The sequence below is a fragment of the Bacillus sp. FJAT-27986 genome, from assembly GCF_001685035.1.
Classification (GTDB): Bacteria; Bacillota; Bacilli; order Bacillales; family Pradoshiaceae; genus Pradoshia.
In genome coordinates this window covers 1-57,671 of the sequence record NZ_MAYV01000003.1, presented here as the reverse complement: position 1 = coordinate 57,671, position 57,671 = coordinate 1, and the positions used below count along the sequence as shown (strand labels likewise).

48 protein-coding genes, 1 tRNA gene, 1 pseudogene and 1 riboswitch (1 of these 51 running past the window's edge) are annotated in these 57,671 nt (G+C 36.9%); of the genes and pseudogenes, 30 read left to right on the top strand and 20 right to left on the bottom strand.

Annotated elements, in window-relative coordinates; genetic code table 11:
- From A8L44_RS05390 to A8L44_RS18865, 4 genes are all read right to left on the bottom strand, one after another.
- Positions 1-426, bottom strand: partial view of an ABC transporter ATP-binding protein gene (locus A8L44_RS05390; protein ID WP_066102807.1) — the 5' portion only. It extends 252 nt beyond the left edge of the window; 426 of the gene's 678 nt are visible here — the first part of the coding sequence; it begins with the start codon at positions 424-426; its stop codon lies off the left edge, out of view.
- Positions 427-430: 4 nt separating this feature from the next.
- Positions 431-1,498, bottom strand: a complete 1,068-nt coding sequence (locus tag A8L44_RS05385) for an ABC transporter permease (protein WP_066102803.1) — start codon at positions 1,496-1,498, stop codon at positions 431-433.
- A gap of 153 nt (positions 1,499-1,651) precedes the next feature.
- Complete coding sequence (locus A8L44_RS05380; protein WP_066102800.1) at positions 1,652-2,545, bottom strand: MerR family transcriptional regulator; 894 nt, start codon at positions 2,543-2,545, stop codon at positions 1,652-1,654.
- Positions 2,546-2,962: 417 nt separating this feature from the next.
- Positions 2,963-3,109 carry a hypothetical protein gene (locus A8L44_RS18865; RefSeq protein ID WP_175354247.1) on the bottom strand — a complete coding sequence of 49 codons (147 nt, stop codon included), beginning with the start codon at positions 3,107-3,109 and terminating at the stop codon, positions 2,963-2,965.
- A 268-nt stretch (positions 3,110-3,377) separates the two neighbouring features.
- On the opposite strand from A8L44_RS18865, the gene A8L44_RS05375 reads away from it, so the two are divergent.
- The 6 genes from A8L44_RS05375 to A8L44_RS05350 all read left to right on the top strand — a co-directional run bounded on the left by A8L44_RS05375 (position 3,378) and on the right by A8L44_RS05350 (position 10,097).
- Positions 3,378-4,553: an ABC transporter substrate-binding protein gene (locus A8L44_RS05375; RefSeq protein WP_066102797.1), complete on the top strand. Its 1,176-nt coding sequence runs from the start codon at positions 3,378-3,380 to the stop codon at positions 4,551-4,553.
- 71 nt (positions 4,554-4,624) lie between these two features.
- A complete protein-coding gene (locus tag A8L44_RS05370; protein WP_066102795.1) occupies positions 4,625-5,503 on the top strand; it encodes a branched-chain amino acid ABC transporter permease in 879 nt (292 codons plus the stop codon).
- Between the two features lie 13 nt (positions 5,504-5,516).
- Complete coding sequence (locus A8L44_RS05365; protein ID WP_066102793.1) at positions 5,517-6,485, top strand: branched-chain amino acid ABC transporter permease; 969 nt, start codon at positions 5,517-5,519, stop codon at positions 6,483-6,485.
- A complete protein-coding gene (locus A8L44_RS05360; RefSeq protein ID WP_066102791.1) occupies positions 6,460-7,239 on the top strand; it encodes an ABC transporter ATP-binding protein in 780 nt (259 codons plus the stop codon). The genes A8L44_RS05365 and A8L44_RS05360 overlap by 26 nt, the downstream gene beginning before the upstream one ends.
- A complete protein-coding gene (locus tag A8L44_RS05355) occupies positions 7,239-7,946 on the top strand; it encodes an ABC transporter ATP-binding protein (protein WP_066102789.1) in 708 nt (235 codons plus the stop codon). Before A8L44_RS05360 ends, A8L44_RS05355 begins: the two co-directional genes overlap by 1 nt.
- A gap of 243 nt (positions 7,947-8,189) precedes the next feature.
- Positions 8,190-8,370, top strand: a riboswitch (Lysine riboswitch).
- 146 nt (positions 8,371-8,516) lie between these two features.
- Entirely contained in the window at positions 8,517-10,097 is a 1,581-nt protein-coding gene (locus tag A8L44_RS05350; protein WP_066102787.1) for a Na+/H+ antiporter NhaC family protein, read from the top strand.
- Between the two features lie 492 nt (positions 10,098-10,589).
- Here the strand turns inward: A8L44_RS05350 and A8L44_RS05340 are convergent, their stop codons facing one another.
- Complete coding sequence (locus A8L44_RS05340) at positions 10,590-10,853, bottom strand: hypothetical protein (RefSeq protein WP_066102780.1); 264 nt, start codon at positions 10,851-10,853, stop codon at positions 10,590-10,592.
- A 218-nt stretch (positions 10,854-11,071) separates the two neighbouring features.
- On the opposite strand from A8L44_RS05340, the gene A8L44_RS05335 reads away from it, so the two are divergent.
- Both A8L44_RS05335 and A8L44_RS05330 read left to right on the top strand, forming a co-directional pair.
- Entirely contained in the window at positions 11,072-11,857 is a 786-nt protein-coding gene (locus A8L44_RS05335; RefSeq protein ID WP_077247997.1) for a glycosyltransferase family 2 protein, read from the top strand.
- A gap of 121 nt (positions 11,858-11,978) precedes the next feature.
- Positions 11,979-12,049, top strand: a tRNA-Gly gene (locus A8L44_RS05330).
- 57 nt (positions 12,050-12,106) lie between these two features.
- Here A8L44_RS05330 and A8L44_RS05325 read toward each other — a convergent pair.
- Entirely contained in the window at positions 12,107-12,796 is a 690-nt protein-coding gene (locus A8L44_RS05325) for a B3/B4 domain-containing protein (protein ID WP_066102777.1), read from the bottom strand.
- Positions 12,797-12,878: 82 nt separating this feature from the next.
- Between A8L44_RS05325 and queG the strand changes: the two genes are divergently transcribed.
- The 7 genes from queG (at position 12,879) to yhbH (ending at position 21,266) form a co-directional block, all read left to right on the top strand.
- Positions 12,879-14,018 (top strand): tRNA epoxyqueuosine(34) reductase QueG, encoded by a 1,140-nt coding sequence (gene queG / locus A8L44_RS05320; protein ID WP_066102774.1) that lies wholly within the window; start codon positions 12,879-12,881, stop codon positions 14,016-14,018.
- Positions 14,019-14,089: 71 nt separating this feature from the next.
- A complete protein-coding gene (locus tag A8L44_RS05315) occupies positions 14,090-14,956 on the top strand; it encodes an amidase domain-containing protein (RefSeq protein ID WP_066102773.1) in 867 nt (288 codons plus the stop codon).
- A 72-nt stretch (positions 14,957-15,028) separates the two neighbouring features.
- On the top strand, positions 15,029-15,505 hold the full coding sequence (gene trmL, locus A8L44_RS05310; RefSeq protein WP_066102772.1) for a tRNA (uridine(34)/cytosine(34)/5-carboxymethylaminomethyluridine(34)-2'-O)-methyltransferase TrmL: 477 nt from the start codon (positions 15,029-15,031) through the stop codon (positions 15,503-15,505).
- 107 nt (positions 15,506-15,612) lie between these two features.
- Complete coding sequence (gene nfsA, locus A8L44_RS05305) at positions 15,613-16,350, top strand: oxygen-insensitive NADPH nitroreductase (RefSeq protein WP_066102767.1); 738 nt, start codon at positions 15,613-15,615, stop codon at positions 16,348-16,350.
- A gap of 829 nt (positions 16,351-17,179) precedes the next feature.
- Positions 17,180-19,075 carry a PrkA family serine protein kinase gene (locus A8L44_RS05300; protein WP_066102762.1) on the top strand — a complete coding sequence of 632 codons (1,896 nt, stop codon included), beginning with the start codon at positions 17,180-17,182 and terminating at the stop codon, positions 19,073-19,075.
- Positions 19,076-19,385: 310 nt separating this feature from the next.
- Positions 19,386-19,580: a hypothetical protein gene (locus A8L44_RS05295; protein ID WP_066102759.1), complete on the top strand. Its 195-nt coding sequence runs from the start codon at positions 19,386-19,388 to the stop codon at positions 19,578-19,580.
- A 522-nt stretch (positions 19,581-20,102) separates the two neighbouring features.
- Positions 20,103-21,266, top strand: coding sequence for a sporulation protein YhbH (gene yhbH, locus A8L44_RS05290; protein ID WP_066102758.1), 1,164 nt, complete (start codon positions 20,103-20,105; stop codon positions 21,264-21,266).
- A gap of 82 nt (positions 21,267-21,348) precedes the next feature.
- Here yhbH and A8L44_RS05285 read toward each other — a convergent pair whose 3' ends face one another.
- The 3 genes from A8L44_RS05285 to efeO are packed head-to-tail and all read right to left on the bottom strand — an operon-like array spanning position 21,349 to position 25,195.
- Positions 21,349-23,076, bottom strand: a complete 1,728-nt coding sequence (locus A8L44_RS05285; RefSeq protein ID WP_066102757.1) for an FTR1 family iron permease — start codon at positions 23,074-23,076, stop codon at positions 21,349-21,351.
- A complete protein-coding gene (gene efeB / locus A8L44_RS05280) occupies positions 23,051-24,283 on the bottom strand; it encodes an iron uptake transporter deferrochelatase/peroxidase subunit (RefSeq protein ID WP_066102869.1) in 1,233 nt (410 codons plus the stop codon). Before efeB ends, A8L44_RS05285 begins: the two co-directional genes overlap by 26 nt.
- A gap of 27 nt (positions 24,284-24,310) precedes the next feature.
- A complete protein-coding gene (efeO, locus tag A8L44_RS05275) occupies positions 24,311-25,195 on the bottom strand; it encodes an iron uptake system protein EfeO (protein ID WP_175354246.1) in 885 nt (294 codons plus the stop codon).
- A gap of 573 nt (positions 25,196-25,768) precedes the next feature.
- On the opposite strand from efeO, the gene A8L44_RS05270 reads away from it, so the two are divergent.
- Positions 25,769-30,547 carry a S8 family peptidase gene (locus A8L44_RS05270; protein ID WP_066102755.1) on the top strand — a complete coding sequence of 1,593 codons (4,779 nt, stop codon included), beginning with the start codon at positions 25,769-25,771 and terminating at the stop codon, positions 30,545-30,547.
- 190 nt (positions 30,548-30,737) lie between these two features.
- Here A8L44_RS05270 and A8L44_RS05265 read toward each other — a convergent pair whose 3' ends face one another.
- Positions 30,738-32,117 (bottom strand): peptide MFS transporter, encoded by a 1,380-nt coding sequence (locus tag A8L44_RS05265; RefSeq protein WP_077247996.1) that lies wholly within the window; start codon positions 32,115-32,117, stop codon positions 30,738-30,740.
- 417 nt (positions 32,118-32,534) lie between these two features.
- On the opposite strand from A8L44_RS05265, the gene arcA reads away from it, so the two are divergent.
- On the top strand, positions 32,535-33,767 hold the full coding sequence (gene arcA, locus A8L44_RS05260; RefSeq protein WP_066102748.1) for an arginine deiminase: 1,233 nt from the start codon (positions 32,535-32,537) through the stop codon (positions 33,765-33,767).
- A 57-nt stretch (positions 33,768-33,824) separates the two neighbouring features.
- On the opposite strand, the gene ald is transcribed toward arcA, so the two are convergent.
- The 5 genes from ald to A8L44_RS05235 form a co-directional block, all read right to left on the bottom strand.
- Positions 33,825-34,964 (bottom strand): alanine dehydrogenase, encoded by a 1,140-nt coding sequence (ald, locus tag A8L44_RS05255; RefSeq protein WP_066102745.1) that lies wholly within the window; start codon positions 34,962-34,964, stop codon positions 33,825-33,827.
- 149 nt (positions 34,965-35,113) lie between these two features.
- Complete coding sequence (locus A8L44_RS05250; protein ID WP_066102742.1) at positions 35,114-36,349, bottom strand: PucR family transcriptional regulator; 1,236 nt, start codon at positions 36,347-36,349, stop codon at positions 35,114-35,116.
- A gap of 149 nt (positions 36,350-36,498) precedes the next feature.
- The gene (locus tag A8L44_RS05245) at positions 36,499-37,497 is read right to left on the bottom strand and encodes an inorganic phosphate transporter (RefSeq protein WP_066102739.1); all 999 of its coding nucleotides are present in this window, start codon (positions 37,495-37,497) and stop codon (positions 36,499-36,501) included.
- A 20-nt stretch (positions 37,498-37,517) separates the two neighbouring features.
- A complete protein-coding gene (locus A8L44_RS05240) occupies positions 37,518-38,138 on the bottom strand; it encodes a DUF47 domain-containing protein (RefSeq protein ID WP_066102736.1) in 621 nt (206 codons plus the stop codon).
- A gap of 473 nt (positions 38,139-38,611) precedes the next feature.
- Positions 38,612-40,594 (bottom strand): LTA synthase family protein, encoded by a 1,983-nt coding sequence (locus tag A8L44_RS05235; protein WP_066102731.1) that lies wholly within the window; start codon positions 40,592-40,594, stop codon positions 38,612-38,614.
- A gap of 1,157 nt (positions 40,595-41,751) precedes the next feature.
- Between A8L44_RS05235 and A8L44_RS05230 the strand changes: the two genes are divergently transcribed.
- Positions 41,752-42,006 (top strand): GlsB/YeaQ/YmgE family stress response membrane protein, encoded by a 255-nt coding sequence (locus tag A8L44_RS05230; protein ID WP_066102728.1) that lies wholly within the window; start codon positions 41,752-41,754, stop codon positions 42,004-42,006.
- Positions 42,007-42,115: 109 nt separating this feature from the next.
- Here the strand turns inward: A8L44_RS05230 and A8L44_RS05225 are convergent, their stop codons facing one another.
- The gene (locus tag A8L44_RS05225; RefSeq protein WP_066102726.1) at positions 42,116-43,000 is read right to left on the bottom strand and encodes an RluA family pseudouridine synthase; all 885 of its coding nucleotides are present in this window, start codon (positions 42,998-43,000) and stop codon (positions 42,116-42,118) included.
- Positions 43,001-43,107: 107 nt separating this feature from the next.
- On the opposite strand from A8L44_RS05225, the gene A8L44_RS05220 reads away from it, so the two are divergent.
- Positions 43,108-43,500, top strand: coding sequence for a DUF5365 family protein (locus A8L44_RS05220; RefSeq protein ID WP_066102723.1), 393 nt, complete (start codon positions 43,108-43,110; stop codon positions 43,498-43,500).
- 32 nt (positions 43,501-43,532) lie between these two features.
- Here the strand turns inward: A8L44_RS05220 and A8L44_RS05215 are convergent, their stop codons facing one another.
- Complete coding sequence (locus tag A8L44_RS05215) at positions 43,533-43,997, bottom strand: thioredoxin family protein (RefSeq protein WP_066102720.1); 465 nt, start codon at positions 43,995-43,997, stop codon at positions 43,533-43,535.
- Positions 43,994-44,431, bottom strand: a complete 438-nt coding sequence (locus tag A8L44_RS05210) for a disulfide oxidoreductase (protein WP_066102716.1) — start codon at positions 44,429-44,431, stop codon at positions 43,994-43,996. Before A8L44_RS05210 ends, A8L44_RS05215 begins: the two co-directional genes overlap by 4 nt.
- A gap of 186 nt (positions 44,432-44,617) precedes the next feature.
- Here A8L44_RS05210 and A8L44_RS05205 point away from each other — a divergent pair, with 186 nt between their 5' ends.
- The 3 genes from A8L44_RS05205 (at position 44,618) to A8L44_RS05195 (ending at position 49,854) form a co-directional block, all read left to right on the top strand.
- Positions 44,618-46,303 (top strand): glycoside hydrolase family 13 protein, encoded by a 1,686-nt coding sequence (locus A8L44_RS05205; RefSeq protein WP_066102713.1) that lies wholly within the window; start codon positions 44,618-44,620, stop codon positions 46,301-46,303.
- A gap of 164 nt (positions 46,304-46,467) precedes the next feature.
- Complete coding sequence (locus tag A8L44_RS05200; protein ID WP_066102710.1) at positions 46,468-48,012, top strand: bifunctional GNAT family N-acetyltransferase/carbon-nitrogen hydrolase family protein; 1,545 nt, start codon at positions 46,468-46,470, stop codon at positions 48,010-48,012.
- A 114-nt stretch (positions 48,013-48,126) separates the two neighbouring features.
- A complete protein-coding gene (locus A8L44_RS05195) occupies positions 48,127-49,854 on the top strand; it encodes a phospho-sugar mutase (RefSeq protein WP_066102708.1) in 1,728 nt (575 codons plus the stop codon).
- A gap of 111 nt (positions 49,855-49,965) precedes the next feature.
- Here A8L44_RS05195 and A8L44_RS05190 read toward each other — a convergent pair whose 3' ends face one another.
- Entirely contained in the window at positions 49,966-50,217 is a 252-nt protein-coding gene (locus A8L44_RS05190) for a YhdB family protein (protein WP_066102706.1), read from the bottom strand.
- Positions 50,218-50,615: 398 nt separating this feature from the next.
- Here A8L44_RS05190 and A8L44_RS05185 point away from each other — a divergent pair, with 398 nt between their 5' ends.
- Positions 50,616-52,028, top strand: coding sequence for a SpoVR family protein (locus A8L44_RS05185; RefSeq protein WP_066102703.1), 1,413 nt, complete (start codon positions 50,616-50,618; stop codon positions 52,026-52,028).
- A gap of 790 nt (positions 52,029-52,818) precedes the next feature.
- Here A8L44_RS05185 and A8L44_RS05180 read toward each other — a convergent pair.
- Positions 52,819-53,049 carry a hypothetical protein gene (locus tag A8L44_RS05180; RefSeq protein ID WP_066102700.1) on the bottom strand — a complete coding sequence of 77 codons (231 nt, stop codon included), beginning with the start codon at positions 53,047-53,049 and terminating at the stop codon, positions 52,819-52,821.
- Positions 53,050-53,422: 373 nt separating this feature from the next.
- Between A8L44_RS05180 and corA the strand changes: the two genes are divergently transcribed.
- From corA to A8L44_RS05150, 7 genes and pseudogenes are all read left to right on the top strand, one after another.
- The gene (gene corA / locus A8L44_RS05175; protein WP_066102697.1) at positions 53,423-54,364 is read left to right on the top strand and encodes a magnesium/cobalt transporter CorA; all 942 of its coding nucleotides are present in this window, start codon (positions 53,423-53,425) and stop codon (positions 54,362-54,364) included.
- A 227-nt stretch (positions 54,365-54,591) separates the two neighbouring features.
- Positions 54,592-54,987 carry a DUF3021 family protein gene (locus A8L44_RS19445; protein ID WP_066102694.1) on the top strand — a complete coding sequence of 132 codons (396 nt, stop codon included), beginning with the start codon at positions 54,592-54,594 and terminating at the stop codon, positions 54,985-54,987.
- Between the two features lie 338 nt (positions 54,988-55,325).
- Positions 55,326-55,691 carry a DUF2750 domain-containing protein gene (locus tag A8L44_RS05165; RefSeq protein WP_066102691.1) on the top strand — a complete coding sequence of 122 codons (366 nt, stop codon included), beginning with the start codon at positions 55,326-55,328 and terminating at the stop codon, positions 55,689-55,691.
- A 148-nt stretch (positions 55,692-55,839) separates the two neighbouring features.
- Positions 55,840-56,239: pseudogene (locus A8L44_RS05160) on the top strand (DUF5412 domain-containing protein).
- 154 nt (positions 56,240-56,393) lie between these two features.
- On the top strand, positions 56,394-56,543 hold the full coding sequence (locus A8L44_RS18860) for a hypothetical protein (RefSeq protein ID WP_175354244.1): 150 nt from the start codon (positions 56,394-56,396) through the stop codon (positions 56,541-56,543).
- Positions 56,544-56,604: 61 nt separating this feature from the next.
- Positions 56,605-56,805 carry a hypothetical protein gene (locus A8L44_RS05155; RefSeq protein ID WP_066102689.1) on the top strand — a complete coding sequence of 67 codons (201 nt, stop codon included), beginning with the start codon at positions 56,605-56,607 and terminating at the stop codon, positions 56,803-56,805.
- A gap of 117 nt (positions 56,806-56,922) precedes the next feature.
- A complete protein-coding gene (locus A8L44_RS05150; protein WP_066102683.1) occupies positions 56,923-57,411 on the top strand; it encodes a tetratricopeptide repeat protein in 489 nt (162 codons plus the stop codon).
- The last annotated feature ends 260 nt before the right edge of the window (positions 57,412-57,671 follow it).

Genomic DNA, 57,671 nt, shown 5'->3' with positions numbered 1-57,671 from the left:
TAAATCTGATGGGAAACTGGTAAGCAAATCCTCAATTCCAAGTGCCCTGTAAAGGCTTTGAATTTGAGTATTATCCATATTATCCTTCTTTACTTTATCCAGTAAATGCATTTGCTGATTTACTGTAAGAAAGGGTACAAGGTTAGAGGCTTGCAAAACAAAGCCTATTTCTTTTAAACGAATGGATGCTCGTTCTTTTTCCTTTAGGTTAGTCAGGTTTTGATCATTTACAATCACTTCACCGTTGCTTGGTGCTTGAAGACCGCCCGCAATGGTTAGAAAAGTACTTTTTCCAGAACCGGAAGGACCGATAACGGCAATTAATTCTCCTGAATCTGCCGAAAAGTTAGTAGTTTTTAATGCTTCGATTTCTGTACGGCCGGACATGAAAACTTTGTTGACCTCTTTTAATTCAAGTAATGCCATTATGTTAACCTCCTATCGCGTCTAAAGGATCGATTTTGACAATAGTCTGTACAGAGAATAGCGCTCCAAGTATAGATACAATAACCAGGACAGCAGCGTATATCAGCATATCCATATAGTTAAAGGCAACAGGAACAGCTGCTGGTAAGAAATATCCGGTTATAAGAGTTAGGGTGAAACCAACAATAACTCCTGCTAAGGATAGGATAAATGTTTGGGCAATCACTGATTTGGACAAATAGCTGTTGGAAATTCCCTGTGCTTTCATAACTCCGAAAATACTGATTTTTTGAATGGTTAATACATAAAGGAATATCGCCAGGATGACGGCAGATATGATAAATAGAAAATAGATCATAAAGGTTAATGTCAAGTTTTGTTCGGAATATCCGGGCATGTTTTCAATAAATGTTTGTGTTGAAACCACACTAAGTGAATCGTCGACAGTGACGCTTTCTAAGTTATCTGTACGAATGACATAACCATTAATTTGATCATCTTTTTGCTCTGCTGCATCACCAAAACGAACTTCCTGTATCGTTTCCAGTGATCCATACAATACTGGTGCAGCATTAAATTTTGCATCCTCAGTGAATCCGGTAATCGTAAGAGTGATGTCCGTAGAAGAAAGGCTCAATTCATCGCCAATTTTAAACCCTTCATCTTTGAGAGAATCATCGGCTATTACTTCACCCATTTTACTAAAAGCCTTCCCTTCACTTACATCAGGCATAATAAATTCATCTTCATTGATACCGAAAAGTGAGACATTTGTTTTTATATCATCTGTTTTTGCGATGGAGTTTACTTGAGACAAAATGGCGTATTCATCTGTACCGTCCCCCTCAAAATCGCCGATTGCCAAAGTTGATTGCGGGAGATTTATATCTGATTCATCCGTCAGTATGACTCCATCTGCCTCCCATTTATCAACGGCTTCTTTATTTAGGTTTTCAAGCCCATTAGCTAATCCGGATAAAAAGAATACTAGGTAGGAAACGAGTGTTAAAACACCGACAATTAATAAAAAGCGAAGTTTATTATTCTTTATTTCATTCCAGGCTAAAAACATGTATCCCATCCTCACATTATTTGTATTTAAAATATAATTAATATATAGATAATGTATAAGAAAAATATAATAATAGCAAATAATTGAATTTGAGGTAACTTTAATTATGAAAAGAAAAATGCCCCAACAGGAATTGGGGCATGAAGTAAGTATTTAATTTTTATAATCATTAATCTGACTCATGATGTTCAGCCAGTCTTTGTCAAACGGAGATACATCCCAGCGAGGCTCTTGTTTTTTGCTTTCTTTAATTCCTAAACCGCCGATGATGAATTTTAACTTTGGATTTTGCTTATAAAGAATATCTATATATTTTTGGGCCTTCAGTTCGTGTTCATCACTGGAGATAGAAATGGCCACTATCTCAATATCTTTTTCCTTAATCAACTCATCCAACCCATCAAGTGGTGTATCGGCGCCTATATAATAGACTGGATAATGCTGCTCTTTTAAAAAGAGAGTAAAGAGGATTAATCCAAGCTGATGATGCTCCCCTTCCGGACAAATGGCAATCACTTTGGGTAGAACCGGGGATGAATGAAAAATCGTAAAAAAATTAATGGCGCGCTGAAGCACAATATTACTGATCATATGCTCTTTAATAACAGACAACTCTCCCTTTTCCCAAGCATCTCCAACCTTATACATAAGTGGGACGACAATTGAATAAAAGACCGTTTTATAATGAAATTGAGAAAAATATAAATCAAAGAGCTGATTACATCTCTCAGAATCAAAATGTAGCGTAGCATCAAATAATTCATTAATTTGCGCCTCAAATGAATGATTGATCGTGTTGTCGATTAATTGCTCCTTTTCAATTTCACCTTTGTGGATTTTTAGAAGCTGAACTGCCTGGCTGACGCTCATCTTATGATCCTGAACCTGTTTTTTGAGCCATTTTAAATCATTTACATTTTCTTCTGTATATACTCTATGACCTGATTCAGTACGTTTCGGAGTAATAGCGTGATAACGGGTTTCCCATGATCGAATGGTAACAGTTGGCATATCTAACAATTTAGAAACAGCATTAATCTTATACATAAAATAACCTTTCTTTTACAAGTACTATAAATTCTCTATATTTTAACTGTATATTAAGTTCATAAAAGAATGCAATTCCTGGGTTGCTATTTAGTTTTGGATTTTGTTAGGTCTAGTAAAAAAGTGTTACTTTAGCAGGGTAGTTTTTTTAAATGGAAGAGTTATGGATTGAGGTAATTCAATATTATAATAGAGGTAGTGTTGAAATTAATAGAAAACATACAAAGATAGTTCAGCCATTCCTTTATAACATAATCCCTGAACATTTTTTTAAGAGATGAACTACCAATAATATATGCACTCTAAAAAGAAAATTATGATTTGTGGATGATTTTAAGGAATATTAAAAAAAGTAGGCATTTCATACATAAAAGAGAACCCAGTCAAGAGACTGGGTTTCTTCAGTTTTAATATAATTTAAGGCAGTCTAGTTTCTTGGTTCTTTAGGCGATTTTGTTGATCCGGTTTACGGCCTTTATCAATTGCGTTTTCTGGCTTCTTCTGACTGTTTTGAACTTTTCTTTCGAGTTCTCGTAATCCTTCTGTGTTATTTTTGTCTGTCATATTGTCGCCTCCTAACGTGTTGGTTATATTTTTCATTCCTGTATTCTTGAGCTGAAAACATCTTTATCCAGCTAGCGTATTTAATATTTTACTGATTATCCCTATAGATTTAAGTGAATTTATAGGATAACAGTTAGCAGATTTTAAAATAAAAAAATATATGTACATATTTTCCAGTAGGGGTTAAACTATATTCAGAATATTTTAATCTTTCAATCAAATCACCGTTTCATATCTTTATCTATAAGAAAAATAGGGGGCATGTGTAATGAAAAAGAAGAAACTAGCTGGTATTATTCTTTCATTATCATTAGGTATGGGTGTTTTGGCCGGCTGCGGTGGAGAGAAATCAGGCGGCGGAGAAAAAGGAGATACGATTAAAATTGGAGCCAACCTTGAGTTAACTGGCGGTGGGGCATCCTATGGTCAATCCATTGTGGAAGGGATGGATCTGGCACTTGAAGAAATAAACAAAGAAGGTGTCGGTGGCAAAAAACTGAAAATAGTAAAATATGATAACAAGTCAGATGCAGCAGAAGCAACGACCGGAGCAATCAAGCTTGCCAGCCAGGATAAGGTGGATGTCATGATTGGTGCGGCGACAAGTACAAATACATTGGCGCAGGTCCAGGTTGCCAATGATAACAAAGTTCCATTAATTACACCTACAGGGACGAACGAAACGATTACTTCGAAGGATGGCAAGGTTAATGAATATGTTTTTAGAACGTGTTTCATTGATCCGTTCCAGGGAACAGTTGCAGCGAATTTTGCTCAGCAGGAATTAGATGCAAAAACAGCTGCTATCTATATTGATAGCTCCAGTGACTATTCCAAGGGGCTAGCTGCAGCATTTAAAGATGCATTTACAAAAGCAGGCGGTCAAATTGTAGCAGAAGAAGCATTCCTGCAAAAAGATACCGATTTCCAATCAACATTGACAAGAATCAAAAAAGCAAATCCGGACTTTGTTTTTGTTCCAGCATTCTATGAAGAAGTTGGATTAATTTTAAAACAAGCACGTGAGTCAGGAATTGAAGTTCCAGTTATGGGAGGAGACGGTTGGGATTCTCCTAAGTTACTAGAAATTGCCGGTAAGGAAGCGCTGAATAATACCTTTATCACGAACCATTATTCTGCTGGAGATCCGGACAAAAAAATCCAGGATTTTGTATCGGCATTTAAAAAGAAATATAAAGATAAATCACCGGACGCCTTTGCAGCACTTGGTTATGACACAGCCTACTTCATTGCAGATTCGATAAAACGCGCAGGAGATGACGCAACACCGGAAAAAATTAAAGATGCACTTGCTGAAACAAAAGATTTACAGCTTGTATCGGGGAATTTAACGATGGATAAAAATCATAATCCGGTTAAATCTGCGGCCATTTTAAAATATGAAAATGGTGAGCAAGTTTTTGAAACAAAGGTAAATCCATAAGAATGAGGAATAGGAAGCTTTGTTAAAAAGCTTCCTATTTTTGAAATAATGACCGAGGGGAGTCTTAGGTTATGGAATTTATTCAGCAACTTGTAAATGGGATATCACTTGGCAGTATTTATGCGTTAATAGCGCTCGGTTATACGATGGTGTATGGAATTGTAAAATTGATTAATTTTGCACATGGCGATGTATTTATGGTTGGAGCCTTCATCGGCTTTTATGCGATTACGTTTATGGAATTATCTTTTTTTCCCGCACTGCTTCTTGCCATGGTTGCCTGTGCTATCTTTGGAGTTTTGATTGAACGGATTGCGTACAAGCCTCTGCGTAATGCGACTCGTATTGCGGCACTCATTACGGCCATTGGGGTTTCCTTATTAATCGAAAACGGGATGATCCAAATCAGGGGAGCGCAGCCTGAAGCATATCCAAATAATGTTCTGCCAGCAGATTCAATAGATATCTTTGGTGTTACGATAAAAAGTCAATCGCTGATGATTTTGGGTGTTTCACTCTTCTTGATGATCGTTCTGCAATTTGTTGTTCATAAAACTAAAATTGGCCGGGCGATGCGTGCAGTTTCATTTGATGCAGATGCTGCTAAATTAATGGGAATCAGCGTAAACAATACAATTTCTGCTACGTTCGCAATCGGATCAGCACTTGCGGGAGCAGCGGGTGTTATATTTGGGACCTACTATACAAAAATAGAGCCATTAATGGGAGTAATGCCGGGACTTAAGGCTTTCGTCGCCGCGGTCCTTGGAGGGATTGGCATTATTCCAGGTGCCATGGTAGGCGGTCTGTTGCTTGGTGTAGTAGAGGGGTTGGTAAGTGCCTCCGGTTTATCCTTATGGAGGGATGCAGCTGCATTTGTTGTCCTCATCTTGATATTAATTTTTATGCCGCAGGGCTTGTTCGGAAAAAACAGAAGAGAAAAAGTGTAAGGGAGACATGGCGATGGCAATTCTTAAGAAGGTTAAAGGTTTTTGGCTCTCTATTTTACTCTCATTCGTCTTGTTTATCGTGGTACAGGTTCTTATTTCAGGCGGATATTTAAATGCTTTTAATACTAATCTTATTGTGACAATTGGAATTAATATTATTCTGGCAGTTAGTTTGCATCTAATTATTGGAATTACGGGCCAGTTCTCGATTGGACATGCTGGCTTTCTGGCAATTGGGGCATATGCTTCTGCTGTCATGTCTATGATGCTAGAGGTCTCATTCTTATCTGCCTTATTAATGGGAGGGATTGCAGCGGCCTTGGTAGGCATGCTTATCGGGATCCCGAGCTTGCGTTTAAAGGGAGATTATTTGGCGATTGCCACTCTTGGGTTTGGAGAAATAGTTCGTATTGTTTTTCTTAATATGGACTCCGTTGGTGGGGCAAGAGGGATGATGGTCACGCAAATGACAACCTGGCCTTGGGTTTTTGCCTGCTTACTAGTGACCATTATCGTCATTCGGAATTTCACTAATTCTACTCACGGTCGTGCTTGTATATCTGTGAGGGAAGATGAAACAGCAGCTGATTCCATGGGTATTAACACAACCTATTATAAGGTGGCTGCCTTTGTCATTGGTGCCTTTTTTGCTGGGATTGCCGGTGGGTTATATGCTCATAACTTTTATATTATTAATCCGTCAACCTTTGGTTTCCTTCGGTCGTTTGATATTTTAATATTCGTCGTGCTTGGGGGATTGGGCAGTATGTCAGGTTCTGTGATTGCAGCAATTCTCCTTACATTAATTTCTTCCTTCCTATCAGATTATTCTGATACGCGGATGATTCTTTACAGTATTATCCTAATTGTGACAATGCTGTACAGACCGCAGGGATTGATGGGTACAAAGGAAATTACCTCATTTTTCAAAAGGAAGACAAAAGGAGGCATGAAGGATGCAAACCACCAAACCACTGCTTAAGGTTGACCAAATTGGAATTCATTTCGGAGGGTTAAAGGCTGTAGCAGATGTATCTATGGAGCTGTATCCCGGTGAACTGTGCGGCTTAATAGGACCGAATGGAGCAGGGAAAACCACCTTTTTCAACCTTTTAACTGGTGTGTACGTACCATCAGAAGGAACCATTCATTTAAACGACGATAAGCTTAACAAATTACCGCCTTATAAAATTACAAGAAAGGGAATTAGCAGGACATTCCAAAATATTCGCTTGTTTGGAGATTTATCTGTCATAGATAATGTCAAAGTTGCTTATCATTCACAGGCTAAACATTCTATGCTCAGTTCAATTATACGAATGCCTAATCATTTTTCGGGAGAATTGGAAATGGACCAAAAGGCTGTAGATTTCCTGAAAATATTTAATCTGGATTCTTATCGTGATGAAAAGGCCAAGAATCTTCCATATGGAATGCAACGCAGACTTGAAATAGCCAGAGCCCTAGCAACGGGTCCGCGGTTACTGCTGCTGGATGAACCGGCAGCGGGTATGAATCCGAAGGAAACAAGTCAGCTGATGGAGTTAATCAGCTTAATACGTGAAAAATTTGATTTAACTGTACTTTTGATTGAGCATGATATGCAGCTTGTGATGGGGGTATGTGAACGTATTTATGTACTTGATCATGGACAATTAATCGCACACGGTACACCGGATGAAGTCCGCAATAATCCTAAGGTTATAGAGGCTTATCTTGGCGAGGAGGTTTCCTGATGCTGAAGGTTGAAGATATTAACGTTTACTATGGAAATATTCAGGCATTAAAAGGTGTCTCTTTTCATATTGACGAAGGGGAAATTGTTACCTTAATCGGTGCAAATGGGGCTGGAAAAAGTACACTACTTAAAACTGTTTCAGGTTTACTTAAACCGAAGCAGGGTCAAATCATGTATCAGGGTAAATCCATAGGTGGAAAAGCAGCTCAAGTGATTGTAAAGCAGGGAATCTCACATGTACCAGAAGGACGGCGGGTTTTTGCCAATATGACAGTGGAAGAAAATTTACAGCTTGGTGCTTATTTACGTAGGGATCGAGCTGGGATTAAAGAGGATATGGAGAAGGTATTTGATCTTTTTCCAAGGATGAACGAACGTCTTAAACAGCCGGCAGGAACATTGTCAGGTGGAGAACAACAAATGCTCGCAATGGGAAGGGCATTAATGGCTAAGCCCAAATTGCTTTTACTCGATGAACCTTCCATGGGATTGGCTCCACTACTGGTTAAAACAATTTTCCGCATAATTGAAGAAATAAATAATGCGGGAACAACTATTCTTTTAGTTGAACAAAATGCTAATTTGGCACTATCGATTGCCAACCGTGCCTATGTAGTGGAGACCGGCAAAATCGTCCTCTCGGGTTCGGCAGATGAGTTAACCTCAAGTGAAAAAGTAAAGATGGCCTATCTTGGCGGACATTAAAGGTGAATCACTCCTCTGTAAACTTTTACAGGGGAGTTTTAGTTTTGTGTGGGTTACAGGAACGAGAGGATTGGATTAATTAGCCTAACATGTTGTCGATCGGGTTACTCGTTAAGCAATTGAGTCAGGCTTCATCCTAATAATTAATCAGATAATTGTAAAAAAATACACATCTATTCCACATTGTGAACAGGAACGTAATCTATTATATTAGAATAACAATTAGATAGTACCTTATCATTCCGATGGGGTAGAGGCGCAGGATTCAAGAGTAAGCTATGTGAGGATGACAACAGAGAGCATGGCCGAAAGGGGAAACTGCCGAAGCAAGTTGATTAGTCAAAAATGAATTTGCTGGGGTTGTTTTAAATAAAAGCAACACTGTCATTATAAGAGGTTCTTATAATGAGGAGCTACAGGTCGTGATGGAGAAAGAAAAGCTGATAATGGGCTGCAGTAGATATTTCTCTATTGCAGCCCTTCTTTATTCTCTTTTTCATAAAAGGATAGAGCGCAATGGTCAGCATACACGGCGAGTTCCCCTTATTTATTTGAAGGAGGAAAAAAGGAATGGAGTCGACAGTTTATACGCTTATTCCCCCACTATTGGCAATTCTAATGGTGGCTGTAACAAGGAAGGTTTTGCTTTCACTTGGTGCGGGGATTGTAGCATCAGCTTTAATGCTTACTGATTTTAATATTAGTAATACGTGTATCCTTATATGGGATGCGGTAAAAGGAATCTTTATATCAGATGGATCACTGAATGTATCCAATATATATATTATTTTATTCTTGCTCATCCTTGGCATCATTACGGCTTTCATTTCCATTTCCGGTGGGAGCCGTGCTTTTGGTGAATGGGCGATGAAGCATGTTAAAACAAGAGTTGGGGCTCAGCTGGTAGCTGCCTTGCTTGGAATACTCATCTTTATTGATGATTATTTTAATGCTCTGGCGGTTGGTCAAGTATCACGTCCGATTACAGATAGACATCAAATACCGAGAGCGAAGCTTGCCTATTTGATTGATTCTACCTCAGCTCCCATCTGTGTAATCATGCCAGTATCCAGTTGGGGGGCTTATATTATTGCACTGATTGGAGGAATTTTCATCACTCATGGGGTGACAGAATACAGTTCCTTATCAGCGTTCATTCAAATGATTCCAATGAATTTTTATGCGATTGCGGCGTTGGCAATGGTGTTCATTGTGATCTATCGAAATTGGAATATTGGTTCGATGAAAGTACATGAGGATAGAGCGGTAAAAGAAGGTATTCTTTATAATCCATCCAAGACAGTTCCAGGTGAATTAAAAGAAGATTTACCGAGAAGTACAACTGGAAGGGTTGGAGATTTGGTAATCCCCATTGTAACTCTTATTGTAGGTACAGCGGCTGCGATGCTTTGGACAGGTTATCAGGCAGTTTCTGGACATGCAACACTTCTCACCATTTTTGAAAATACTAATGTCACTAAATCATTGGTTCTGGGTGGTACAATCGGAATTATTGTAACGTTTATTATGTTTTTACGACAAGTTTTTATTTTGCATGGAATTTCTTTAAAGGTTTTCACAGTAGGAGTAAAACACGGAATCGGCTCCATGCTGCCAGCGGTTTATATTTTATTATTTGCCTGGACAATCGTTGATTTAATCGGCAGGCTTGGAACGGGCCAGTATTTGGCTGGACTTGTACAGGATTTAAACTTAAATGTATCCTTTCTGCCATTACTTTTATTTTTAATAGCCGGATTGATGACATTTGCTACGGGTACCTCATGGGGATCATTTGGTATACTGCTCCCGATTGCAGGAGAAATCACGGCAGCAACAGATATTTCGATGATATTGCCGGCAATGGCGGCTGTATTGGCTGGTGCGGTATTTGGTGACCATTGCTCACCGATTTCTGATACAACCATTCTTTCTTCTACTGGTGCCTGTGCGAATCATATTGATCACGTGATGACGCAAATCCCATATGCTTTAATCAGTGCGGGTATAGCTATGGTAGGGTATATTGTCCTTGGATTTACAGGAAGTACGCCGATGGGATTGATCACGGTCGTTATCTTGCTGGCATCTTTTGTATGGGTATCTAAGCCCAAAAAGCAGGAGCAATTAGAAAACAGTATTATTCATTAATAGATAGGATGGCTGGATACCGGCCATCCTTTTCTTTTTGTCTCTTTAACTAATAATGTGATGTTTGAACCATAAAATGCTCTACTTAAATTTTTGTTGAAAAGGGTTAAAATTGTATTTCTCCTGTTATAAGACCTATATAAATAATTGCAATAAAAATGGCTAATATGGAAAGGGATATTTTATAAAATAAAGAAATAGATTTCAGACGTTTTTTTAACTTATCAGAAAGATGTAAAGTAAGGATTAGTATAGAAATTCCAATTATTATTGCTAGTAAATCCGTGTAAGTAAATGGCTTACTAATATAACTGTCTAAATAAAAATTAGTCAGGATAATCATGCCAATTAGTAGACATTGTATACCTAAATATTTAATAAGGTTCATTTTTATACTCTCTTCTTTGTAAAAAATTAGCTAAGATAAAAAATTGAAAAAGCTCCCATGATAATTGTGGGTTTCCCCCTTTCACTATCATGTAAAGAATTGATTTATTTTATCCGCACAAATTTCCTAATAGTAGTAATGATTATTCCGCATATCAAGGCAACGGCGATGAAGGTAATTAGAAAAAACAAAGGAGAACCAACTGTTCCAAAAGCCACTTCACTTTGTAGCATTTTTACATTTTCCCATTCATCTTTAATATCGGGTTTATAAGTCTTTATAGTTATATAGCCTACGATTAGGGATCCACCAATATAGATTATATGAATCACAAATGAAACAACCAATGATTGAATAATAGTTTTCATTTAAACACACCCTTAAGCACCTTGTATTTCCATTATAATCCATGTTGGTTATTTCAGTAAATAGGACATGTATAAAGTCTGGATAGAGTCTGAAAAACCCATCTGAAGTGTTTAATACATGAATAAAACGGATAAATATTATTATATTTATATAATAATTTACTATTCGGAGAGTTTTATAACTTTTAGGATAAATTTTATCAGGAGGGTGAGGAATCGTGAGAAGCAGTATTCCATTTAGGTCATTGGTATCTATTATCATGCCAAGCTATAATTCAAAGGTTTTTATTCGTCAAACCATAGAATCAGTTAAAAAACAAACCTATGAAAACTGGGAATTAATTATTGTTGATGATGCTTCGACTGACAATAGCAAGGATATGATAAAAGAGTATCTAATGGATGATTCCAGAATTAAATTAATTACCCTGCAGGAAAATGTCGGTCCGGGCAAAGCCAGAAACATGGCTATTCAGGCAGCCAAAGGACATTATATTGCCTTTCTAAACAGCAAAGATTTATGGGCACCGAATAAATTGGAAAAGCAGCTTGAATTCATGGAAGCGCATAACTTGGCATTTAGTTACACTGATTATCAGTTTATTGATGAGGAGAACCAAGCATATGAACCTGTTATTGAGATGCCGGTTCATCTTACATATCAAGATTTGTTAAGAGATACAACAGCTATTGGCTGCTCGACTGTCATGATTGATAAATATAAGGTTGGGAAAATTCAATTAGTACATAACCGAGATATTCCTGAAGACTTCGCCCTTTGGCTTTCTATATTGAAAAGAGGATTTAAAGCGAAGAGACTAAAAAATGTCTATGTTTATCTTAGAAAAAGCAATGATGTTTTGGAAAAAAACAATTACCAAACGGCATCAAGAATCTGGTCGTTATATCGCCAAGTAGAGAAATTAGGTGTTTTTGAATCTGCTTTCTGTTTTGTAAATTATGCAAAACACGAGGCGAAAAGAAATCGAAGCTTAAAAGAATAAGGGAAAAGTGACGCCTACTAAATAAGGGCGTCACTTTTTAAGTAAATAAAAAAATGCGATTTTTGTCGAAAAAAGGTTGAAATCAGGTGAACTTTCTGCTAGTATAATATTTATCTTCTTTGCGGGTGTAGTTTAGTGGTAAAACCTCAGCCTTCCAAGCTGATGATGAGGGTTCGATTCCCTTCACCCGCTCTTGAATTGTTAACAACGCAGTGTTTCGTAACTTAGGAGTACGAAGCATTGCGTTTTTTATATTTTGATAGTATTGCATTCTTGGCTCAGTAGATGGATGGCAGATTCCCCTCCATGGACTTGAATGAACATCTTGGATATCGTGCGCATCATTTGCTGTGCTTGTTCAATGGTGATTTCGGGATAAAAATAAATGATATGCAGTGCATCTGAAGTATGGTCATCCACACTTGTGCGTACAGAATCAACATACGGGCTACCAAAAGGGCCTATTTGATCAAAAGAACCTATAATACCCTCCGATTTATTTACACGGCCATTTAATCCCTCATAGGTATCCTCAGCAACACCAATTCGAAATTCTACATCACCTTTCACGGCTGATAAATCATATATTCCTAATGGACAAGTATATTGCAGGGAGAAAAAATTATTGAGAGCAATCGCTGAGTTGCCTGACGGCGTGTATGCTTCTTTTTTGACGCGTCTAAGTAAGGATTCTACTGAGGGACGGTAACGAGATGGATCACTTCCAGTTTGTTTAAATACTTTCCTCCATGATACAATCCCTTCGTATGCATTCAAGGATTTACTCTCTAGTTCAGTATGTAAATGTTCAATATAGAGCTGAAGGCGTCCTACTAGCATCGGGGGAATGGCATCAGCAACAATTCCTTGATAGCGGATAATACCGATTTTTACATCGCCGGCCTTTGTGAATAGCTGGCAATCTACATGAATTTGCATAAATTTACACCTCCAAAATGATTGGATATAGTTTACCATACATATAAAAGTTATTCATTTTCCAGAGAAAGGAGAGGCTAAGATGGATTTTCAAATACTCAAAGATGAGCTTATCGAATATAGCAAGACAATAGGGATTGATCAAATTGGATTTACATCAGCTGATCCTTTCCAGGTTTTAAAGAAACGACTGATTGATCAACAGAACCTCAATTTTGCATCGGGTTTTGAAGAGCCAGATTTAGATAAGAGGACTAATCCAAGAAGGCTAATGCCAGAAGCACAATCTATTATAGCTATTGCTGTAGCTTATCCATCTAAACTCAAAGATGCACCTAAAAGTAAAGTGGGGGATAGACGTGGCATTTTTAGCCGCTCTTCTTGGGGGCAAGATTATCACTATGTGGTGAAAGATCGCCTGAAGAAGCTTGAAGCTTTTATTTTAGAGCGCATGCCGAATTCTTATTTATCCTCTATGGTAGATACAGGTGAGCTGGTTGATCGGGCCGTAGCAGAGCGGGCTGGTATAGGCTGGAGCGGCAAAAATTGTTCGATTTTAAACGAAGAATTTGGTTCATATATGTACCTTGGCGAAATGATTACAAGCATTCCATTTCCTCCGGATACTCCAATGGAGGATTTGTGCGGAACATGTACAAAATGTTTGGATGCCTGTCCTACCGGTGCGTTGGTTCAAGGAGGACAGATTAATGCAAAGAGATGTATATCCTTTCTGACTCAAACGAAGGATATGATTCCTTATGAATTCAGAGATAAAATGGGTAACAGAGTATATGGATGTGATTCCTGTCAGACATCATGTCCTTATAATCGCCGTATAGATTTTCATAATCACCCTGAATGTGAGTCTGATCCTGAGTTGGCAAAACCTCAGCTGGTCTCCCTTTTAAGCTTGAGCAACCGCCAGTTTAAAGAGAAGTTTGGCAGTGTTTCAGGTTCTTGGCGTGGGAAGATGCCCATTCAAAGAAATGCGATTATCGCATTGGCACATTTTAAGGATTCAGAAAGTGTTGCTTCAATTAAAGAATTGCTGCAAAAGGATCCTAGGCCTGTTATCAGAGGTACAGCAGCATGGGCGCTTGGAAAAATAGGTACCGAGGAAGCAATGGCTGTATTAAAGGATTGTTTAAAAGAAGAGACCGATCAGATGGTAGTGGCTGAAATAAATAATGCCTTAGAACGTCTTATGTTACCGGAGTAGCTTTTTACTCCGGTTTTTTGTATGTATTTTAGTCATTCATCATACTTTTTAGAGAAGGAGTGGATGAATGGATGAAAGAGAAACTGCAAAAACTGGTCGAGGAGAGGATACAAAAACTCAAAGAGAATACATCCTCAAATAAGACAGATAATATGGAAACCTTATTGAAGAAGCAGGAAGGCATGCGTAAACGCAATGGAGAAATAGTGAAGGTCATGGCAAAAGGGCATGTGAAAAAAATCAAGGAGCGGGAAGATGTCGTCGATGCTATATATGAGACTCATTGGAAGCTTGTAATGAAGCAAGGGACACAATTTTACATGGAAGAACATGTGGAGCTTCGTAAAGCTTCCTTTAAAGAAACTAAACTCTTGATAGATCAGAAATTAAATGTTAAGCCTCAAATAATGGAACAAGACCTCCTGAGGAGTTTAGATCTTACTTCCTCGCGTGCCAAGATTGCCTATAATCGGTTAAAGGCGGTTCAATACGCCGAGAGATGGTGGAATTCCTTTAATCCCACCTATCCACAATTCACCGATGATTGTACGAATTTTATATCTCAATGTTTATATGCCGGTGGTATACCGATGTGGGGTAAACCTAATCGTTCAAAGGGGTGGTGGATAGAAGGAAAAAGCAATTGGAGCTTTAGTTGGACAGTGGCACATGCTTTTATGCTCATGTTAAAGGCAGCTTCTTGGACGAAGGAAGTAAAGAATCCTTCCCAATTAATGATTGGAGATATTATTTGTTATGATTTTGAAGGGGATGGCAGGTTTAATCATAATACGATTGTGACCGGAAAGGATGAATATGGCTACCCTTTGGTGAATGCTCATACAACGAACAGCCGTATGAGATACTGGAATTATGAAGATTCTACTGCCTATACGCCTAATATCCAATATAAATATTTTCATATAATAACGAATTAGGTCTTCCATTTTTGGAAAAAGAGAAATAGTGTTATAATGAAGGCTGCTTATACTAACCAGAGGTGAGGAAAAGTGTCTTTACATATTGTTTTATACCAACCATTAATCCCGGCAAATACGGGGAATATTGCCCGTACATGTGCAGCTACAGATACAACCCTGCATTTAATCCGTCCTTTGGGCTTTTCCACTGACGATAAAGCTTTAAAGCGTGCCGGCCTTGATTATTGGGAGCATGTAACTATTATTTATTATGATTCAATTGAAGATTTTTTTGAAAAGAACAGTGGTGGGGAGTTCTTTTATATCACAAAATTTGCGAAGAATTATCATAGTGATATCTCATATGAAGATACCAATAAAGATTACTACTTTATCTTCGGCCGAGAAACGACAGGTCTGCCAAAGCATTTATTAGAGGAACATCCTGAAAGAGGATTGCGTTTACCTATGAATGATACTCATGTTCGTTCGCTTAATTTATCGAATACAGCAGCAATTGTTATCTATGAAGCTTTACGCCAACAAAATTATATTCATTTGACATAACTTCTCTTTCTAGAGAAGTTTTTGTTTTATAAAGAGTTAAACAAAATTTTAGATAACACTTCTATAATTTGTTATATTTGTACTACGTTATAAAGGAGCTGAGTCCAGTGAATGAAACGATTAACCTATTAAATAATCACCGATCGATTCGTAAATTTAAAGAAAAATCTCTCTCAAGGGAGCAGGTTGAAACAATTATAAGTGCAGCCCAGTCTGCATCCACATCGAGTTTTGTTCAAGCTTATTCAATCATTGGGGTCAGTGATCAAAGTAAGAAGACACAATTAGCGGAGCTGGCAGGTGGACAATCGTATGTTGAACACAATGGATATTTTCTAATGTTTTGCGCCGATTATCATCGCCATAAGTTGGCTGCTGATATGGAAGGTATGAATATGGATCACAATCTGGAAAGCATGGAAACATTCATGATTGCGTTAATTGATACAGCCTTGGCTGCACAAAATGCTGCTATTGCAGCTGAGTCTATGGATCTTGGTATTTGTTACATCGGTGGTATACGGAACAATATCGAAAAGGTATCTGAGCTTTTAAAATTGCCTGATCGTGTTATTCCACTCTTTGGAATGGCTATTGGCTATCCAGATCATGAATCTGATCTTAAACCGCGCTTACCGCTGAAAGCAGTCTTTCATGAGAATGAATACGAGGACAAGCAAGCAGAACTCGAAGAATACAACGAAATTATCTCTGCTTACTATAATGAGCGTACAAACGGATTGAGAAAAGATAGATGGACAGAGCAAGTCGTTGGTATGTTAACTAGTAAACAACGTGAATTTATGATGGATTTTGTTAAATCTAAACACTTTGCGCTCAAATAAATAAAAACACAAAATACCCCTCACTTTTATCTCAAAGTGAAGGGTATTTTGTGTTTTGTTGCTATGGGACATGATTATTTTAGTCTTTGTTCCTTAATGCAGTCGTTTCAGCTTTTTAGTTAATCCAGCTTCGACGGCTAGAAGCTCAGGACATAAGCATGGTCTCTGCAGGAGGAAGAACACCTCCTTCCGAGCCCCTGTCTTATGCTCCTCGCGGGCCTACACGATGTAGGTCATGAAGACGTTGCCACAGGACGAGGCGTATTTAGTCTTCGTTCCTTAATATAGCCGTCTTAGCTTTTTAGTTAATCTAGCTTCAACTCCTAGTCCCTCGAGTCATAAGGATAGCCACTGCGGGAGGGAAAACCGCCTCCCTACGTGCCTATCCTTATGCTTGTCAGGCCTGACCAGTCGTCTCAGCTTTTTAGTTAATCTAGCTTCAGGGCCTAGCCGCTCGAGACATAAGTGTGGCTGCTACGGGAGATAAAAGCGCTCTCCCTACGCACCTCATCTTATGCTTGTCGCGGCTGATCAAGGCCCTTCAGCTTTTTAGTTAGTTTTATCATTGTAGCCGCCGGTGAAGATGGCTGCGAGGAATGCTAGGGATACGGCAATAATAATGGCAAGTTTCATTGGATGATCCTCCTTGTATGAATGCTTTGGAAAAAGTATACCATATAAGTTAATTTTTTCTCCACTAAGAATATTTTAGAAAATTATAAAATGGTAATTCATTATGGATTCTTAAGGGGCTTACACATGTTTGCCTATATACGTGCATACAGTATTAGTAGCAGCTGAATCACAGCTAGGGGAGGATTAATACTGAATGGATATCATTAAAAAAATAGAACAATTTAGAGAAGAAGAGGAAAAGCTGAAGTGGGAAGGGACATTCGGTGATTATTTGCAATTATTAAAGAAAACACCCTTAGTAGCTCAATCAGCTCATTCCAGGGTTTACAACATGATTAAGGATGCAGGTGTAGAAATTGTTGATGGGAAGAAAAAATACAGCTTTTTTAAAGATGAATTATTTGGCCTCGAGGAGTCACTTGAGCGCCTTGTAGAGGAATATTTTCATCCAGCTGCTAAACGATTAGATGTGCGAAAACGTATTTTGCTACTAATGGGGCCTGTGAGTGGTGGTAAATCGACCTTAGTAACGCTTTTGAAACGCGGATTAGAACGATATTCACGGACGGATCGGGGAGCGATTTATGCGATAAAGGGTTGCCCGATGCATGAAGATCCATTGCATTTAATACCGGCACATTTACGTAATGATTTCTTTGAGGAGTATGGAATCAGGATTGAAGGTAATCTTTCACCTCTAAATTTGATGAGGTTGGAACAGGAATATGGTGGCCGTATTGAAGATATGCTGGTAGAAAGGATATTCCTCTCAGAAGATAAGCGGATTGGAGTAGGGACATTTAGTCCATCTGATCCGAAATCACAGGACATTGCAGATTTAACTGGAAGCATCGACTTTTCTACGATTGCTACGTATGGGTCTGAGTCCGATCCGCGCGCCTATCGATTTGATGGTGAATTAAACAAAGCGAACCGCGGGATGATGGAATTCCAGGAGATGCTGAAGTGTGATGAAAAATTCCTGTGGCACCTGCTTTCTTTGACTCAGGAGGGTAATTTTAAAGCTGGCCGATTTGCGTTGATTAGTGCCGATGAATTAATTATAGCGCACACGAATGAAACGGAATATCGCTCCTTTATTTCCAATAAAAAGAATGAAGCCCTGCATTCTAGGATTATCGTAATGCCAGTCCCTTATAACCTGAAAGTATCCGAGGAAGAAAAAATCTATGAAAAAATGATTCATGACAGTGATGTATCGAATGTTCATATTGCTCCGCATACTTTAAGGGTTGCAGCCATGTTTACTACTCTTAGCAGATTAAAAGATCCAAAAAAAGGCGATATTGATCTTGTTAAGAAAATGAGGCTATATGATGGAGAAAACGTGGAAGGCTTTAATTCTGCAGATGTAGAAGAATTGAAGAAGGAACATTCGGATGAAGGGATGGGCGGCATCGATCCGCGTTATGTCATTAACCGAATATCTTCAACTATTATTAGAAAAGAAACACCTTCCATTAATGCACTGGATGTATTGCGTTCCCTAAAAGAAGGATTGGATCAGCATGCTTCAATTACAGCCGAGTTGAAAGAACGGTATATGAATTATATCTCACTTGCACGAAAAGAATATGATGATATCGCGAAGAAGGAAGTACAGAAGGCATTCGTTTATTCCTATGAGGAATCAGCCAAAACCTTGATGAATAATTATTTGGATAATGTGGAGGCATTCTGCAATAAGTCAAAACTTCGTGATGTCCTAACAGGTGAGGAAATCAATCCTGATGAAAAATTAATGCGATCTATTGAAGAGCAAATTGGAATTTCTGAGAATGCTAAGAAAGCGTTTAGGGAAGAAATTTTAATTCGAATTTCTGCATATGCCCGTAAAGGAAAGCGGTTCGATTATAATTCTCATGACCGTTTACGGGAAGCAATACAGAAGAAACTGTTCGCTGACTTGAAGGATGTCGTTAAAATTACAACCTCCTCTAAAACTCCAGATGAAAGTCAATTGAAGAAAGTAAACGAGGTAGTTGCCAGATTAATAGATGAACATGGATATAATTCTACCTCGGCAAATGAGCTTCTGCGTTATGTAGGCAGCTTGTTGAACAGATAAGTATTGACGAAGGAGAGCTATCTTACATGTCGAGGTATTCGACTTGTGGATAGTTCTTTTTAGGTTGCTTTCTGAAGATTAATGAGGGCACCTATCTTAGGTTAGCTGAAATATCGAGGGTATCGGCTGGATAAAAGACTAGTTTGGCTGGATTATGACGTGAATCGGCTGCATAAAGGCTAGGATTGGCCGGATACAAAGTTAAAACGGCTGAACGAAGGCTCAGTCTAAGTATTCTCTATGGCTTTAAAATGGGAAAAAATGTTTATTAGGTTGATAGGATGGGAATAGGTCTTATGAGGTGATAGTGATGAAAAAAGACGAAAAGGCAGATACAATCGCTGAAAGTCTTGCTGAAAATGGCTCGATGGCACCGGATCTTGAAGAAATGAAAAACCTTGGAAAACAGATGGAGCACCTAAGGACAAATAAAGAATTATCCAAAGAATATAATAAGCAGCCTGATCCTGTTCAACATGAGGAAGAAGAGGCAGAAAATAAATAAATAGTAGTAGTTTTACAAAACGCTTGGTAAATGGCATCTCCCATTGTATATTCTGTTTGACAGTAGGGGAGATTACTAAGCGTTTTTTTCTTTTGATTAGATATATAGCCTAACACCAAATCGTTGGTTCGGTACATAGAGGTGAAGGGAATCTGGATACTTGGTCAATTTTTAAGATAAATTACTCTTTGCGTTCAGCTTCCATATTTAGCACTTCTCCATAATATTCAGGATAGTAATTTCCCTTTTAATAACTCTCAATGGCTTTATCTGAACCTTAATCTCATAATCTATATTACATTTGTTAATACTTACTAAACTATTCTCAGTAATAAGGATGGTTATAGATTCTATAATTCCAAATGACAAGGGGATAAGCAAAACTTTGTCTTATTTTAAGAATATTTTGGCAATAAATTGTAGTTTACGCATAGGATAGAGTAATCAAACATTAAATTCTAAAAAAGACTATTTAACATCTAGAGTATTATGATAAATGTGTTATAGGAGGGGGGAAAAACGATGTCGGATAAGAACAATAGCCATCAGTTCGCCATTTCAAAGGAAGATTGGGCCCTCCATCGAAAAGGTTTTGATGATCAGCAAAGACATCAGGAGAAAGTACAGGAAGCGATACGTAATAATCTACCTGATCTAATAACAGAGGAAAGCATTATTATGTCCAATGGAAAGAATGTTGTAAAAATCCCGATACGCTCTCTTGATGAATATAAGATTCGTTATAATTATGATAAAAACAAGCATGTTGGTCAGGGAGATGGAGATTCCCAGGTTGGAGATGTAGTAGCAAGAGATGGAAGTGGACAAAAGGCGCCAGGAAAAGGAGGAGAAGCTGGAGATCAGGCAGGAGAGGATTATGTTGAGTCTGAAGTTTCTTTATTGGAAATAGAGGAAGCCTTATTTGCAAAATTGGAATTACCGAACTTAAAAGAAAAGGAACAGGGAGATCATACCATTGAGCATTACGAATTCAATGATATTCGTAAAACAGGTTTAATGGGAAATGTGGATAAGAAGCGAACGATGATTAGTGCATTTAAAAGAAATGCACTGGGTGGCAATCCTGGATTTACACCTATTTATCAAGATGATCTTAAGTTTAAAACATGGAATTCAGTTGTGAAGCCAGAATCTAAAGCAGTCGTTTTGGCTATGATGGATACTTCTGGAAGTATGGGGCTTTGGGAAAAATATATGGCACGTAGCTTTTTCTTTTGGATGACACGTTTCTTGAGAACGAAATATGAAACAGTTGACATCGAATTTATTGCTCATCATACAGAAGCAAAGGTGGTAGACGAAGAGGATTTCTTTTCTAAAGGTGAAAGCGGTGGGACGATTTGTTCATCAGCCTATCGGAAAGCATTAGAAATAATTGAACAAAAGTATCCGATGGAACGCTATAATATTTATCCTTTTCATTTTTCGGATGGTGATAACTTAACTTCAGATAATCCTCGTTGCATAAAACTTGTGGAAGAATTGATGGAAGTATCTAATATGTTTGGGTATGGTGAAGTTAATCAATACAATCGTAATTCCACATTAATGTCCGCATATAAAAATATTAAAGATGAAAAGTTTCAACACTATATATTGAAGCAAAAGGCAGATGTCTTTCATGCTTTGCAGTCATTCTTTAAACCAGAAAGTATGATTCATTAAAGTATGTTTCTCTTTAAGGAGTAAATAATTAAATTGCTTAGTATAAAGACGCTAGGGTATTTATCCTCTAGCGTCTTCTGATTTAACTGGACTTCTTGGTATTACTATTTTTTGTTTTATTATAAATTGCTATTGTCACATAAATAAGGATCAAAATGAGTTGACCGGCCATGGTTTCAACTGTTGGATAAAAACCAATTTGATTGAACACGGGTAATTGGTGAATGACGGTCGTCGGCAATATATTGGTGAGCTGTAATGTATGAATGCTTGAACCGATGATTTTAAATGCCAATACATAGATGAAAATGGTGGCTACAAAGAAAAATTTATGCACTTGGATTCGTACACTCATTTTGAAAAATATAAAGGCAACAAGAGCCAGAATGGCTAATGCAATGATAATACCGAGGGTAAAATCAAACATCGGCATGTTGGGGGCAATACCCACGTAAAAAATAATAGTTTCCGCTCCTTCACGGAAAACAGATAAAAACGATACAGTAGCCATGGCAAACACAGATTGTTTTGAGATGGCCTGTCCCATTTGCTTCGATAAATAAGAGTTCCAGGATGCAACATTAGATTTGTTATGAAGCCATCCCCCGACCCCAATCATCATGGCAGCAGCAATTAGTCCGACATAGCCCTCCAAGATTTCGCGGCTTGTATTAACGGTCAATGAATTAAAGATGAACGATAATGCCACAGCGGCTACTGCAGATACAAGGACCCCTAAAAGAGCACCCATATAAATCCATCGAGCCATGTGCTCCTGATTCGATTTCTTCAGGAATGATACGAGTACCATAATAATAAGGAGTGCTTCCAAACCTTCACGTAATAAGATCAATGCAGAATCCAAAAAAGTATAATCGCTATCTTCCTGCAATAATTGGATTTCTGTTTTGAAATTAGATAATTGGTTAGTGATCGAATCTGTATCTATAGTATCCTTCGTTAATTCACTGACCAGAATTGGTAAATCACTTTCCAAGTTTGTATATAAGGAACTGTTGCGGGTAGAAACCTCCATTTCAATGTTCGGCCAAACAATAATGAATTCTGTCAAAGCATCACTGGCCTCGTCAAACTTTTCCATATCAATTGCCTGCAAGGCATCATCAATATGATTAATTAACGTTTGGAGTGAGTAACTTCCTTCTTCAACAGCAATATCTTCACCTGCCAAAAATTGTTCAATGGACGCTTTAAACGCTGCATATTGACTTGCTACAAGGGGTAAGTCTGGGTCTTCGCTTGCCAATGTGATGCGAATAAAAGCTAACTGTGTTTCAATTTGTCCATACATACCTACACTTTGAGCACGTACAGGCTGTTCATATTGATTCCATTTGCCATTAAGAACATTGTATGCTGGTAGAATCTTTTCATAGTCGTCCGTGGCTAATGCTTCTTCAAATTGCCTCATAAAAGGTGTATACTTCGTTTCAAACTCTTTCCGTTCTGCTTCCTCATCAACTGGATTTTCAAGTTTTTCTAATTGAGAAAGAGTTGTTGATAGCTGCATGATTGTCTTAACCCGTTCTTCTTGTGTTGAAGATTTAAGTACCGCGTTTAGTGCATCATCAACAGCTCTTTTTGCTTCCTTCTGTTCGGAAGTCACCGATGCCCAATTTTCTGCAAACTTATCTATAGCTTTTTGGGTTTGTTCGTCATTTCCTTGCTTTGCATTAATTAATGCATCACTAATTGATATGTAAAAAGAGCTGTAGGATGTTGCAGCTAAAGCTGGCAAAGCTACAAGCATACAAACTAGAAAACTACAAATTTGTAAAAAGCGCTTCACCTAAATAACTCCCTTTTTCAACACCAGGGAAGCAGGCAAAAATGGCGCTGCCTCGATGTGTAATATATTCATTTAATTTATCGTTACGGCCTAAACTATTTTGAATGTCGATAAATTGTTGCGGATGTTTTTGGAACGAGATAAACAGTAAGCCAGCATCATAAGCCCCGGTGTTTGACATAATGCCTGAAGAATAAGAAAAAGAACGGCGGAGAATCTTTTGCTTTGCTAATCGTGCAAGATGGACATGGGATGTTTCCGGAACAATGTAGTTGCCATTTGCATCTTTCTCTAATTCATTAAAATCGTCAAATTCATCTTTCTTACCGAATGCCGCTCCGCTTTCACGATAGCGGCCAAATGTTGCCTCCTGCTGATGTAAGCTGGTCCGATCCCATGTTTCCAAATGCATTTGAATGCGACGATAAACCAAATATGTTCCATTTACCAGCCAACTTTTCGATTCACCGGATTGAATCCATACAGAATCATTATATTCACTGTTTTTGGCAGGATTAACCGTACCATCTTTAAATGCAAATAAGTTGCGCGGTGTACTTCCATCGCGTGGAATGGCATTAAAACCAGATTGAGACCATTTGCTTCTGACCTTCCCGTTTGCCGCACGAACCAAATTCCGTACGGCGTGAAATGCTATTTGAGGATCATTGGCACATGCTTGTATGCAAATATCTCCGCCATTGTATGCTTCATCTAATTGATCTTTTGGGAAATGCGGCAAATCCATCAATTCTTTCGGCCTTAAATGCTGAATGTTAAGATTTTTATTATCGAATAGAGAAGGACCAACCCCAAACGTTATAGTTAAGTTAGAAGCATCGATTCCCATGGCTTCACCAGTATCAGTGGGAGGGATGTGACCGTTAGTGGAAGGTTCGACGATTTGTTCACCATTCATTAACCGAACAGTAAGAGATGTCCACAATTTAAATAATTGGCGCAATTCCTCTTTTGATTCTACTAAAACGTCCAATGCGGCAAAGTATATATGGCCTTGTAAAGGGCTTGTGATACCGGATTGATGGCGTCCATAAAATGCAATTTTGTTTTTTACAGACTGGTTATCATCCAAGGAAGGTTGCAACTCATAGCCTAAAGCATTCATCGTGGAACCCAATCCGCTTGCACCGATAACCATTCCTGTTGCTCCGATGCTAGTTAATTTCAACATCTCGCGTCTTGTCATTTTGTTAGTAGACAACGATACTCACCCTTATTCTAAAATGATCCCCATTTGGCTCAATGGTTCACCTAGTTGATTGACGGCTGTGGCTAATGCATTTGTATCTTTTTTCGTCAATTCATTGTATGATACATAGCCGCCATCAGCTGTTTCATATTTTGATAATAATTCATCGAGCTTAGCGAATTTCTCTTCTAGTGTAGTGACCAAGGCTTCATCTTTTGCTTCGATTTTATCATGTAAAATCTCGAAGATTTTTTCTGCCCCTTCAATATTTGCTTTAAAGTCATAAAGGTCTGTATGTGAGTAAATTTCTTCTTCACCTGTAATTTTTGAAGTGGATACTTCGTTCAATAAATCAACAGCACCAGTAATCATTAAATCCGGTTCTACTTCGACTGTTTGTACTAATGCATGCAATTCCTTTGTATCAGCTAATAATTGATTCGCGACTTCTTCATAACCCTTAGTTGTGTTTTCAATCCATAATGCATACTCAAGTTTATGGTAGCCAGTCCATTCTTCTTCGCCTTTGCCTTCTTCCTGGATATCAGCCAGACGGCCATCAATGCGTGGATCTAAGTCACCGAAGCTTTCCGCGATTGGCTCAGAGCGTTCAAAAAACATGCGCGCTTCAGGATATAATGCTTTCGCGGTTTCGATATCTCCATCCAGGAACGTAGTAACAAATTTTTCAGTTTCGACTAGAAAAGAATCCATTTGTTCCAAAGCGAATGTTTTATAAGTATCCGTTTCGGTTTTCAAGTCGGCAACAGTTGTTTTAGTCGATGTTGTTTGGTCTGCCGGTGTTGCAGTGGAAGCTGTTTCTTCTTCTGTACCGCATCCAGCTAATAGTAGGGAGGCTGATAAAACAGCTGCTGACATCATATTGAATTTTATAGACTTAAATTTCATAATTTGTAACCTTCTCTCTAGAAATTGTTATTGTAGAGATAATAAAATCCTTCTTAGTGTCCTACCCAGCCAATTTTTGAAGTAATGAATAATTGATATACATATTAGATTGATTAGACCGAGTTATTAATAATACTTTTTTATCTATTCAAAAATTAAATGTGATAGATAAGTAGGAGAATAAGGATGATTGTCATTATCTGCTAGTATACAAACTATATGATATTGATAATCATTATCAATTGTCAATTCAAAGTTTAAAAATAGGACTTTATACATGTCATAAAAATATTTTCGACAAACGTCATTAAAAAATATATTAGAAAATTATCGAACTGAGAATCATTATCATTGACAATGATTCTCAGTATTGCTAATATTTAAACCGCAAATGACTGATATATGGTTATTTATGTATTGAGTGATGTACATGTCATCAGGTTGATTAGGAATTTTAGGGAGTAAGATCGAAGAAGTAAAAGGAGGAAGATATCTAGTTTCAAGAAAAATTTTCTGAAAATACTTAAAATTTTGTGACTTAAGATCTATTTACACGAAAAGAGGAGTTTAAAGATGGGGAAAAAGTTATTCAAAGGATTAACAGCAGCTACAGTGGCGTTCACATTTGCTATGCCGCTTGGGACAGTTTCAGCTAAAACAGTGCAAAAGACCCAAGTTGAGGTGCCTGCTATCGGCACTGCCAACAATGGCCAATTGATAGAATCAGAGGGGAATACAGCAACGAATGTATCTTATGGTGGGAAAGCTAGTGAAGAACAAATAATCGTGAAATATAAAGATGAAAAAAGTTCTGCCAAATCCGTGGAGAAAGTTGAACAATTGGGTGGAGAAGTGGTAGAGACTACGGATGAAATGGCTCTTTATAAAGTGTCGGAAGAAAATGTTGAAACTTCGATCGAAAAGCTAGAAGAAATGGATAATGTGGAATTTGTTGAAAAAAACACAATTTATTCAATTGAGGGTACAGTTAATGATACATACTTTGGCAGTCAGTGGAACTTAGAAGCAATCAATGCTCCAAAAGCTTGGGAAGCAGTAGAGAACACAGATAGAGATGACGTAGTAGTGGCTGTCTTGGATACAGGTGTCCAAAGCTCTCATGAAGACTTGGAAGGCCGTGTGTCGGAAGAAGCTGCCACTTTCGTTGATGGATATGAAGAAACATTCGCAGGGGACGATAATGGCCATGGAACCTTTGTTTCCGGCATTTTTGCAGCAAATTCCAATAATGAGAAGGGGATTGCTGGGGCAGCAGGCAACAACAACGTTAAAATTTTACCGGTTAAAGTCATGAGTAAATCGGGTGTTGGTGATGCTTATAATATTGCGAGAGGAATCCAGTATGCAATAGAGAAAAAGGTAGACGTCATCAACTTAAGTTTTAGCGGAGAATATAGCGAATCGGTCGATAAAGCTATACAGCAAGCCCATGAAGCGGGAATTGTTGTTGTAGCTGCTTCAGGTAACGGAGGCGGAAATGCAGATGTTTCGTATCCTGCAGCATTACCGAACGTTATTTCAGTTGGTGCCATTGCCGCCAAAGACCAAGTGTATGCGGGTTCTAACTATGGTAGTACATTGGATCTTGTGGCTCCTGGTGTAAGTGTTTTGAGTACATCGATTTCAGGGGATTTAGGCGATGAAAATGGTTATTACAAAACAGGTACCGGTACTTCTTATGCAGCGCCGCATGTAGCAGCAGTAGCGGCACTATATAAATTGGAAAATCCAGAAGCCACTGCAACGGCAGTAGAAGAAGCTTTAACAACGACAGCCGTTGATATGAATGTGGAAGGATTTGATGAAAAAACAGGCTATGGAAAAGTCGATGCACTAGCTGCTTTATCTGATGATGTAACGATCTCTCCCTTATCCTTTACCTTGCCAAAAGCGAATGCAATTGTTATTGGTAAAACAGCTATTCAAGCAGAATTAAATAATGTAACAGACGTTGTAAGTACAAGGTTTTATATCGATACAACGGATGAAACTAACTTGATCGGCACTGTCTCCGATACAGACTCAACTACTGTTTCTGTAGAATGGGATACAACGCAGGTTGCCGATGGTGAACATAAAATCATAGCTGTTACATATGATGAGAATGGAAATAAGATTACTCAAGCTGAGCGTTCTGTAAAGGTTCTTAACGAAGCGCAATCCGGTTATATGTTCAGTGTGAAAACACCGAATGATACTGTCGCGAAAGGCGCGGCCGTTCAGTTGTACGAAAAAGTGAAAGCGAAGGATGGCGAGTATTCTTATTCATCACTTTGGTCCGGTGCAACAGACTCTGAGGGAGTTGTTCGTGTACCTAGTCATGTCGGTACAGATTTAAAAAAACTTACAGTTGTCGTTCAAGGAAAATTTGATTCCGAAGAGGGTAATGCATGGTTCATGTATTCACGTGAAGTAAACAGCAGCGGCACAGTGGAATTGTCCAGTGATAAAACGCAAGCGGTATCATTGAGAACACTTGGTGTAAATGGTGAAAACGTTGAAGAGGCACAATACTTCATTAAGATGAAAGATGAAGAAGGATTGGATATTACTGCCGATACAGCAATCAATGAAGAAAATGCAACAAAGTCCCCTGTTGTGTATTTGGATAAAGGTGCATACAGTCTTTACTCTTATTATAAACAAGATGGAGACACGTACTTTTTAACAAACTCTGATGCTTCGATTACGAGTAAAACATCGTCATTGGTCTTTGATAGTCGTGAAACCGGTGAAATCGCTATCGATAATTCAGACGGAAAGCTTGTAAATGCAGTACTTTACTTGGATAACGAAGATGTGTCTGAAATTTTTGGTACATCTGAAGTATTAACAGGCCAAAAATTTTTCGTAACAGCTGGTGAATATGATTATATTGTCGATGCAGAGGTCAAAGATCCTGATGGCGGTGAAAATTGGATTTATGTTTTAACGAATGATGACCAAACCGCTGTGGTTGAAAAAGGCGGAAAAACATCCATTAAAGCTGGTGGATCGCTTGAAATCAGTGAATTCCTACCGGATCAAGAGTCATTAAAACGGTATTATGCACAACGCGGATTGACATATATTGAGCGTACAAGTCCATATACGGCTTATAAGTTAGATGGTGCGATTTATACTAAGCAAGTATTCTCTGATGAATACGGAAATATGTTAGTCGGGATGTACCGTGGTTCGGTAGACCCAACAAACGCATTGTACAAGAAGAATGTTGAAACTGGCGAAACGGTCATTATGGATGAGGAAAATACCGTAGCTGCTATAAACTTTGGTGACCTTTATCCAGTTTATCAAGTAAAGAGGGTTTCGGATGGCGAAATCATGTTAAATAGTTATACGAAAAACCCTACAAACCCAGCTAATCGTAGTTATTATTTTTATTCCTTCTGGGTACCGAATAGTTCAAAAGTGACAAACGGTGAGTATGAGCTTTCATTAACATTGGATTCAAGCCCGCTTGCACCGAATGGTTTGAATAAGGCAATGACCATCGACATGCAAGATTCAGGTGTCAATGTAACATTAAAAGATGATCAAGATCAAAATAAAGCAACATACGTGACAATCAATCGAGTGGAAAAAGACGAACATGGCGAATATCAGTGGGTACAGGCATTTGGACGGAATTCAGATTCTACAACGAAGGTATTATCCGTTCCTTCAAATCTTGAATTGAGTCAAGAGGAAAATGGAAACGTTGCAATCATCCGGTACACAACATCGACTGGTGAGTTTGCGTATTTGTTCCGTCAATTTACTGATCTTGAGGAACTTTCTGTTCCGATAACCATCCCTGACAATATGCAAAAAGTCTCCATCTCTGCAATGGATGGCAGTGAAAAACTGGATAATGTTTCTTCGAAGCTTTGGATGATTAAAAAGCCTGTTGAAGTAGATGGCGTAACCGTATATCCCACAGCAAACAACTTGCAAAGTTACAAAAAAGAAGCGGTTTACTTAGAGCCAGGTTCATTTGTCATCGAAGGCAGCTATGTTACCCTGCCAAATGCGGATGGTGAAAAATCAAACTATTATTTCTTAGAAAACGATGTAGAAATCAAAGCTGACGATGAAAATCAAGTTATCTTCAATACGGAAGAATTAGCGGAAATTAAAATCGATGCAAATACTGAAGACTTCAAAGATGTTCGTGGAGCTATATTGTATCCATACAATCAATATAGCTCGGCATTTACAAAAACATTGCGAGTTGGCCATAAATTCTATGTGCCAGCTGATATGGAAATGGACTTGCAGGTACAGCTTGGTTATGGAGATCCAGAATCAACTGATTATATCTGGAATTACTTCTTATATAAAGGTACACAAACATTCAGCGCTGATGAAAAGGTAAACTGGAAGGTAGGCGGCCAATTCAAGGCTTCCATTGCTTTAAAGGATAACAAACTGAAGCAAGGTGAACCTTTATCTGCCGATACATCCATTCAAGATGAATATGGAAATACCATTAGTTCGGTAATTGTGAATAAGACGTCTGATTATAGCATCGCGGAAAATCAGGAGATTGTTTATGAACGTTTGGCGAATGGGCAAATCGTCGAAAAAGTGGGGACAACAGACAGTGGGAAATACCAGATAACTCATAGTGGTGTAACTGAAGCCAGTTCGGAAAGTGTAAAACCATTACTGCGTATATATAATAAAAAAGGTGAAATAGTAGTGGAACAATCCAATCTGGATTTCTATCAATCTGTTGAAGACTTACCATTATCATTGAATACAGGCAGATATCGAGCTGAATTAGCGATGGCAGCAAGCCCCATGGGACCAATAACATCAAGTGAGAAGGAGGGATTATTTAAGGTTACAAAGAAAAAATATCCTCCAACCACTAAACCAAACGGGAACTGGTCAAGTGAAGATTTAACAGCCACTATGACTAAGAAGAAAAATGGTTTCTCGTTTACTTTTACAGAAGAGCAGTTGAATACAATCAAGGCATCGGATGTGGGAAAGGTAACATTAGTCACAAATACCGGTGTAAAGATTCAGGTTGATACAAGTGAGTTTAAAGAAAAATATGCAAATACTTTAACAATGAGTCTTTCATTGAAAAAAAACCGACTGATCTTTGGAGCTTCTACAAATGGTAAGAGCATTCACTTCTCGAACTATGTATTCATTAGTCTGCCTAAAGAAGAGCTTTCCGCTCCTCTTGAGAAAATAGTCATTTTACGTGAAGGACGAAAAGGAATTGAAGTGGTTCCTCACATTGTGACCGATGAAGGCATCGTGCTAAAAGTAAAACAGGGTGGACAATTCAAAATAAGCACAAACAAAAAACCTTTTCATAATAAACGTTCATAAAGAGTATATTGAAGGAAGCGATTGATCTTAGGTCAGTTTTAACATTTTTGTTTGAAACAAAAGGCTGAATTTCATGTAAAGAGAAGTTTCTTTAAAAAAGAGATGGAGAGTATAGGTTTGATATAATAAAAAAGACTGACGTTATGGCAGATGAAAATCGTGCCTTGCGTCAGTCTTTTTTATAAGTTAATTATTTTATTTCCATCATTGCAACAAGTTTCTTGGATAGTGCTAAAAGAATTAGACCGAAGAAAATTGCTACACCGCCGATAAGGGCGAATACTTCAAAATATCCAAGTGATTGTGTTACAGCAGCTAATTGTCCAGCAATAATGTTAGCGACACCAGAAGAAGCTAACCATACACCCATTAGCAAGGACGCTAATTTAACTGGAGCAATTCTACTTACAAGGGAAAGTCCTACTGGAGATAAGAACAATTCACCCATTGTATGAAGGAAGTATGTTACCACGATGAACATGATACTTGCTTTTTGTTGAATGCTTGCAGCATCATTACCTGTTTTGAAAATTGCAAATAACAATACGATATAACCTAAACCTAGCGTAATCATACCCATTGCCATTTTAGTTGGAACTGGGATGTCACCACGTTTGGAACTTGCAAGTTTAACCCATAATGCAGATACAATTGGTGCCAAGAGTACGATGAATAATGGGTTAAGTGATTGGAACCAGGATACTGGCACTGTCCAACCGAATACTTCACGATCTACAAAGTCTTTTGTATATAGAGTTAACGAACTTCCAGCTTGTTCAAAACCAGCCCAGAAGAAAACAACAAAGCAAGTAATGATAATGATTACCCATGTACGTTGCTTCTCACTGCGTGTTAATGGAGCATTGGATTTTTCTTTAGATTCTTTTGTTGCAGAAACTGCTGGGCGTTTACCAGCATCACCTAAATATTTGTTAGCCAATAAGTTAAATAGTAATTGACCAATGATCATACCAATTGCTGAAATTAAGAAACCATATTTGTAGCCATAGGTCATAACACCGTCAATTGTCTTAGTAAATAAGTCTTCCGAAACAAAACCGATGACTAATGGAGCAAAGAAAGCACCAACATTTATACCCATATAGAAAATTGTATAACCTGCGTCACGGCGAGATTCATTGCCTTCATATAATTGGCCAAGCAATGTGGAAATATTTGGTTTGAAGAAACCATTACCAGCGATTAATAGAGCTAAGCCAATGTATAAGAATGTTTGGCTTTGATGGGCGAACAACGCGATATTACCTAAAGCCATCAAGACCCCACCAATCGTGATGGACAGACGGTGACCTAAATAGCGGTCTGCTAACCATCCACCGACAAGCGGCGTGAAGTAAACAGCACCAGTGTAGAATCCATAGATACTGAGAGCTGTTTTATTATCAATCCCTAATCCGCCACTAACTAATTCAGTAGTTAAATAGAGGATTAAAATGGCACGCATGCCGTAATAACTAAATCTTTCCCACATTTCTGTTAGGAATAAAAGATATAATCCAGGAGGATGCTTTTTCTTGCCAAGCTCCTGAGCTTGAGTGTTAACTGACATCTTTATTTCCTCTCCTTATTTCATTTCGCATAAACATTATTTTAAAAAAATTTTAACTAAATAACAATAGTTTTTTTAACGCTTTAGCGAAGTAAAAAGATTCATAAATATTCAATAATTATTAATTTTTAAATAATGTTTTTACACATAGTAAGCTGAAGATATGAATATGAGAATAACTTTTTTGTATATAAATACATTGGTTTGTAAATCTATATTAACATAAATAACTATATTAAAAAAGTGTTTAATCGGATTCAGGAAAATAAAACTATTGGAAATAAATTTACAAATAAAGTATTATTAGGGAAATGGATGTGTGATATAAATAATTTGGTGTAATAGGATTACGTTTTCCTATAAAAGGGGAAATATCTAGATAAAATATAATATGGTATTTCAAAGGGGATTGGTGGAGTGTTTAAAACAGAAAACAAATTACATATTTCATCTGAAATAGGCCAACTTAAAAAAGTACTATTACATAGGCCGGGTAAAGAAATTGAGCATGTAATTCCTTCAAATATGGAGAGATTGCTATTTGATGATATTCCCTTCCTTCCCAGGATGCAATTGGAGCATGATCAATTTGCAACTGAGCTGGAAAAACGAAATGTTGAGGTCATCTATTTGGAAAGTTTGGTTAAAGAGTCATTTACTTCTCCAGAAATCAAGTTGCAGTTAATAGATACTTTTTTACGCGAAAGTAAACATCATCTTGTTGGAAGCTATGAAATGGTTAAAGAATACCTTGAATCCTTAACAGATACAGAGTTAGTCAGAAAATTAATGGAGGGTGTATTAAAAAAAGAACTGGATGATCGTAAAAAAGTTCATCTGGATGATTTTCTATCAACCTATTATCCTTTTTATATTGATCCCCTTCCAAATCTGTACTTTACAAGAGACCCTGCAGCAATCATAGGGGATGGAATGACCATTCATAAAATGTCTACAGCGGCCAGGAAAAGGGAATCTCTATTTTGGGAATTTATTATGAAACATCATCCTGATTATCAAAAACAGGATTATAAACACTGGTCCGATCGTTCCGAGCCTTTTGCAATTGAAGGAGGGGACATTCTAGTATTAAGTGATGAGGTTGTGGCCATTGGTGTAAGTGAGCGCACATCAGCACGGGCAATTGAAAGGATGGCCTTTAATCTGCTTAGTAGTTCTATGACCTATAAAAAAGTACTGGCTGTTGAGATTCCAAAAAAGCGTGCATTTATGCATTTAGATACAGTGTTTACTATGGTTGATTATGATAAGTTCACTATTCATCCGGAAATTGAAGGGACAAATGGGCAGATGAATATCTTCATTTTGGAGCTGGTAAATGAGTCTGGTATCCAAATATCAAGAAGATATAATTTAGTAGATACCTTGAAGGAAGTATTGAACTTATCGGAACTGGCCTTAATTCCATGTGGTGGGGGAGATGATATCGTTTCACCGAGAGAACAATGGAATGATGGATCCAATACACTGGCAATAGCGCCGGGAGTTGTAATTACGTATGATCGCAATCAAGTAACAAATAAGCTACTTCAAGATTTTGGAGTGGAAGTTATCGAAATCCCAAGTTCAGAGCTGTCACGTGGCAGGGGAGGTCCTCGTTGTATGAGTATGCCCCTTTTACGAACCTAACAAAAAAACAGATGTAACGGTTAAAACCGTTACATCTGTTTTTTATTATCCAGTTTCTTAGTTGAGGCTTTCTTCGGCTGTCAGATTCATAGCATCTTTAATCGCCTTATAAGTGTATCCAAGATCTGTGGCTACCGCTTCATAGGTAACATAACCGTTAAGCGTGTTAACCCCCTTAGCTAAGCCAGCATTATCCGTAATAGCTTGGATTGCTCCTTTATTTGCAATCTCAAGGGCATATGGAATAGTTACATTTGTTAAAGCTATCGTAGAGGTTCTTGGTACTGCACCTGGTATATTGGCTACGGCATAATGAATCACGCCATGTTTTGTATATGTTGGACAATCATGTGTGGTAATATGGTCGACTGTTTCAAAAATGCCGCCTTGATCGATTGCCACGTCTATAATCACTGAACCAGGAGTCATAGCTTGTACCATTGAATCTGTCACAAGCTTTGGCGCCTTAGCACCTGGTATAAGAACAGCACCAATTACCAAATCAGATTCAGCAACAGCATCAGCAATATTAAATGGATTAGAGATAATGGTAGTCACTTGGTTGCCGAAAATATCATCAAGCTCCCTTAAACGATCAGGGCTTAAATCGATAATGGTAACTTCTGCTCCTAAGCCGATGGCAATTTTGGCAGCATTCGTACCAACTACACCACCGCCAATAATGGTTACTTTTCCTCTTTTAACCCCTGGAACACCGCCTAATAAGATTCCTTTGCCGCCCTCTGGCTTTTCTAAATATTGCGCACCGAGCTGAACAGCCATCCTGCCGGCTACCTCACTCATTGGAGTTAATAAAGGCAATGATTTTCCAGATGAAACTGTTTCATAAGCGATGGAAAAAACCTCAGAATCAACTAATGCTTTTGTTAATTCTGGACAAGCAGCTAAGTGAAGGTAAGTGAATAAAATCAAACCAGGACGAAAATAAGTGTATTCCTCAGGTAGTGGTTCTTTAACTTTCATAATCATGTCTGCTTTTGTCCAAACCTCTGCTGCTGTTGGGTATATTATAGCTCCTGCAGACTCATAATCTGAATCTGTAAAGCCACTGCCCATTCCAGCTGAGGATTCAATCATGACTTTATGTCCGGCAGATACCAAAGTCAAAACGCCTGCTGGAGTTATGGCAACACGATTTTCGTTGTTTTTAATTTCTTTTGGGATTCCTATCAGCATGTTTTATCCTCCAGTCTTATCTAATGTACAATTATTATAATCCGTATTTTATCTGAATAGTATGTTAAAAACAGAAAATTTAAAAATAACGTTTTGTGATAATTCACAAAACGTTCAAAAAATTTTTGGTTATGAACTTATATATATGATTAATATTTAGCTAATTTCATTTCGATTAAGAGATGAGAGGTTATTTTATGATCCTTTAAATCATATTGGCTGATTTCTGTTATTCTTTTTAAACGGTAAGAAAGAGTATTAGGGTGTATATGCAGAGTGTTGGCAGTAAAAGCAGGATTAGAATTATTTGTTAAATAGATTTCTAACGTTTCATATAGCTGTGTTTGATGTTGTTCATCATATTTTTTTAGGATATTCAGACCGGTAGGGAGTTGTTTTGGTTGGCTGCTTCGTTTTTCACTGATTATATGGAGGTATTGATAAAGACCAAGTTCATCGTACCATTGAACATTAGTTAATTCAGCTGTATATCTTTTTTTTAAACTAATAACCTCAAGAGCTTCTAAATAGCTCTTACTGGTATCAATATAGTCAGAATATACATTTCCGCAGCCTTCCGAACAAATGGTAACGTTAAAACGTTCCTTCATATCAGCCTTAAAGGATCGAATAAAGAATGATATCAAATCCTTAGATTGATTCTTACTGGTATTCAGTAAAAGAATAAGTTTATTTTGATCTATCGTATGAAAGATAATAGATACTTTTTGTGTTGTACTGATTAAATAGACGATTTGTTTATCCAAGTCAATATCAATAGAGGATGTGAACTCAAATACAAGAATCGTATAATGTTTCGATAATGTAAATGGGAATTTAACCGAATCTGCGAGTATTTCCTTTTCAGTAGGATAATGTCCGGTTAAAAGTTTCCAAAAGAATTCCTGATAGTTGTCTTCCTGACTTTTTAAGCGCGACTGAAGAAGTAAGAGCTGATTTTTTGCTTCCTTTGCTGCAAATGCCAGTATGGATAGTTTTTCATCCGTGATGGCAGTATCCGATTCAAGAGCCCAAATAAACCCCAGAATCTCATCATTTTTACGTATTGAAACAGCAATTCTTTTACCAAGTCCCACATCATCAAGGGGGTCAACAATAATAGGCTTATCATTTTGAAGTAGGAAGGGAATTATTCCTTTTTTCCACAGAGCATTAATTACTTTTTCAGGTACACGTCTGCCCATAATGGTTAGAATACGGGCTTGATCGGTAACATTGGTATGAGCACTATATGCCAGCAATTGATGATTGGCATCCTCGATGGTGATTGGATAGTTGATTAAAGAACTGATTCGATCAGCAAATTCATGCAGGCTACCATATAATCCTTTAAAAAAATCCTTGGAATAGTACTGATTCTCCATTGAAAGACTCCTTACCGAAAATGGTTGTTGCTTCCATTATACAAGAAATATCCATATGATATGATGATTCAATACAAAACAAAAAAGAGATTGGAGGGGATTACGAACGTAATACTCTCCAATCTCTTTCTATATTAATAAATTTCTATTTAAAAAAAGAAATTTAAACTAAGATAAATCAAACCAGCTAATGCTGCCGAAATAGGCATCGTAATAACCCAGGTTATGACCATTTTCTTGGCTGTACTCCATTTAACACCTTTTACACGGTGGGAAGCACCTACACCCATAATAGATGATGAAATAACATGAGTGGTACTTACAGGAAGATGAATAAAGGTAGCTCCAAAGATAATAGCTGCAGAGGTTATGTCAGCTGCTACACCGTTAACAGGACGAATCTTCATAATGTTTCCGCCGACTGTTTTAATAATTCTCCAACCGCCTATAGACGTTCCAAGCCCCATTGCGGCAGCACAGGATATCTGTACCCATAAAGGAATGTCAGTAGATGACGTAAAGCCATTTGCGATTAAAGCAAGGGTGATAATCCCCATTGCCTTTTGGGCATCATTTGTTCCGTGAGAGTATGCCTGCAAAGCAGCAGTACCAATTTGAATGAAACGGAAATTCTTATTGGTCTTTGTTAAATTATTATTTTTAAAAATTACTTTAAAGATACTGTAAACAATATAACCAGCAACAAAGGCAATAACTGGCGAGAATAATAAAGCATAGATAATTTTTAGGAATCCGTCGAAGTGTATCGCACCAAATCCAGCTGCTGCAATTGCAGCCCCGGCAATAGAACCGATAATGGCATGTGATGAACTACTCGGAATACCGTAATACCAAGTGATTAAATTCCAGGCAATCGCTGAGATTAAAGCTGCCATAATAACAATTGAACCATTTTCCAGTGTAAATGGGTCAACAATATCCTTCGTGATTGTTTTTGCCACACCAGTAAAAGTCATGGCTCCAACAAAGTTCATAATGGCTGCCATTAAAATGGCATGCCTAGGTTTTAATGCTTTTGTTGACACAGCTGTTGCGATTGCATTGGCTGTGTCATGAAACCCATTGATGAAATCAAAGGATAGGGCCAATATTACAATCAATACTGTAATTAAAAGTAATGTATCCATAATTGTTTAAGAACCTTTCATCAAGCGTTTTTCATAACGATTGTTTCTAATGTATTCGCCACAGACTGACAATAATCCGCAATTTCTTCTAGGTTCTCGTAGATTTCTTTATATTGAATAATACGGATTGGATCTTTTTCCACAAGGAAAAGATGTTTAACAGATTGACGATGCAGAGTATCACAATCAGATTCATGTTCTTTTATTTTAATTGCAATAGGACGAATGTCATTTAATTTTTTAGTCATTAGTAATTCTACAGCGCGGTCAATTTCATGAGCGGCATTGCGAATTTCATCGACAAATTTCAACATATATTCATTTGCATTGACAATAGAGTACATTTCAAAGAGCGCAGAACAATGCTCAAGACCATCGAGAACATCATCCATTGTCATGGCAAGCATCAATATATCTTCACGCTCAATCGGTGTGATAAAAGCATTATTAAGCTCTTTGATCACTTCATGTACATAATCATCTCCAGTTGTTTCATATTGCTTCATTGTGTCGGAGAAGATTTTTAAATCGCTGATATTTTTTAATTTATAATCTGCGAAGTAATCAGAGCTTTCTTTTAAATTCGACGAAATATTTAAAAGCATAACCGCAAATTTATCTTTCTTTGATTTGAATACCATAGTGACCTCCACTTTCGGAAAATAATAATAATAATTAAGATTAACAATGCAAAATTAATTCTAAACCTTTTATTTAGACATGAAAAGAAAAAACCTTTCTTTAGAGGTAATATTTACATAAAAGCGTATACAACTTATTTAATATTTACGTTATATTTACAAAGCTGTAATATTTAGAAATAGAATTTACAAAATAATAACAAGCAGAATGATTTCAGTTCTGAATTACTTTCCGATTTAACTAACTCATTGTAGGGGGAAAAGGCTGGTATTATTGACAATTCAGTTGGAATAAAAGATAAGTTATATCACCTTGGACTTTAAGGAGATATGAGTGTATAGTACCCAAATTAGGGACATTTAAGTTATTCAGATATGTAGTCTGTAAGCGTGGTCTGCGAAACAAGATATACATTGTAAGATTTAATTAAAAAAGAAAGCCCCCAATTCTTTAGGAATTGGAGGCTTTTAGCTTACTCTTCGCTCTTCGTTGATGTAGTTTCACCATCAGCAGCGTTAATATTATAGTTGTATTTTGATGGGTCTACAGGTTTGAAACCTTCTGGAGTATAGAATCTGAGTAAATCTCCGTAAATAATTTTATCGGACATAGCGAGCATGGTTGAGGCATATTCGCCCATTTGAGCATACTCTTCAGTTTCTTCAATAAGTGTTCCAGTGGAATCATAGTACTTGCCATCAATATATTTTACATTCGGACTCATAAAGTTACCATTTCTAAAAGGTACTATTTCAGTATGGTCTTCTGATAGTAAATCAGTTCCAAGTTGAATGTAATTCTTTGAATCAACACCTAGTAAGTGTAAAAGTGTAGGAAGTAAATCGATCTGCCCACCATACTGATGTTGGACGCCGCCTTCCATACCAGGAACTCGAATAATTAATGGTACTTCTTGAAGTTCGGCTGAGTCATACTTAGTAATTTCCTCTTTATTGAGTACTTGTGCCATCGCTTCATTATGGTTATCAGATATACCATAGTGATCGCCATAAAATACAAGGACAGAACGATCATAAAGACCTGTTTCTTTTAAATAATTCACGAATTCTTCCACTGATTCATCCAAATAACGAGCCGTTTGGAAATAACGGTCTACAGATCCATCACCTGTAGTTGCTGCTTCAATAGTAGCATCCTCTTCAGAAATTGGATAAGGGAAGTGGTGAGATACTGTTATGAACTTTGTATAGAACGGTTCTGGTAAGGATTCAAGTAAAGGCTTAGACTGCTCGAAGAACGGTTTGTCTTTTAAGCCATAGTTTAATACATCTTCATCCTTCATGTCATAATAGCTGGCGTCAAAGAAGTTTTGAACACCCCAATGTTTATAAACTTCATCACGGTTCCAGAATGATTTATAGTTACCGTGGAATACAGCAGAGGAATACCCTTTTTCTTGTTCAAGGATAGAAGCAGCTGACTGATACGTATTATTACCATTTGTAGTCATTGCCGAACCTTGAGATAGGCCAAACAAGGAGTTTTCTAGCAGCATCTCTGAGTCAGATGTTTTTCCTTGCCCTGTTTGGTGATAAAAATTATCAAAGTAAAGTGTATTCTTATCTTTTGTAAGCGAGTTGATAAAAGGTGTTACTTCTTCTCCATGCAGCTTGTAATCAATCAGGAAGTTTTGGAAGGATTCTAAATGAATATAAATCACATTCATTCCTTCAGCCGCTCCAAAGTACTTTTTATTTGGTTCTGCATAGTTTGCCTGTACAAAGTTTTGAACCTCTGTTAGGTCACTGGAATCAGCTGACGCTTTTTGGGCATTCACCTTCATCGTTTTTAATCCATCATAAATTGTGTAATTGTAGGTTCCCAGATATTTGACCAAGTAGTTACGGTCGAATGTTCTAGTTAATAACTGAGGACGGTCAATCTCGGCTAATACAACATTTAATACAAGCATTCCTACACCAAATGCGAAAACTGCCCCTGTTTTACGGAATTTCAAGCGGCCTTCACTTGGTTGGAATTTCTTATAAACGATGAATAAAATAAGAATGATTGTATCAAGGAAATACAGTGGATCATAAATGCGTAAAAGCTCCATTACACTTCCGAGCAATCCACCGCCATCGCCCACATTGAGATTTTCTGTCTGCTTTAATGTTTGCCATGTAATAAAGTCGTTAAAGAATCGATAATAAACGATATTGGCATACTGTACAAAGGATAGAATAATGTTTATAAAAACTAACCATTTAAATGCACGTTTGCCCTTTGCTAATAAAGCAAGACTGAAGAAAATAACGGCTGAACTGATTGGATTAATGAAAAGTAAAAATTCTTGCATCGTATTCGTGATACCAAGATCAAATTCTACTATATAACTTGTATAGATTTTAATCCAAAAGAGAACAACAGCGACTATAAGGAAACCAACAGGTCCACTTAAGCTCTTCTTCGCTTTGCTCGTAAATGCACTCATTGTTTCACCTCAATATTTAATTTTAGATTTATTAGTAGTTTCAAATTTTTATGCTTATTTTTTGTCTGACTCCAAAAGGGATAACAATATTGAATTATAAACTGAATCTGGAAAAAGTCAAATGGAATCCTTTCGACAAAATACCAATGAATCCCTGATATATAAGGATTTTATATTTTGATTCAGGCTAAGTTTTTATATGGTTTTATTGACAATTCGAGGTGAGCTTAATCAACTGTTTCTAGTCAGAGGTGTGTCTATATAAAAATGGAAAAGTATTCTATGATTTAGATATTTTCAAATGGCGGGTTAATAGCCAGTTCTGTATTGTATGCTCTAGGTCTGGAACGAGAACAAGCTATGCAAAACAAATTTATATAGACATTTTCTTTTAAAGATTGGAGTCATAAATAATTTGCAAAGTGGATTCTTTCATCTAAAGGTAATTACTCGGATTACTTAAATACAAAAGAAGTTTACATCCATTATATATCGAAAATATTATCAAAACCATTTGTATGATCCTCTTATCTATATAGTAAGGTTAACCATACTAAACCAAAAATATTATTACAGCAGATTTATCTATCTAAATTAAAAATTAAATCTCTATTGGAAGATAAACCCTATAATGATCCATTATATAGTATAAAAATCTTTATAAACAGATTCTTTGGACTTGTTTTCCTATCTTATTAGCGGATTTAAATATGCTCATAATCAGACCCAATACAAGATTTAAACCGTTTAATCAACTTTTCTATAGTATTTGTTAGTTATTGATTAGTACGCAATAAAAAGCAAGAATTATTATTACCCTTAGTAACGAACGTTTAATCGTCTAAATTAAATTTAATATAAATAATGGACATAGATGTTTATTATAAAAATGAACGGGAATGTATAGAGTATTAACGGCGCCGTTGAATAAAACAAAACAGTCCATAATTGGTCTGAATAAGAAATTATTTGTGAGTAACCACAGATCTTGTTAAGTAAACATCTGAATAAACTTTTTTACAATCAGATTAGGGATAAACTTGAGTCTGTTGGCTACTCTATATATTGAAATATGTTTTGAAGTTATAACGCAATTATCCCTAATCAGGTAACTGACATAGTCAGGCCAATTGAACAAATAAAAGGAGGAAAATAACATGAGTTTTATTATATCATTAATCGTAGGTGGAATTTTAGGTTGGGTTGCAAGTTTAATCGTAGGTAAAGATGTACCAGGTGGTATTATCGGTAACATTATTGCAGGTATTATTGGTTCTTGGTTAGGTACAGCTATTTTTGGAGATATGGGACCAACAGTTGCAGGATATGCAATTATACCGGCATTAATCGGTGCGATTATTTTAATCTTCATCGTAAGCATGATTATGAAAGCTGTAAGAAAAACAGCCTAACTATCAATTGAAAATCTTACTATAGCTTAAAAAGTAAAAGACAAATCCTTTCTGCCATAGGTAGTAAAGGATTTGTCTTTTTTTGCATTATTATTTCGAAGGAAATCTTCTATATAAATGGAATTTCGCTTTCGACCGATAATTCTTCTCCTGTAAGCGGCTGTATAAACTCTAATTTGTATGCATGAAGGGCCTGTCTATTGAGAGAGGCACTTTTTGTTCCTCCATATAAGGTATCACCAATAAGCGGATGGCCAATAGAGCTCATATGGACTCGTATTTGATGAGTACGGCCAGTTTCCAATATACAGGCTACAAGAGATTGATTTTTAGATTTAAATCTTTGTAAAACTTTATATTTTGTTACTGCATGTTTACCGGAAGTGGATACTCGCATTCTCCCTGATGTATGCCGGTCTCTGGCAATCGGAGCATTTATGGTACCTTGCTCTTTTTTTACGATTCCCTGAACTAGGGCTGCATAAGTTCTTTTTATTTTCCCTTGACTCAAAGCCTGATCCAGTATCGCTCCTGCATAAGCATGCTTAGCAAAGAGAATGGCACCCGAAGTATCCTTATCTAAGCGATGGATATGGCGAGGCTTAATTTTATTATTATCAATATATGCGGTGACAGCATTCATTAAGGAATGGTTATCATTTTCTGAGATTGGATGTGTATTAAGAAATGGTGGTTTGTTCACGACCATAATATCATCATCCTCATAAAGGATATCTAATTTCATTTTTAATGGTACTAACACATTTAAATCTTCTGCATAAATGGGTATATACATAATAGAAGAAGATTCTATTTTAGTTGACCAGGAAATCACCTCACCATTTAATAAAACGATTTTTTCCATTCGCCATTGATGTAACATTTTCTTTGGTATATGCAGGTGATCTCTTAAAATAATTTCTACTGATTTTCCTATCCAGTCAGGAGGGCAGGTAATTAGAGCATATGGACCTGATTTAATTACGTTTAACATGTAAATACCTCGTTTTTAGCAAAGTTAATTAGTATTATCAATACATTATCATGTGCTATCCTATAAATGCCAATAGAGGAAGATTGCAGAAAGTGAGGGTGATCAATATGAAAATTGTAGAAGGCTCTCTTCATTTACAGGATATAGAAATAGATAAGGCTGTAGAGAAATTTTATTTAGAACTGTTCCCAATGTACTTTACTAAAGAACAAATTGATTTGTTCACTTTAAATGAAGTACTGTCTGTACCAGGTTCAAATTCTCATATCGGTACGTTAAAAGGTGCCTTTCAAGCATTATCCTGTATACAAACCTTGATGATCATTCTAGAAAATCGAAGTGAAGATTCCAAGGCTGTTGAATTATTTAATCACAATGCACGGCTCTTGAATGAACTTGGTATCTTTTTTCCTTTTGAGCATAAACACTTTTTTAGTGAGGATAGACAGATTGAGCTTCCATTGTACCAAACAAAAGCAGCAAACACCTATTTAATTTAAAGAAACACGCCGAGCAGTGCCCGGCGTGTTTTTTATAAATTGTCAAACCACTGTTTAAATTCTTCAGCGGTATGTTCTCCCGAAATACGGCTTGTTTCTTTACCATTTTTATAATGGATAAGAGTCGGTGTCCCTGATCCTTCAATTTCGTCCCAGCCTTGCTCAAACTCCAGCACATTATATTGATAAATATGCTCGTCCAATTCTTCTGCTACGGGCATTAGAATTGGAGTGGTTTTTACACAATGTGAACATTCAGGACTGAAATAATAAACAGTCATCGCTTCTTCTTTTTCAAGCTTTTCATCTAATTCATCCGGTGTAATGATGTTTTGATACAGTGGATCATCTAATTGATCAACAGTGGCAGGTCTTAAATTTTCTTTTCCATATGGATTAATACCTGACGTTTTTTCTGTTTGCTGTTTATTAGATAAATACGCTATTGCAGCAAAAATTAAAACAACCGCTGCGACGAAAATAATGACTTTCTTCATTTTGTTTCCCCCTTTGTCACTTTAAATATATACAAGCTGCATACAAATATGATGATAAAAGCAATTAATGCAAGCATTGGTATAGTTATGAAGCCAAGCCAGTTAATATAGTCGCCTGTACACGGAATTCGGCCGCATGTAACAGCACGATCCGTAAAAAACGGTACCTTCTGAATAAGCACGTGATAGGTTGAAATGCACGCTCCGATGGCAGATAAAATCATTGTATAAAAAGCAATATGATAATCTTTTTTCCAGATTGCCAGCACAAGGATTACAGTAAAAGGATACATCACAATTCGCTGATACCAACATAAAACACATGGCTCATAGCCTTTTATTTCTGAAAAATACAGACTGCCGGCCATCGCTATAAAGGCTGCAGCAAATGCCAGAAAAAGGGCGTTGTCACGATTTATAATTTTCTTTTGCATGAAAATTCCCCCTTTTCATTTTATTTACTACATTAAAATTATAGTATGTTATCATAATATTGTAAAAAGAAATCGCTTACCAACACATAATTGGAGTATATTGGCTTTAAGGCTCATAGCAGAGCAGTAGGGATTAGATTTTTAGTATTCATACCAATGTACACATCGTTAGGAAGGTGCTGAATAATGAAGAAACAGTGGTGGAAAGAAGCAGTTGTTTATCAAATTTACCCACGAAGCTTTATGGATTCCAATGGAGATGGAGTGGGTGATATTCAGGGAATCGTCTCACGCCTGGACTATTTAAAAGAGCTTGGTATAGATGTAGTCTGGCTTTCTCCGGTATATAAGTCACCAAATGATGATAACGGTTACGATATTAGTGATTATCGCGATATTATGAATGAGTTTGGAACCATGCAGGATTGGGAAATGATGCTTGAGGAAATGCATAAAAGAGGCATAAGGCTTGTGATGGACCTTGTCGTCAATCATTCATCTGATGAACATGCATGGTTTATGGAGTCGGAAAAATCTAAAGACAATCCCTATAGAGATTATTACATATGGCGTCCAGGTAAAGATGGAAAAGAGCCGAATAACTGGGAATCCTTTTTTAGTGGATCAGCTTGGCAATATAATGAAGAAACTGATGATTATTACTTACATTTATTCTCTAAAAAACAGCCGGATCTTAACTGGGAAAATGAAAAGGTTCGTAAAGAAGTATATGATCTCATGAAGTTTTGGCTTGATAAAGGGGTAGATGGATTCCGAATGGATGTAATCAATCTAATTTCCAAGGACCCTTCTCTTCCTGATGGTCCGGTTGTGGAAGGCAAAGATTATGCATCTGGTGCGGATTATTATATGAACGGCCCTAAAATACATGAGTATTTACAGGAAATGAATAAAGAGATGCTTTCGCATTACGATGTCATGTCTGTTGGAGAAACCCCTGGTGTAACACCAAATGAAGGTATTTTATATACGGGTGAAGATCGTCATGAGTTAGATATGATTTTTCAATTTGAACATATGGACGTAGATTCCGGTCCATCAGGAAAATGGGACGTTAAGCCCCTGGACTTGGTGAAATTAAAAAAAATCTTATCAAAATGGCAAACAGAACTCCATGGAAAAGGGTGGAATAGCCTTTATTGGAATAATCATGACCAGCCAAGAATCGTTTCCCGTTTTGGAGATGATGGCACATATCGTATAGAATCTGCCAAAATGTTGGGTACATGTTTGCATTTCCTGCAGGGTACTCCTTATATATATCAAGGTGAGGAAATCGGAATGACAAATGTACAATTTCCTGATATTGAGTATTACCGGGATATCGAGAGTATAAATATGTACAATGAAAAAATAGAAAAAGGCATGGAGCCAGAGCAGATCATGAAGGGTATTTTTGCAAAAGGCCGTGACAATGCACGTACCCCAATGCAGTGGGATAACTCTGAGCAAGCTGGTTTTTCAACCGGGAAACCGTGGATTAACGTAAATCCAAACTATGTGGATATAAACGCTAAGAATGCATTAAAGGATTCCGATTCGATTTTCTACTATTATAAGAAGCTAATCGCCCTGCGTAAGGAAATGCGGATTATAGTAGAAGGAAGTTTTGAATTGATTGAAGCAGAACACGAATATGTCTTTGCCTATATGAGACATCTTGATAATCAAACATTGCTTGTGTTAACCAACTTTACAGGTGGGGAACAATCAGTAGCTTGGCCGGATAGTGTAAAAGATTATCATGGACGAAAGATAATAAGTAATTACTCTGATCGTATTATGCAAGAAACTGCTGCTGAGACAATTTTGAGACCATGGGAAGCTATTGTTTATTTAATAGAAAGATAAAGCACTAATGAGCTGTTAGAGATAAAGCCAACAGCTTTTCTTTATGTGACGGCAGCTGTATCGAGTTTTCTTTCCATTTGGTCTTGGCTATTGTTTAAAAAAATAGATAAATGGGAAAAAACAGAGGATAGAGAGAATGGGTATGAAAAAGGAGTGTCGTGTCCGTGACAGAGGAATTGGATTTAACTAAATATGAACATAAAATGGAAATTAGGCGAATGGAGATCCGCGATATAGATGATATTATGGAGCTTCAAAAGCTTTGTTTTCCCGGGATGGATCCGTGGAAACGCGAGCATTTGGAAAGCCATTTATCCATTTTTCCGGAAGGACAATTTGTAGCAGAATTAAATGATGAAGTGATTGGTTCATGCTCTAGTTTAATCATTAATTTTGATGAATATGATGATCGTCATACTTGGTCTGAAATAACAGATGACGGATATATCACCAACCATAATTCTGATGGTTTAAATCTTTATGGAATTGAAGTTATGGTCCATCCTAAGTATAGAAAAATGAAGGTTGGGCATCGTTTGTATGAAGAACGTAAGGAATTAGCCCGTAAATTAAATCTAAAAAGTATTATTATTGGTGGAAGGATTCCAAACTACCATAAATATGCAGATCAAATGACTGCACGTGAATATGTGGAAGAAGTACGCTTACATAAAATATATGATCCGGTCTTATCCTTCCAATTTCTGAATGAATTTACGCTCACACGTATTAATCAAAATTATTTGGAGGATGACCGAGCATCAGGAAAATATGCAACACTGATGGAATGGAATAATGTAGATTATCGTCCTAAATCTAAACGGTATTATAAAACCGCATATCCTGTCCGAATATGTGTTGTGCAATATATGATGAGAAAGATCAACTCATTCGAGGATTTCGCGAATCAAGTTGAATACTTTGTTGATGTGGCAGCGGATGCAGATTCTGATTTTGTGGTATTTCCAGAAATTTTAACCTCTCAATTGATGTCCTTTTTAGATGAAAAGGTTCCAAGTAAGGCAGTGCGAAAAGTGACAGATTTTACAGAGCAATATATTGAGTTGTTTACAAACTTGGCGGTCCGCTATAATGTAAATATTATTGGCGGTTCCCATTTTGTGAAAGAAGAGGATGATAATATTTATAATATTGCTTATCTCTTTAGGAGAGATGGAACAATCGAGAAGCAATATAAACTCCATATTACACCGAATGAGAAAAAGTGGTGGGGGATTAATGAAGGTGATGAGGTAAATGTATTCGATACAGATTGCGGAAAAATCTCCATGCTGATTTGCTATGATATAGAGTTTCCTGAATTATCTAGGATCGCAACAGATAAAGGAGCAAATATTATTTTCACTCCATTCTGTACAGAAGATCGACAGGGATATTTACGGGTTAGATACTGTGCTCAGGCACGTGCAGTCGAAAATCAGGTATACACCGTCATATCTGGAACAGTAGGCAATCTGCCGCAAACAGAAAATATGGACATTCAATATGCGCAATCGGCGATCTTTACCCCCTCTGATTTTGAATATCCGCGTGATGGCATTGTGGGAGAAACGAATGCTAATATAGAAATGGTGCTGATTGGAGATGTCGACCTTGAAATTTTGCGACGTCAAAGATTATCCGGGACCGTACGCCAACTAAAGGATCGGAGAAGGGATTTATATGAACTTCATTACAAAAAGTATTGATTGGTAAATATTTCTCTAAAGATATTCCTTGAAAATATTCAAGAAATATTAAATATTTAGTAAAATAAAGAAGATCTTATTTAGTTAGCAATTTATTTAGGAGGAATAAAATAAATGGATTGGAAAACAACTTTTAATAAATGGAATGATCACTTAACGCTTGAACCAGAGCTTCATGAGAAACTGACTTCTCTTGTGGATGATGAAGTTGCGTTAGAAGATTGTTTCTATAAGAATTTAGAATTCGGTACAGGCGGTATGCGTGGAGAAATTGGTGTAGGAACAAACCGCATGAATGTTTATACAATCCGTAAAGCAACACAAGGCTTTGCATCCTATATTGAGAAATTAGGAGAAGAAGCAAAACAGCGTGGAGTTGTTATTGCTTATGATTCTAGACATAAATCACCTGAGTTTGCGATGGAAGCAGCAAAAACACTGGCAACCAACGGAATTCAAGCTTATGTATTTGATAGCCTTCGTCCAACTCCAGAGCTTTCTTTTGCAGTTCGATACTTACGTGCAATCGGTGGTATTGTAATTACAGCAAGCCATAATCCTCCAGAATATAATGGATATAAAGTGTATAACGAAGATGGTGGACAACTGCCTCCTGCTGATGCAGATGTTCTGATTGAGATGGTTAATGCTATTGAAAATGAACTTGAAATTAAAGTGGAAGAAGAGTCTGTATTACGTGATAAAGGATTAATTAAAATCATCGGTAAAGAAGTGGACGATGCATACAATGAAAAAGTCCTTACTATTTCTGAACAGCCTAATTTAGCAAAAGAAGTAGATGTAAAAGTCGTTTTCACACCGCTTCATGGTACAGCTAATCTTTCTGTTCGCCGAGCATTGAAGGATTTAGGTTATGAACATGTAGAAGTTGTAAAAGAACAAGAATTACCTGATCCTGAATTCTCAACTGTAAAATCTCCTAACCCAGAAGAGCATGCTGCATTTGAATTGGCAATCGCTAAAGGCAAAGAGATCGGTGCGGATATTTTAATTGGTACAGATCCAGATGCTGACCGTGTTGGTATTGCTGTTAAGAATGCAGAGGGAGAATATACGGTTTTAACAGGTAACCAAACAGGTGCGTTATTCTTAGACTATATTCTGTCTCAGAAGAAGGAAAAAGGAACAATGCCTGAAAATGGAATAATGTTCAAAACAATCGTAACATCAGAATTTGGACGTTCCATTGCCTCCAGTTATGGAGTAGAAACAGAAGATGTTCTGACTGGGTTTAAATTTATCGGGGAAAAAATCAAGCAGTATGAAGAGTCTGGAGAGTATTCTTTCCTATTTGGATATGAAGAAAGCTATGGTTCATTAATTAAAGATTTTGCCCGTGATAAAGATGCGGTTCAAGCTGCAGTAATGGCGGTAGAAATTTGTGCCCATTACAAACGCCTTGGAAAAACCTTATATCAGGCATTAGAGGATTTATATGAGAAGCATGGTTATTACTTAGAAGGAATGCGTTCCCTGACTTTAAAAGGAAAAGAAGGAGCTGCTCAAATCCAGCAAATTCTTGCTACATTCCGTAAGGAGCCGCTAGCCTCTCTTGCAGGTGTAAAAGTAGTGGCTGTTGAAGATTATAAAGAAAGCACACGAATGGATTTACTTACGAATGAAGAGGAAGCAATTCATTTACCAAAATCCAATGTTCTTAAATATTTCTTTGAAGATGAGTCTTGGGTTTGTTTAAGACCATCCGGAACTGAGCCTAAAATTAAGTTCTACTTTGCCGTTAAGGATAGCCAAAAACAAGCAAGTGAACAAAAGCTTCAGTCCTTCATGAATGAAATGATGCAAAAAGTATCAGAAATATAAAATACAAAACAGAGAGCTGACTAAAAGTCAGCTCTCTGTTTGTTTACACCCTTGGTTTCGCTGTTTGCATTTAGCCGTATATTTTTCCCACCACAGAAAAAAATAAAGATATTAAAAAGTCTGCATCGCCCATCCTTCTTCCTGATCATAAGGCAGGAATGTTGCATGGTCTATATATTGAAGAAGGGCATTTAGGGTCTTTTCAACGGACGCATTATCCTTAGAGAAATGATAGGCGTGCAGAAAATGTTCAATTTTTTTGGACAAAAAGTGGTCTTTTGTCCTTACCATCAGAAGTAGGAGGTTATCCCATTCTGAACGATGCGTGTAGTACAAAGCACGATCATAATCAACCTTATCCATTTGCTTCACTCTCCTTCTAGTGAGGAGTTAAAATTAGTTTGTTCAAAGTCATCATTTTATCACCCTGTAAAAGTTGGTCAGTTTGTAAATAGTAAAAATGAAACTTTCCATGGCTTAATTGTTAGAGGAACGGTTATCCTAATATCCGTATTTGACGTTTCTATTCTATATTTAATGTACTCAGTGACGAGTATGTGTAAGATATGGGCTAGATTTTAGGGGAGACTATTACATAAAGGCAGTTAAGGAAGTAAATAAATATAAATCAAGGGCAGGTCGAATAATTATTCTGTTTCTAACCCATTTTTCAGGTTGTTTTTAGACTCATTTGAGGACTTTTATACATGATTTTCCTATCCCTTCATATTAATGAGGTAAGAGAATGAGGGGGTGAATGGGTGAGAGCAGACGAGCAAAAAGACTTGGAGTATGCCATTGATGAAATAACGGAAATCGCTGTTGGATTTGGGCTCGATTTTTACCCAATGAGATATGAGATCTGCCCAAGCGAAATAATATATACTTTTGGAGCATATGGAATGCCAACTCGATATTCTCATTGGAGTTTCGGAAAACAATTTCACAAGATGAAGCTTCAGTATGACGTTGGATTAAGCAAAATTTACGAGCTGGTTATTAATTCTGATCCTTGCTATGCTTTTTTATTAGATTCCAATTCCTTGATTCAAAACAAATTAATTGTGGCTCATGTACTGGCACATTGTGATTTCTTTAAGAATAATGTTCGTTTTAAAAATACGAAGCGAGATATGGTGGAAAGTATGTCTGCCACTGCGGAAAGAGTTAGGCAATACGAGATTGAGCATGGGAAGCTGGAGGTTGAGAAGTTTCTTGATTCGGTCTTGGCGATTGAGGAACATATTGACCCATCGCTTGTTCGTCCACAATTGAATTGGTCCATGGATGAAGAGGAGATAGAGGATGATTCTCCGCAATTTACTACACCGTACGATGATTTATGGAACTTGGAAAGCAAGGAAAAGGGGCAAAAGAAAAAAACAAAGGTCAAGAAATTTCCCCCTCGTCCAGAAAAGGATATTCTTTTATTCATTGAACAGTATAGCCGTAACCTAGAGGATTGGCAGCGAGACATACTGACGATGATGCGTGAAGAGATGCTCTACTTTTGGCCGCAGCTTGAAACTAAAATCATGAACGAAGGCTGGGCGAGTTACTGGCACCAACGCATCCTACGTGAACTTGATTTAACCAGCGGTGAGTCAATCGAATTTGCAAAACTAAATGCAGGAGTGGTGCAGCCGTCAAGAACAGGCATTAATCCATATTACTTAGGCATCAAGATGTTTGAGGATATCGAAGAAAGATATAACAATCCAGACGAAGAGATGAGAAGGCGCGGGGTTAAACCAAATTCAGGCCGTGAGAAAATGTTTGAAGTGCGGGAAATCGAATCGGATATCTCCTTCCTCCGCAATTACCTCACAAAGGATTTGGTTATGCGTGAGGATATGTATCTATTCCAGAAAAAAGGACGCGACTATAAGATTGTCGATAAGCAATGGAAAGCGGTACGAGATCAGCTTGTCGGCATGCGGGTCAATGGAGGGTTCCCGTATATTACGGTGAATGACGGGGACTATTTAAAAAATGGGGAGCTTTACCTGAAGCATTGGTTTGAGGATATTGAGCTGGATGTAAAATACCTAGAGAAAGTTTTGCCGCATATGCATTATTTATGGGGACGAACGGTTCATATGGAAACGGTGTTGGAAGGTAAGGGAATTTTGTTTAGTTATGATGGGAAGAGTGTGAGTCGGAAGTATGTATGAGTAATGTGAAGAAGCCAATCAGGGATTGGCTTCTTTTATTTGAGAAGTGTTACTTTTTGAATATAAGGTCGTGCTCGATAATTGAAGAACGGGAATATAATTTGGTTACCAATTTTCTAAATTACTCTGTCCACAAACAAATGGAAGCAATAGCAGAAGATCAAGATTGTCAAATGGATGGTATCTTTTTATGCTGCTAACGGGGGCACCATTCCTGCAATAAATGAACAGTGTGGTTAAATATGTGAAACAACGTAATTTAAACTATCAATGGCAATAGCAGAATCATCTATAAACACCTTGAGAGGCATCGCATAAGATAAAAAATACCGCCATTGACGGTATTCAATCTTCTACTTTTAAAATTGGGAGTGGAACAATGGTTGAAACTAATTGACACTATTATTCTTCCTGATTTCGTCACGAATGTCCTTTAGATAATCATTTTTTTGTTTCATTAACTTTATGAAAGTACTTGTAACATAAATAGCAAAAATGAGAATTCCTAAATATATTATGATAGGAATAATCCCTAAGAAATCTAATATTTCCATAAATTAACCCCTCCAAACTATATTTTATAATCATATTATCATATTTTTCACAAATTAATCGTTAATAAACTTATACTCTCAGGGTAGATTGCAAAATGAGGGCAATCGCTTTTTTATTAAAGGGGAAGGTTAACGGAAAAAGACAAACGGCATCGATTATATCTGTTTTTACTTTACGTAAACTCGAACTTTTCGCTTTGTATGAATTGATGAATTCACAACGATTAACAGATACCCTAGTTTTTCAAAATACTGTACAACAGGCACATAATGCCAGTAGACTCTAAAACTATGGGAGGTCTTGTTTCTGTTAATTCTTCTACCTCTTTAATAAATGTATGAAGTTCATCTAAGCCATCCAGTGTATGTGCGACTTTAAAGCTCTTTTTGTAAGGCTTCTTTTTCTCCAAGAATGCTTGAACCTGACTTTCACCTTTTGCGACATCCAGACCAATGACTGGATTCATGAGTATCTCCTCCTCATCAATGAATTAGCTGGTAACCCCTAAATGGCTCCTTATAGTGTCATAGCTTCGCTTGTTATGCGAGATCTGGGTCCCAACCAGCTTCAATCATGTTTCTATAAGTAGGGGGGAACGGTTTAGTTGTCGGGATTAACTTTCCCACGGGGGGGCTTTCGTTCTACCCCCGCTACCTCTAGTATTCTAGACCTCAAAGAAAAAGGTCAACCAATTAACTTGGTCAACCTAATAATACGAAGGGCAGGATAGTTGCATAAGGAGTTATAATATATTAGACCAATTCTTTATGTTATTAATAATTTGTATCTGACACAAAGTGGTAGTGTTTAATTTACAAATAAAAGAGGAAGCGATACATATGATTCATACTTTTGCCGTAACAAACGATTTAAAACTAATAACTGATATACCATTAAAACGTTTAGATGATTCTGATATTAAATGGTTTTGGGTAGATTTCGATACACCTAGTGATAGAGAAGCACTCCTTTTACAAACTCATTTTGATTTGCATCCACTTGCAATTGAAGACTGCTTACATTCTCTACAACGTCCAAAACTTGATTATTATGATGGGTATAATTTTTTTGTTCTACACACTTTAAACCAATACTCCCTTGTACCTGAAGAATTAGATATATTTGTCGGACACAATTTTATAGTTACTTTCCATTCATCACCTTTAAGTGAAATAGGAATGGTTCGAAAAAGGGTAATGGAGGATAAAAATACTATTAATAAAGGGGTTCTCCACATTTTTTATTCAATAATGGATAAAATTGTAGATGAGTATTTTCCAAGTATTTATAAATGTGAAGATAAATTGAATGAAATAGAAATGAATAAAACAAATCAAGATTTAATTGAAAATGTTTATGAAATAAGAAACCAGTTACTTAAGTTAAGACGCACAATTTTTCCGATGAGAGAATTGCTGTATAGAATTTTAAATTCGGAGAGAGTGATAGTCCCAAAAGATGATCGAGTCTATTTTATGGATATATACGACCATTTATTGAGACTTTCTGAAATGATTGAGTCTAATCGAGAAATGACGGCAGATATACGAGACAATTATATTTCACTAAATTCAAACCGAATGAACAGAATTATGAAAACACTAACTGTTATGACATCAGTTTTCATTCCCTTAACGTTTATTGCCAGTATATATGGGATGAATTTTAAATATATGCCAGAACTTACCTTGCAATGGGGATATTTTGGAGTGCTGGGAGTTATGGTATCAGTTGGCTCTGTAATGTTGTTATGGTTTTGGCGTAAGGGTTGGTTTAAATGATTAAAAATAAAAAGCCGATGCAAAAAACGGGCACGATTGTTTAAAAAGGTTCACTTTTCCTTATAGAAATAACGGGGGCGTTGATCCAAGAAGGATTAATGCCTTTTTGTGTTGAATTTCTTATTGTAAAAACGGGGTAGGTTAGCGGAATGAAAAATTTTCTGAAACTTCAAACTAGTATCCATCGTATATAATTAATAACAGGAAATACCAGGAAAGGGGATTTTATGTTGCAGTTGTTTTTAAAGGGATTATATAGAGGGTCTATCTCATTTGGTATCTTACTAATAATTTCACTGTCGTATAAGTTGCAAGGGCAATCAGATGATTCGAGTGTTTATTTTTTTTATGGCCTTATAGCCTTTTTCCTTGGGGTGACAAGCGTCATATATCAAATTGAACAATGGAGTTTTTTAAAGCAAATTTTTGCTCATTATATGGCGATGCTGATTACTGTTTTTCCAACGTTGCTATTAAGTGGTTTTTATCCGTTAGATTCATTTAAAGTTGTATTTGATGTGTATCTCCAATTTAATAAAGTGGGGATTATCTTATTTTTGACTTCATATTTTATTTCATATTTTTTTTCACGTAAAAATTCTAATAATAGCACATCAATATGATTGAGGTATACGACTGACGGTGGGCATTGATCTAAGAAGGATTAATCCCTTTTGTGTTGAACCTCTTATGGAAGTAACGGAGCAGGTTAGCGGAAGAAGGAATATTACAAAGATAAGTTGAATCTATATATATCGGTGGGAATGAAATGTGGAAAGAATTTATCAATTCAATTACGAAAGAACAACACTTTAAAGATCCTGCTACAAAGAGCGAGATTGAAGAAATTCAACGAAAACTAATTGTAGAAACGGGGCAGGTTAGCTTAAGAAGGTGTTTTTATCAGCATTGGAGAATATGTTAAATGCCTTGTTAAACGCAGTAACTGGAGGATATCAATATGAACCAAAAAGAATTAGATTCGATAATTAAACAGCCATCAAATATAAGATATGAGTATTTGGTCGCTGATTATGAGGAAGTCTGGGGTTTATATGACGATGGTTGGGCAACAGCACAGGATGATGATGGAAATATGTTGATTCCTTTCTTTCCTAGAAAAGAATTTGCAGAATACTGTGCCGTTAATGAGTGGAATAACTTCAAAGCTGAACCAATTGACTTAAATGAGTTTATTGAGAACTGGCTTGTTGGTATGAGGAAAGATAGAGTTAAACCATCCGTTTTCCCAATCAATGAAGACTCAGTAATGGTGGAGATCGATGTGTTATTAAGAGATTTAAATAGTGAGTTAGAGAATTATTAAGTAAGGTTTGCGTTTCAATATCAAGGGCTGTGTTCAGCTCTTTTTTAGTTATTCGACAAACGGGGCAGGTTAGCTGAAAAAGGATTTTTATTATACATAGGAGAATTAATATTATATTATTAACCGTTACTGAGAGAGGTTTAACTGTATGACAACTTACTTGAAGAAAGAGAAAAATAAAGCTCCTAAAAAAGCACTTAGAGTATTCCTTGTTATCTGTCTTTTATTTACTGGGGTTATTGCTTATGGAGTATATTGGGCGTTTTTCGATATGAACAGACTACCAAAAGGAGAATATCTTATCGAAAAAACATCACCTGGCGGCCATTACACACTAAAAGCATATCTCACTAACGGAGGTGCTACAACGTCATATGCTGTTCGTGGCGAGTTAGTCTTTAATGAAGGCAATAAGAAAGCCAAAAATATTTATTGGAATGAACGGAGAAGAAACTGCCAATATTACCTGGACAGACAATGATACAGTTGAGATCAATGGGCATACATTAGATGTACCTAATGATAAATTTGATTTTAGACATCAATGATTCATTACTAAACATACTGTTGAATTGAATCAAGATAGATCCAAATTTTTAATTCTTTATTGGACAAACGGGGCAGTTTGGTTGAAGAAGAGTTGTTGTAATATGGATAACAATATTGTGTAGGGAAATATTCGAGATAATGGGAAGGGCTGTTATGAATAAAAAAATGGTGCTAGTAGGATTTTTAGGGTTATTGTCATTTATGTTTGGCATTTACATATCACAATGGACAATTTGGGGCGTGATTATGGGTATTGGTGGAGGATATGCTATGGGGTTTGGTGCTTTCAAATTATTTAATTAGTTAATGAACAAAAGGGGCAGGTTAGCGGAAGAAGGAAAGTAATGCTTTAAGGGGGATTATTATGCAAGATTTAGAAGTCAGGAAAAAGTTCTTTTTGTCGCTTCTTATTTTCCCGCCAATTGGTCTCTTGATTAGAACATACGATGAACTGTCATTAGTAACGAAAGGCATACTGACTACAGATATGTATGTTTTGATTTTAATTACAATAGTTGGAATAGTTGGGTATGTGGATGCCAAAAAGAAAATAAACAGTAAATAGATATCAGTATGTTCTAGTCAATATTAGACAAACGGGGCAGGTTAGCGGAAGAAGGATTTTTTGTAGTGATGTGATGAACTTGTTAACAAATACATTTTGTAAAGGAGTTTATTAACATTGAATGAAGAACAATTGATAAAAGCACTTGAATTACGAAAAGATGGTAAGAAGAAAGAATCAAATCAAATCCTATTAAAGATGGTAGAGAAATATCCTGATAATGCAATTATTAACTACCAATGTGCTTGGAGCTTTGATGTTTTAGGAGAAGAATCAAAAGCAGTTCCCTTCTATGAAAAGTCTATTAAGCAAGGGTTATCTGATAAAGATTTAGAAGGAGCAATATTGGGACTTGGAAGTACATATAGAGCTTTAGGGGAATATGAAAAATCCGAAAAAGTTTTTTTAAAAGGAATAGAATTATTTCCAACTAATAGAGCCGTTCAAGTGTTTTATTCAATGACCTTATATAATCTAAACGAGCATAAAAAGGCTATGGAGTTTTTACTGAAATGTTTGATAGATACCACAACAGACTCTGAAATACTGAGTTATAAAGAAGCAATTAATTTCTATGCCGATAAATTAGATGAAATGTGGATATAGATAATGAAGAGTTGCATTAAACGAACTGGGGCATTGATCCAAGAAGGATTTATGCCTTTTTATGTTGAAGTTCTTATAGAAGTAAAGGGGCAGGTTCGTATTATATAGTTCAGCCAGAACTTTCTGGTTGAACTTTTTTCATATGAATTTAATCTATCAGTAGCCAGGGTAGAACGTAAGGGGCAGTGGGACAAATGATCCCGTCCGCTAAACTGTTCACCCCCTACTTGTAGAAATATGTTTGAGGCTGGTTGGGACTG

Excerpts from the sequence above, each read along its gene's own strand:
- A8L44_RS05385 (WP_066102803.1), bottom strand. The coding sequence starts at position 1,498 with ATGTTTTTAGCCTGGAATGAAATAAAGAATAATAAACTTCGCTTTTTA.
- A8L44_RS05380 (WP_066102800.1), bottom strand. The coding sequence starts at position 2,545 with ATGTATAAGATTAATGCTGTTTCTAAATTGTTAGATATGCCAACTGTT.
- A8L44_RS18865 (WP_175354247.1), bottom strand. The coding sequence starts at position 3,109 with ATGACAGACAAAAATAACACAGAAGGATTACGAGAACTCGAAAGAAAA.
- A8L44_RS05375 (WP_066102797.1), top strand. The coding sequence starts at position 3,378 with ATGAAAAAGAAGAAACTAGCTGGTATTATTCTTTCATTATCATTAGGT.
- A8L44_RS05370 (WP_066102795.1), top strand. The coding sequence starts at position 4,625 with ATGGAATTTATTCAGCAACTTGTAAATGGGATATCACTTGGCAGTATT.
- A8L44_RS05365 (WP_066102793.1), top strand. The coding sequence starts at position 5,517 with ATGGCAATTCTTAAGAAGGTTAAAGGTTTTTGGCTCTCTATTTTACTC.
- A8L44_RS05360 (WP_066102791.1), top strand. The coding sequence starts at position 6,460 with ATGCAAACCACCAAACCACTGCTTAAGGTTGACCAAATTGGAATTCAT.
- A8L44_RS05355 (WP_066102789.1), top strand. The coding sequence starts at position 7,239 with ATGCTGAAGGTTGAAGATATTAACGTTTACTATGGAAATATTCAGGCA.
- A8L44_RS05350 (WP_066102787.1), top strand. The coding sequence starts at position 8,517 with ATGGAGTCGACAGTTTATACGCTTATTCCCCCACTATTGGCAATTCTA.
- A8L44_RS05340 (WP_066102780.1), bottom strand. The coding sequence starts at position 10,853 with ATGAAAACTATTATTCAATCATTGGTTGTTTCATTTGTGATTCATATA.
- A8L44_RS05325 (WP_066102777.1), bottom strand. The coding sequence starts at position 12,796 with ATGCAAATTCATGTAGATTGCCAGCTATTCACAAAGGCCGGCGATGTA.
- queG (WP_066102774.1), top strand. The coding sequence starts at position 12,879 with ATGGATTTTCAAATACTCAAAGATGAGCTTATCGAATATAGCAAGACA.
- A8L44_RS05315 (WP_066102773.1), top strand. The coding sequence starts at position 14,090 with ATGAAAGAGAAACTGCAAAAACTGGTCGAGGAGAGGATACAAAAACTC.
- A8L44_RS05300 (WP_066102762.1), top strand. The coding sequence starts at position 17,180 with ATGGATATCATTAAAAAAATAGAACAATTTAGAGAAGAAGAGGAAAAG.
- A8L44_RS05295 (WP_066102759.1), top strand. The coding sequence starts at position 19,386 with ATGAAAAAAGACGAAAAGGCAGATACAATCGCTGAAAGTCTTGCTGAA.
- yhbH (WP_066102758.1), top strand. The coding sequence starts at position 20,103 with ATGTCGGATAAGAACAATAGCCATCAGTTCGCCATTTCAAAGGAAGAT.
- efeB (WP_066102869.1), bottom strand. The coding sequence starts at position 24,283 with ATGACAAGACGCGAGATGTTGAAATTAACTAGCATCGGAGCAACAGGA.
- efeO (WP_175354246.1), bottom strand. The coding sequence starts at position 25,195 with ATGAAATTTAAGTCTATAAAATTCAATATGATGTCAGCAGCTGTTTTA.
- A8L44_RS05270 (WP_066102755.1), top strand. The coding sequence starts at position 25,769 with ATGGGGAAAAAGTTATTCAAAGGATTAACAGCAGCTACAGTGGCGTTC.
- A8L44_RS05265 (WP_077247996.1), bottom strand. The coding sequence starts at position 32,117 with ATGTCAGTTAACACTCAAGCTCAGGAGCTTGGCAAGAAAAAGCATCCT.
- ald (WP_066102745.1), bottom strand. The coding sequence starts at position 34,964 with ATGCTGATAGGAATCCCAAAAGAAATTAAAAACAACGAAAATCGTGTT.
- A8L44_RS05250 (WP_066102742.1), bottom strand. The coding sequence starts at position 36,349 with ATGGAGAATCAGTACTATTCCAAGGATTTTTTTAAAGGATTATATGGT.
- A8L44_RS05245 (WP_066102739.1), bottom strand. The coding sequence starts at position 37,497 with ATGGATACATTACTTTTAATTACAGTATTGATTGTAATATTGGCCCTA.
- A8L44_RS05240 (WP_066102736.1), bottom strand. The coding sequence starts at position 38,138 with ATGGTATTCAAATCAAAGAAAGATAAATTTGCGGTTATGCTTTTAAAT.
- A8L44_RS05235 (WP_066102731.1), bottom strand. The coding sequence starts at position 40,594 with ATGAGTGCATTTACGAGCAAAGCGAAGAAGAGCTTAAGTGGACCTGTT.
- A8L44_RS05230 (WP_066102728.1), top strand. The coding sequence starts at position 41,752 with ATGAGTTTTATTATATCATTAATCGTAGGTGGAATTTTAGGTTGGGTT.
- A8L44_RS05225 (WP_066102726.1), bottom strand. The coding sequence starts at position 43,000 with ATGTTAAACGTAATTAAATCAGGTCCATATGCTCTAATTACCTGCCCT.
- A8L44_RS05220 (WP_066102723.1), top strand. The coding sequence starts at position 43,108 with ATGAAAATTGTAGAAGGCTCTCTTCATTTACAGGATATAGAAATAGAT.
- A8L44_RS05215 (WP_066102720.1), bottom strand. The coding sequence starts at position 43,997 with ATGAAGAAAGTCATTATTTTCGTCGCAGCGGTTGTTTTAATTTTTGCT.
- A8L44_RS05210 (WP_066102716.1), bottom strand. The coding sequence starts at position 44,431 with ATGCAAAAGAAAATTATAAATCGTGACAACGCCCTTTTTCTGGCATTT.
- A8L44_RS05205 (WP_066102713.1), top strand. The coding sequence starts at position 44,618 with ATGAAGAAACAGTGGTGGAAAGAAGCAGTTGTTTATCAAATTTACCCA.
- A8L44_RS05195 (WP_066102708.1), top strand. The coding sequence starts at position 48,127 with ATGGATTGGAAAACAACTTTTAATAAATGGAATGATCACTTAACGCTT.
- A8L44_RS05190 (WP_066102706.1), bottom strand. The coding sequence starts at position 50,217 with ATGGATAAGGTTGATTATGATCGTGCTTTGTACTACACGCATCGTTCA.
- A8L44_RS05180 (WP_066102700.1), bottom strand. The coding sequence starts at position 53,049 with ATGAATCCAGTCATTGGTCTGGATGTCGCAAAAGGTGAAAGTCAGGTT.
- corA (WP_066102697.1), top strand. The coding sequence starts at position 53,423 with ATGATTCATACTTTTGCCGTAACAAACGATTTAAAACTAATAACTGAT.
- A8L44_RS19445 (WP_066102694.1), top strand. The coding sequence starts at position 54,592 with ATGTTGCAGTTGTTTTTAAAGGGATTATATAGAGGGTCTATCTCATTT.
- A8L44_RS05165 (WP_066102691.1), top strand. The coding sequence starts at position 55,326 with ATGAACCAAAAAGAATTAGATTCGATAATTAAACAGCCATCAAATATA.
- A8L44_RS18860 (WP_175354244.1), top strand. The coding sequence starts at position 56,394 with ATGAATAAAAAAATGGTGCTAGTAGGATTTTTAGGGTTATTGTCATTT.
- A8L44_RS05155 (WP_066102689.1), top strand. The coding sequence starts at position 56,605 with ATGCAAGATTTAGAAGTCAGGAAAAAGTTCTTTTTGTCGCTTCTTATT.